This window comes from Teichococcus aestuarii (assembly GCF_003116135.1).
In the GTDB taxonomy this organism is placed as follows: domain Bacteria; phylum Pseudomonadota; class Alphaproteobacteria; order Acetobacterales; family Acetobacteraceae; genus Pseudoroseomonas; species Pseudoroseomonas aestuarii.
Window position 1 is genome coordinate 1 of record NZ_PDOA01000019.1, and the last position, 55496, is coordinate 55496.

51 protein-coding genes and 1 tRNA gene (1 of these 52 running past the window's edge) are annotated in these 55496 nt (G+C 73.4%); 34 read left to right on the forward strand and 18 right to left on the reverse strand.

Annotation, left to right across the window (positions count from 1 at the left end):
• Positions 1-261: 261 nt before the first annotated feature.
• Together CR165_RS19690 and rsmI are read right to left on the reverse strand one after the other, a co-directional pair.
• Complete coding sequence (locus CR165_RS19690; RefSeq protein WP_109518657.1) at positions 262-1380, reverse strand: glycosyltransferase family protein; 1119 nt, start codon at positions 1378-1380, stop codon at positions 262-264.
• Positions 1381-1472: 92 nt separating this feature from the next.
• A complete protein-coding gene (gene rsmI, locus CR165_RS19695) occupies positions 1473-2420 on the reverse strand; it encodes a 16S rRNA (cytidine(1402)-2'-O)-methyltransferase (protein ID WP_109518710.1) in 948 nt (315 codons plus the stop codon).
• A 62-nt stretch (positions 2421-2482) separates the two neighbouring features.
• On the opposite strand from rsmI, the gene CR165_RS19700 reads away from it, so the two are divergent.
• Both CR165_RS19700 and CR165_RS19705 read left to right on the forward strand, forming a co-directional pair.
• Entirely contained in the window at positions 2483-3625 is a 1143-nt protein-coding gene (locus CR165_RS19700; protein WP_245906601.1) for a penicillin-binding protein activator, read from the forward strand.
• A gap of 71 nt (positions 3626-3696) precedes the next feature.
• Entirely contained in the window at positions 3697-5085 is a 1389-nt protein-coding gene (locus CR165_RS19705; RefSeq protein ID WP_109518659.1) for an ATP-binding protein, read from the forward strand.
• A gap of 17 nt (positions 5086-5102) precedes the next feature.
• On the opposite strand, the gene CR165_RS19710 is transcribed toward CR165_RS19705, so the two are convergent.
• From CR165_RS19710 to CR165_RS19725, 4 genes are all read right to left on the reverse strand, one after another.
• Positions 5103-5960 (reverse strand): TIGR03915 family putative DNA repair protein, encoded by an 858-nt coding sequence (locus CR165_RS19710; RefSeq protein WP_109518660.1) that lies wholly within the window; start codon positions 5958-5960, stop codon positions 5103-5105.
• On the reverse strand, positions 5960-7219 hold the full coding sequence (locus tag CR165_RS19715; protein WP_109518661.1) for a putative DNA modification/repair radical SAM protein: 1260 nt from the start codon (positions 7217-7219) through the stop codon (positions 5960-5962). Before CR165_RS19715 ends, CR165_RS19710 begins: the two co-directional genes overlap by 1 nt.
• Positions 7220-7301: 82 nt before the next feature.
• Positions 7302-8471, reverse strand: a complete 1170-nt coding sequence (gene hemW, locus CR165_RS19720; RefSeq protein ID WP_109518662.1) for a radical SAM family heme chaperone HemW — start codon at positions 8469-8471, stop codon at positions 7302-7304.
• Between the two features lie 57 nt (positions 8472-8528).
• A complete protein-coding gene (locus CR165_RS19725; protein WP_219929791.1) occupies positions 8529-9260 on the reverse strand; it encodes a sulfite exporter TauE/SafE family protein in 732 nt (243 codons plus the stop codon).
• 163 nt (positions 9261-9423) lie between these two features.
• On the opposite strand from CR165_RS19725, the gene CR165_RS19730 reads away from it, so the two are divergent.
• The 7 genes from CR165_RS19730 (at position 9424) to CR165_RS19760 (ending at position 16914) form a co-directional block, all read left to right on the forward strand.
• Positions 9424-10305: a LysR family transcriptional regulator gene (locus CR165_RS19730; protein ID WP_109518663.1), complete on the forward strand. Its 882-nt coding sequence runs from the start codon at positions 9424-9426 to the stop codon at positions 10303-10305.
• A 345-nt stretch (positions 10306-10650) separates the two neighbouring features.
• A complete protein-coding gene (gene miaB / locus CR165_RS19735; protein WP_109518712.1) occupies positions 10651-12021 on the forward strand; it encodes a tRNA (N6-isopentenyl adenosine(37)-C2)-methylthiotransferase MiaB in 1371 nt (456 codons plus the stop codon).
• A 56-nt stretch (positions 12022-12077) separates the two neighbouring features.
• A complete protein-coding gene (locus tag CR165_RS19740) occupies positions 12078-13172 on the forward strand; it encodes a PhoH family protein (RefSeq protein WP_408887542.1) in 1095 nt (364 codons plus the stop codon).
• A 46-nt stretch (positions 13173-13218) separates the two neighbouring features.
• Complete coding sequence (gene ybeY / locus CR165_RS19745; RefSeq protein ID WP_109518714.1) at positions 13219-13695, forward strand: rRNA maturation RNase YbeY; 477 nt, start codon at positions 13219-13221, stop codon at positions 13693-13695.
• Entirely contained in the window at positions 13692-14600 is a 909-nt protein-coding gene (locus CR165_RS19750) for a hemolysin family protein (protein WP_109518664.1), read from the forward strand. Before ybeY ends, CR165_RS19750 begins: the two co-directional genes overlap by 4 nt.
• A 144-nt stretch (positions 14601-14744) precedes the next feature.
• The gene (lnt, locus tag CR165_RS19755) at positions 14745-16283 is read left to right on the forward strand and encodes an apolipoprotein N-acyltransferase (RefSeq protein ID WP_245906602.1); all 1539 of its coding nucleotides are present in this window, start codon (positions 14745-14747) and stop codon (positions 16281-16283) included.
• Between the two features lie 181 nt (positions 16284-16464).
• Positions 16465-16914: a helix-turn-helix domain-containing protein gene (locus CR165_RS19760; protein WP_109518665.1), complete on the forward strand. Its 450-nt coding sequence runs from the start codon at positions 16465-16467 to the stop codon at positions 16912-16914.
• A gap of 78 nt (positions 16915-16992) precedes the next feature.
• On the opposite strand, the gene CR165_RS19765 is transcribed toward CR165_RS19760, so the two are convergent.
• The 4 genes from CR165_RS19765 to CR165_RS19780 form a co-directional block, all read right to left on the reverse strand.
• Positions 16993-17901, reverse strand: a complete 909-nt coding sequence (locus tag CR165_RS19765) for a lysophospholipid acyltransferase family protein (protein WP_109518666.1) — start codon at positions 17899-17901, stop codon at positions 16993-16995.
• Between the two features lie 83 nt (positions 17902-17984).
• Positions 17985-18785: a GNAT family N-acetyltransferase gene (locus tag CR165_RS19770; RefSeq protein WP_109518667.1), complete on the reverse strand. Its 801-nt coding sequence runs from the start codon at positions 18783-18785 to the stop codon at positions 17985-17987.
• Between the two features lie 5 nt (positions 18786-18790).
• Entirely contained in the window at positions 18791-19303 is a 513-nt protein-coding gene (locus CR165_RS19775) for a Fur family transcriptional regulator (protein WP_109518668.1), read from the reverse strand.
• Positions 19304-19539: 236 nt separating this feature from the next.
• Positions 19540-19986, reverse strand: coding sequence for a MucR family transcriptional regulator (locus tag CR165_RS19780; RefSeq protein ID WP_109518669.1), 447 nt, complete (start codon positions 19984-19986; stop codon positions 19540-19542).
• A 200-nt stretch (positions 19987-20186) separates the two neighbouring features.
• Between CR165_RS19780 and CR165_RS25740 the strand changes: the two genes are divergently transcribed.
• Complete coding sequence (locus CR165_RS25740; RefSeq protein WP_245906610.1) at positions 20187-20378, forward strand: sulfurtransferase TusA family protein; 192 nt, start codon at positions 20187-20189, stop codon at positions 20376-20378.
• On the opposite strand, the gene CR165_RS19790 is transcribed toward CR165_RS25740, so the two are convergent.
• Together CR165_RS19790 and tsaB are read right to left on the reverse strand one after the other, a co-directional pair.
• On the reverse strand, positions 20353-20802 hold the full coding sequence (locus CR165_RS19790) for a GNAT family N-acetyltransferase (protein ID WP_245906603.1): 450 nt from the start codon (positions 20800-20802) through the stop codon (positions 20353-20355). The two genes, CR165_RS25740 and CR165_RS19790, sit on opposite strands and share 26 nt — an antisense overlap.
• Complete coding sequence (gene tsaB / locus CR165_RS19795) at positions 20795-21460, reverse strand: tRNA (adenosine(37)-N6)-threonylcarbamoyltransferase complex dimerization subunit type 1 TsaB (RefSeq protein WP_181378250.1); 666 nt, start codon at positions 21458-21460, stop codon at positions 20795-20797. Before tsaB ends, CR165_RS19790 begins: the two co-directional genes overlap by 8 nt.
• A 162-nt stretch (positions 21461-21622) precedes the next feature.
• Between tsaB and ddpX the strand changes: the two genes are divergently transcribed.
• The 12 genes from ddpX to CR165_RS19855 all read left to right on the forward strand — a co-directional run bounded on the left by ddpX (position 21623) and on the right by CR165_RS19855 (position 35427).
• The gene (gene ddpX, locus CR165_RS19800) at positions 21623-22171 is read left to right on the forward strand and encodes a D-alanyl-D-alanine dipeptidase (RefSeq protein WP_109518672.1); all 549 of its coding nucleotides are present in this window, start codon (positions 21623-21625) and stop codon (positions 22169-22171) included.
• Positions 22172-22215: 44 nt separating this feature from the next.
• Complete coding sequence (locus tag CR165_RS19805; protein WP_109518673.1) at positions 22216-22860, forward strand: LolA family protein; 645 nt, start codon at positions 22216-22218, stop codon at positions 22858-22860.
• A 72-nt stretch (positions 22861-22932) separates the two neighbouring features.
• Positions 22933-23739 carry a gamma-glutamyl-gamma-aminobutyrate hydrolase family protein gene (locus CR165_RS19810; RefSeq protein WP_109518674.1) on the forward strand — a complete coding sequence of 269 codons (807 nt, stop codon included), beginning with the start codon at positions 22933-22935 and terminating at the stop codon, positions 23737-23739.
• Between the two features lie 348 nt (positions 23740-24087).
• Positions 24088-24894 carry an exodeoxyribonuclease III gene (locus CR165_RS19815; protein ID WP_109518675.1) on the forward strand — a complete coding sequence of 269 codons (807 nt, stop codon included), beginning with the start codon at positions 24088-24090 and terminating at the stop codon, positions 24892-24894.
• Between the two features lie 68 nt (positions 24895-24962).
• Positions 24963-25973, forward strand: a complete 1011-nt coding sequence (galE, locus tag CR165_RS19820) for a UDP-glucose 4-epimerase GalE (RefSeq protein ID WP_109518676.1) — start codon at positions 24963-24965, stop codon at positions 25971-25973.
• Positions 25974-26104: 131 nt separating this feature from the next.
• Positions 26105-27694 carry a phytoene desaturase family protein gene (crtI, locus tag CR165_RS19825; protein ID WP_109518677.1) on the forward strand — a complete coding sequence of 530 codons (1590 nt, stop codon included), beginning with the start codon at positions 26105-26107 and terminating at the stop codon, positions 27692-27694.
• A complete protein-coding gene (locus CR165_RS19830) occupies positions 27691-29274 on the forward strand; it encodes a phytoene desaturase family protein (RefSeq protein WP_109518678.1) in 1584 nt (527 codons plus the stop codon). Before crtI ends, CR165_RS19830 begins: the two co-directional genes overlap by 4 nt.
• 74 nt (positions 29275-29348) lie before the next feature.
• Positions 29349-30095, forward strand: coding sequence for a lysophospholipid acyltransferase family protein (locus CR165_RS19835; RefSeq protein WP_109518679.1), 747 nt, complete (start codon positions 29349-29351; stop codon positions 30093-30095).
• Positions 30092-31210, forward strand: a complete 1119-nt coding sequence (locus CR165_RS19840; protein WP_109518680.1) for a glycosyltransferase — start codon at positions 30092-30094, stop codon at positions 31208-31210. The genes CR165_RS19835 and CR165_RS19840 overlap by 4 nt, the downstream gene beginning before the upstream one ends.
• A gap of 25 nt (positions 31211-31235) precedes the next feature.
• Entirely contained in the window at positions 31236-32900 is a 1665-nt protein-coding gene (locus CR165_RS25150; protein WP_181378251.1) for a squalene/phytoene synthase family protein, read from the forward strand.
• Complete coding sequence (locus CR165_RS19850) at positions 32897-34141, forward strand: hydroxysqualene dehydroxylase (RefSeq protein ID WP_109518681.1); 1245 nt, start codon at positions 32897-32899, stop codon at positions 34139-34141. Before CR165_RS25150 ends, CR165_RS19850 begins: the two co-directional genes overlap by 4 nt.
• A complete protein-coding gene (locus tag CR165_RS19855) occupies positions 34138-35427 on the forward strand; it encodes an aldehyde dehydrogenase family protein (RefSeq protein ID WP_109518682.1) in 1290 nt (429 codons plus the stop codon). Before CR165_RS19850 ends, CR165_RS19855 begins: the two co-directional genes overlap by 4 nt.
• Positions 35428-35903: 476 nt before the next feature.
• Here CR165_RS19855 and CR165_RS19860 read toward each other — a convergent pair.
• A tRNA-Leu gene (locus CR165_RS19860) sits at positions 35904-35986 on the reverse strand.
• Between the two features lie 51 nt (positions 35987-36037).
• Positions 36038-36952, reverse strand: coding sequence for an NAD(P)-dependent oxidoreductase (locus CR165_RS19865; protein WP_109518683.1), 915 nt, complete (start codon positions 36950-36952; stop codon positions 36038-36040).
• A gap of 185 nt (positions 36953-37137) precedes the next feature.
• On the opposite strand from CR165_RS19865, the gene CR165_RS19870 reads away from it, so the two are divergent.
• The 10 genes from CR165_RS19870 to CR165_RS19910 all read left to right on the forward strand — a co-directional run bounded on the left by CR165_RS19870 (position 37138) and on the right by CR165_RS19910 (position 47669).
• Positions 37138-37815, forward strand: a complete 678-nt coding sequence (locus CR165_RS19870; protein WP_219929794.1) for a GntR family transcriptional regulator — start codon at positions 37138-37140, stop codon at positions 37813-37815.
• Between the two features lie 230 nt (positions 37816-38045).
• Positions 38046-39401 carry an allophanate hydrolase gene (gene atzF / locus CR165_RS19875; protein WP_245906604.1) on the forward strand — a complete coding sequence of 452 codons (1356 nt, stop codon included), beginning with the start codon at positions 38046-38048 and terminating at the stop codon, positions 39399-39401.
• Positions 39398-39805: an allophanate hydrolase-related protein gene (locus CR165_RS25745; RefSeq protein WP_245906605.1), complete on the forward strand. Its 408-nt coding sequence runs from the start codon at positions 39398-39400 to the stop codon at positions 39803-39805. The genes atzF and CR165_RS25745 overlap by 4 nt, the downstream gene beginning before the upstream one ends.
• Before the next feature lie 35 nt (positions 39806-39840).
• On the forward strand, positions 39841-41439 hold the full coding sequence (locus tag CR165_RS19880) for an ABC transporter substrate-binding protein (protein ID WP_109518684.1): 1599 nt from the start codon (positions 39841-39843) through the stop codon (positions 41437-41439).
• Positions 41440-41454: 15 nt separating this feature from the next.
• Positions 41455-42468, forward strand: a complete 1014-nt coding sequence (locus CR165_RS19885; protein ID WP_109518685.1) for an ABC transporter permease — start codon at positions 41455-41457, stop codon at positions 42466-42468.
• Complete coding sequence (locus tag CR165_RS19890) at positions 42468-43358, forward strand: ABC transporter permease (protein ID WP_109518686.1); 891 nt, start codon at positions 42468-42470, stop codon at positions 43356-43358. The genes CR165_RS19885 and CR165_RS19890 overlap by 1 nt, the downstream gene beginning before the upstream one ends.
• A gap of 4 nt (positions 43359-43362) precedes the next feature.
• Complete coding sequence (locus CR165_RS19895; RefSeq protein WP_109518687.1) at positions 43363-45048, forward strand: dipeptide ABC transporter ATP-binding protein; 1686 nt, start codon at positions 43363-43365, stop codon at positions 45046-45048.
• A 137-nt stretch (positions 45049-45185) separates the two neighbouring features.
• Positions 45186-45368 carry a DUF4089 domain-containing protein gene (locus tag CR165_RS19900; RefSeq protein WP_109518688.1) on the forward strand — a complete coding sequence of 61 codons (183 nt, stop codon included), beginning with the start codon at positions 45186-45188 and terminating at the stop codon, positions 45366-45368.
• On the forward strand, positions 45365-46732 hold the full coding sequence (locus CR165_RS19905; protein WP_109518689.1) for an AtzE family amidohydrolase: 1368 nt from the start codon (positions 45365-45367) through the stop codon (positions 46730-46732). Before CR165_RS19900 ends, CR165_RS19905 begins: the two co-directional genes overlap by 4 nt.
• Before the next feature lie 73 nt (positions 46733-46805).
• A complete protein-coding gene (locus CR165_RS19910) occupies positions 46806-47669 on the forward strand; it encodes an alpha/beta fold hydrolase (protein ID WP_109518690.1) in 864 nt (287 codons plus the stop codon).
• Positions 47670-47704: 35 nt separating this feature from the next.
• Here CR165_RS19910 and kdpC read toward each other — a convergent pair whose 3' ends face one another.
• The 4 genes from kdpC to kdpF are packed head-to-tail and all read right to left on the reverse strand — an operon-like array spanning position 47705 to position 52145.
• Positions 47705-48250, reverse strand: coding sequence for a potassium-transporting ATPase subunit KdpC (gene kdpC, locus CR165_RS19915; RefSeq protein ID WP_109518691.1), 546 nt, complete (start codon positions 48248-48250; stop codon positions 47705-47707).
• Between the two features lie 3 nt (positions 48251-48253).
• Entirely contained in the window at positions 48254-50311 is a 2058-nt protein-coding gene (gene kdpB, locus CR165_RS19920; protein WP_109518718.1) for a potassium-transporting ATPase subunit KdpB, read from the reverse strand.
• 36 nt (positions 50312-50347) lie between these two features.
• Positions 50348-52045: a potassium-transporting ATPase subunit KdpA gene (kdpA, locus tag CR165_RS19925; RefSeq protein WP_109518692.1), complete on the reverse strand. Its 1698-nt coding sequence runs from the start codon at positions 52043-52045 to the stop codon at positions 50348-50350.
• Between the two features lie 4 nt (positions 52046-52049).
• On the reverse strand, positions 52050-52145 hold the full coding sequence (kdpF, locus tag CR165_RS25435) for a K(+)-transporting ATPase subunit F (protein WP_219929795.1): 96 nt from the start codon (positions 52143-52145) through the stop codon (positions 52050-52052).
• Positions 52146-52384: 239 nt separating this feature from the next.
• Here kdpF and CR165_RS19935 point away from each other — a divergent pair, with 239 nt between their 5' ends.
• Both CR165_RS19935 and CR165_RS19940 read left to right on the forward strand, forming a co-directional pair.
• Positions 52385-55093, forward strand: coding sequence for a sensor histidine kinase (locus CR165_RS19935; protein WP_245906606.1), 2709 nt, complete (start codon positions 52385-52387; stop codon positions 55091-55093).
• Positions 55090-55496, forward strand: the 5' portion of a protein-coding gene (locus CR165_RS19940; protein ID WP_109518695.1) for a response regulator. It continues 289 nt past the right edge of the window; 407 of the gene's 696 nt are visible here — the first part of the coding sequence; its start codon is at positions 55090-55092; the stop codon falls past the right edge of the window. Before CR165_RS19935 ends, CR165_RS19940 begins: the two co-directional genes overlap by 4 nt.

Here is a 55496-nt window from a genome sequence, read left to right on the forward strand (position 1 = left end):
ACCGTGAGGCCTGGCCGCCTCGATCAGCGGCTCCCACACCGCCCAGGTCGCATCCGTGAGAAGCTGCTCGTCCTTGCCCTTCGCCATACCCAAAACATGGGAGTAGCATTCAAGCTCTAACAGGCCTTAGAGGAAAGCTTCTTCTTTTTCTGAAGAAAAAGAAGCAAAAAGACTTTTCGAGTCTGGCGCTAGACTATCCAGGGCAGGACACCAACTCGAAAAAGTTTTTTGGTTCTTTTTTCCAAAAAAGAACGCTTCTCTTTACTTTCTCGTGTTCCTGCCCTGGAACTCCCGGCTGTTGAACATGATTCTCCGCAACCGGCGCACCGTGGTCTTGCCGACATACTGCTCGTAGATGTTTTCGCCTTCCGGCAGGCGGTCGAGCAGCAGGCGGTAGAGGTCGGCCACGTCCTCGCGCTCCAGCAGGCGGTCGGGGTCCCAGTGTCGGCCCGCGTAGCGTTCCAGGAAGCCTTCGAAGTCGCGCTCGCGGAAGGTGCGGAAATGCGCCTGCTGCTGCGCCAGGATGGCGGCGATGCTGTCGGCCGAGGCGGCGGCGATGGGCAGGTCGCCGCGCTCCACGGGCGTCATCCGGTCGTAGCCCATTTCGCGGAAGCGGCGCTCGTTGAAGGAAGCCCCCTTCTCGCCGATGTAGCGGCCGAAGCAGGTATCGGTCATCACCCGCACGAGGCCGAGCTGCGCGCAGGCCAGCGCCTTCATCGCGTCCTGCGAGGATTTGTCGATCGCCATCTCCTGGCCTTCGAGCCAGCGGTAGACGGCCAGGTGGTTTCGGTTGGGGTAGTCGGTGCGGCGGATGATCTCGAGATAGGGCTTCAGCCAGGCGTTGATCCTGCGCCAGGCACCGCGCCGCAGGCCGAAGCCCCAGTGGTGATCGAGCGGCACCACGCGCACCCGCTCCGGGTCCGGCGTGGCACGATGGTCGCCATAGGCGGCGAAGTAACCGACCTCCGGAAAGGGGGCGAGCGCCTGGCGCAGCCGCTCCATCATCAGCAGGTAGGCAGGGCCGAGCTCGAGGTCGTCCTCGAAGAAATAGGCGGTTTCCGCCTTCAGCGTCTCGAAGGCCAGCTTCTCGCCGCGCTGGATGTTGAAGGCGATGCCGAGGTTGTCGGGGCTCTGCAGCACATGGCCTTCGGGGAAGACGCCGCGGAACGCCGCGACGCTGTCGGCGATCGCCTTGTCCTCCGCATAGCGCACGCCGGAGGCGGCGGAGACGGCGCCGTCCTGCAGCAGGTAGATGCGGCTCTGGTCGAGCGTCACCCCCTCCTGCGCCTTCAGCGAGGCGCAGAAGCGCTCCAGGTAGGGCGCGCGGTCGAAGGCGAAGATGATGATCGGCGCGCTGATCCCGACCGCGGTTTCGACCATGCCCTCAAGGCTCCCATCGGCCTCGCGACCGACCCTGGTCGCGCTTCGGCACCGGCCTTCCTGCTAGAGCGCCGCGCCGGCGCGGGCAAGAGTCACCCCTCGTCACGCAGCGCCAGGGCCCGCGCATAGACCTGCTTGCGCGGCAGGCCGGTGGCCGCCGCCACCAGCGCGGCGGCGTCGCGCAGGCTCTCGCCGGCCGCCAGCGCGGCGCGCAGCCGCTCGTCCAGGCTGGCCTCCGCCTCGCCCGCCTCGGCTTCCGCCGCGGGCGGCCCCACCACCAGCACGATCTCGCCCCGCGCCGGGTGCTCGGCGTAGTGCGCCGCCAGCGCCTCCAGCGTGCCGCGCCGCACCTCCTCGAAGCGCTTGGTCAGCTCCCGCGCCACCGCCGCCGGGCGGGGGCCGAGCTGCTGCGCCATCGTCGCCAGCGTCTCGGCCAGGCGGTGCGGCGCCTCGTAGAAGATGAGGGTGGCGGAGAGGCCGGCGCGCTCGGCGGCGCGCAGCCGCCCCAGCTCCGCCGCCCGCGCCGCCTCCCGCGGCGGCAGGAAGCCGTGGAACAGGTAGGGGTGCGGCGGCAGGCCGGAGAGGGTCAGCGCCATCACCGCCGCATTCGCCCCCGGCACCGCCGAGACGGTGTGGCCGGCGGCGATGGCGGCGCGCACCAGCCGGTAGCCCGGGTCGCTCATCAGCGGCGTGCCGGCATCCGAAACCAGCGCCAGGTGTTCCCCTCCCGCCATCCGCGCCAGCAGGCGGGGCGTCGCGGCATCCTCGTTGTGCTCGTGCAGCGGGAGAAGGCTCACCGAAACGCCATGTCGCGCCAGCAGCGGAGCGGTTACCCTGGTGTCCTCGCACAGCACCGCGTCGGCCGCGCGCAGCACGGCCAGGGCGCGGGGGGCGAGGTCGCCGAGGTTGCCGATCGGCGTCGCCACCAGGGTCAGCCCGGGCCTGCCGCCCGGTCCCGGAGCGGGCCCACTTGCGGTTCCATTGGGGGAGGTTTCATTTGTCGTTTCCGCGCTCGTCGTCTCAGGCTCATCCGGCTGCACTGACTGGAACTCTCCCGAAAACCCGGCGATGGCTGGCCGGCGCTGCGCTGCTCACGGGCCTTGTGGCGCTCTCGGCCTGCGCCCCGCAAGCCTCCGGCCCTTCCTACGCCCCGGCGCCCACGGCCGGCCTGCCGACTCTGCCGCCGCCGCCCCCCCGCAGCAAGGTGGCGGTGCTGCTGCCGCTCACCGGGCAGAACGCGGCGCTCGGCCAGTCGCTGCTGAACGCGGCGCAGCTCGCGCTGTTCGAGCAGGGCGAGCCGGGCTTCGAGTTCCTGCCGCGCGACACGGGCGGCACGGCCGCCGGCGCGGCCGAGGCGGCGCGGGCGGCGATGGCCGAGGGCGCACGCGTCATCGTCGGGCCGCTGACGGCGCAGGAGACGGCGGCGGTGGCCAGCCCGGCGCGCGCCGCCGGCGTGCCGATGCTGCCCTTCACCAACGATGGCAGCCAGGCGGCGCAGCAGGTCTGGCCGCTCGGCATCACGCCGGCGCAGCAGGTGCGGCGCGTGGTGGCGGCCGCCAACGCCCAGGGCGTGCGCCGCTTCGCCCTGGCCGCGCCGAACGGCGCGCTGGGCCGGCAGATGGCCGAGGCGCTGCGCGGCGCCGCGAGCGATCTCGGCCTGCCCGCCCCCGTCATCGAGACGTATCCGGCCGCCGCCGCCCCCGGCGTGGTGGCGGTGGAGGTGGCGCGCCGGATCGGTGCCACGGACCCCGACGCCCCCGCCGAATCGCGCACCGAGATGCTGCTGCTGGGCGAGAGCGGCGCGCGCGCGCGGGACTTCGCCGCCGGCCTCGCCTCGGCCGGCGCTGCCATGCCGCCGCTGCGCCTGGCCGGCCATGCGCTGTGGGGGCATGACGAGAGCATGGGGCAGCAGCCGGCCCTGGCGGGCGCCTGGTTCCCCGGCCCCGACCCGGCGGCGCGCGGCCATTTCGACAGCCGCTACGAGGCCGCCTTCGGCGAGCGCCCGGCGCGGGTGGTGGGCGTGGCCTACGACGCCGCGGCGCTGGCCGCCCGCGCGCTGCGCAACCAGCCGCCCGGGGCGGCGGCGCAGATGCCGCTGGGCGAGGTGGTGCTGGGGGCCGATGGCGCGCTGCGGCTGAACCCGGGCGGGCAGGTGCAGCGGGCGCTGGCGGTCTATGCCATCGCGCCCGGCGCGCCGCCCGGCGTGGCGGCGCCGGCCGAGCTGCCGGGCACCGCCGGCTTCTGAGCCGGTCCTTGAGGGGAGACGCGGCGGGGCCGGGCCCCGCCGCCGCGCGCACGCAGCCACCGGAGCTTGGCATGGATGAGGAAAGGCCGGCGCTGCACCGCTGGCTGGGTTCGGCGGCGCTGATCGGCGGCGTGCCGCTGGCGCTGCTGGCGCTGCTGGCCGTCACCGGCCGGGCCGAGGCGGGGCCGGCGCTGTTCGCCATGGCGGGCACCGCCCTGGCGGCGCTGCTGCTGGCGCGGCGCTGGCTCGGCAACCTGTCGCGGCTGGCCGCCGTGCTGCGCCGCGCCGATGCGGGCGAGGGCGCCTGGCCGGAACCGCCCTCCGCCCCGCCGCTGCTGCCGGCGCTGGCCGAGGTGTCGGAAGGCGTGGCGCGGCTGGCGCGCAGCCTGGCCGAGCGCGGCGAGCTGCTGGGGCGGATGCGCCGGGCGGATGCCGCCATCCTGGAGAGCCTGCCGGACCCGCTGCTGGTGCTGGGGGCGGACCGCGCGGCGCTGCGCGCCAACGCCGCCGCCCGCGCGCTGTTCGGCGCCCGCGCCGCCGAGGCCGGGCCGCTGGCCGGCGACGCCGCCGCGCTGATGCGCCACCCGGCCCTGGCCGGGGCGGTGGACCGGGCGCTCGCCGAGGGCACGCGGCAGGCGGCGGACATCGTGCTGCCCGTGCCGGTGCCGCGCGAGCTGGCGGCGCAGGTGATCCCGCTCGACCCGCCCCTGTTCGACGGCGGGCGGCTGGTGGTGCTGCTCGCGGACCGCACGCGGGAGCGCGCGGTGGAGCGGATGCGCGCCGATTTCGTGGCCAATGCCAGCCACGAGCTGCGCACGCCGCTGGCCAGCCTGATGGGCTTCATCGAGACGCTGCGCGGCCCGGCGAAGGACGACCCGGAGGCGCAGGCACGCTTCCTCGGCATCATGGCCGAGCAGTCCGAGCGGATGCGGCGGCTGATCGAGGACCTGCTCGGCCTCTCCCGCATCGAGCTGGCCGAGCACCAGGCGCCGACCGAGCGCGTGCCGCTCGCCGCCCTGGCCCGCGCCGAGGCGGAGGCCATGGCGCCGATCCTGGCCAGCCGCCATGTCGAGCTGTCGCTGGACCTGGACGAGGCGGCCGTCGCCGCGCCCGCCGATGCCGAGCAGCTCGCCCAGGTGCTGCGCAACCTGCTGGAGAACGCGGTGCGGCACGGCCAGGAGGGCGGCGAGGTGAAGCTCTGCGTGGCGCGCACCGGCAGCCCCCGCCCCGGCGTGACGATGAGCGTGGCCGATGACGGCCCCGGCATCGCGCGCGAGCACATCCCCCGCCTGACGGAACGCTTCTACCGGGTGGACAAGGCGCGCTCGCGCAACGCGGGCGGCACCGGGCTGGGGCTGGCCATCGTCAAGCACATCGTCAACCGCCACCGTGGCCAGCTCCACATCGAGAGCCGCCCCGGCGAGGGCGCCACCTTCAAGGTGTGGCTGCCGGCGGAATGAGGCCGGAGGGGGGGGGGTCAGTCCCCCTCCGCCTTCTGGCGCCGGCGCGGCGCGCGGAATTCCTGCCCCAGCATGACGCGCACCCGCCCCTCGGCACCCTGCATCAACTCGGGGATGACCGCCGCCTCCGGCAGGTTCTTCCAGTATTTCTTCGGCATCTCGGCGCGCATGGCGTCCGGCTTCAGCCGGGCGGGGTTGAAGATGCTGGCGAAGTAGGTGCGCCACAGATCCTCCGCCGCGTCCTCGGCCGGGGCATCGGCGCGGCGGGCGCCGGGGGTGAAGGCCAGCGCCGCGCCATCCCAGTGGGCGCAGCGGCGCGGCGTCAGGATCGACCAGCGCAGGATGGCGAAGCGCCGCACGAAGAAGCCCGCCTCCGCCTCGACGATGTGGTGCTCCGGCTCGAACCAGGCGACGGAGCGCGGCCCCTCGGGGGTCCCGATCTCCCGGAAGCGCAGGAAGGCGTGCATCTTGTGCGCGTCGCGCCGCACGGCGCGGGCCATGCCGGCCAGGCGCGCCATGCGCGGCTCGGTGGGGGTGCGCAGCAGGCCGGGGCGGGTCTGGGAGTCCCACAGCAGGGCATAGAGCAGGGCGAAGCGCTCGCGGTCCGCATGGCGGATCGCCAGCTCGGCCATCTCCACGAAGTCGCGCGGCACCGGCAGGGGCGGGCCTTCCGCCTCGGGCGGGGGGCGGCCGCCGAACAGGCCGGGCGGGTCCTCGGGCGTGCGCCACTCGACCGACTCGGGCGGAATGCCGGCGGCCAGCAGGCGGCGGGCGGCCAGGCGCCAGGCGGCGAAGTCGGCGCAGCCCTCGAGCGCGACGGAGAACGCCTCCGCCGCGGCGGCGCCCGCCGGCTGCGGGGCTTCGGGGCGGCGCATCAGGAAAACAGCGAAAGCTGGCGGGGCCTGGCCTGCGCACCAAAACCCCCGGGCGTGGTCAGCATGGCGCGCAGGCGGGGGCTGTCCAGCAGGCCGGGGGCGGCGCGGTGGTCGGGGGCGAGCAGGAAGGGCGCCACCTTGCGCAGCGGCACACGCAGCCGGGCGAGGTCGGCCAGCCGCACCCGGCCCTCCTGGCGGGCGGCGACGATGCGCTCCACGTTGCGCGCGCCCAGGCCCGGCACGCGCAGCAGCAGCTCGCGCGGGGCGCTGTTGAGGTCCACGGGGAAGTCGGCGCGGTGCTTCAGCGCCCAGGCCAGCTTGGGGTCGATCTCCAGGTCCAGCATGCCGCCCTCCCCGCCCGCCAGGATCTCCTCCGTGCCGAAGCCGTAGAAGCGCAGCAGCCAGTCCGCCTGGTACAGCCGGTGCTCGCGCAGCAGCGGCGGCGGCGCCGGCGGCAGCAGGCTGGAGGCCTCCGGGATGGGCGAGTAGCCCGAGTAGTACACCCGGCGCAGCCCGTACTTCTCGTACAGCTCCGCCCCCTTGCCGAGGATGCGCCGGTCGTCGCTGTCATCGGCGCCGACGATCATCTGCGTCGATTGCCCGGCGGGGGCGAAGCGCGGTGGCGCGGCGCGGCGGGCGGTGCGGCGCGCCTCCTTCGCCTCGGCGATGCGGCCGGCAAGTTGCTGCATGGCGCCGCCGATGGCCGGCAGGTCCTTCTCCGGCGCCAGCCGCTTCAGGCTGGCCACCTGCGGCAGCTCCACATTGATCGACAGCCGGTCCGCCCAGCGCCCCGCCTCGGCCAGCAGCTCGGGCGCCGCCTCGGGGATGGTCTTGAGGTGGATGTAGCCGAGGAAGCCATGCTCCTCCCGCAGGGTACGGGCCACGCGGATGAGCTGCTCCATCGTGTAGTCCGGGCTGCGGATGATGCCGGAGGAGAGGAACAGCCCCTCGATGTAGTTGCGCCGGTAGAAGGCCAGCGTCAGCTTCACCAGCTCCGCCACGGTGAAGCGGGCGCGCGCCACGTTGGAGGTGGCGCGGTTGATGCAGTAGGCGCAGTCGAACACGCAGGCATTGGTCAGCAGCACCTTCAGCAGCGAGATGCAGCGGCCATCCGGCGCATAGGCGTGGCAGATGCCCATGCCCTCCGTGCTGCCGAGGCCGCCCTGGCGCGAATCGCGCTTCTCCGTGCCGGAGGAGGCGCAGGAGGCGTCGTACTTGGCGGCATCGGCCAGCAGGGCGAGCTTGGCGCGGAGATCCATGGCGGCGGTCCGGAGCGTTTCAGTTCTTAATATGTTCTGAATTGCCCGGACGCCAAGCCGCGCCGGCCCGGATTTCCGCCGCCTACCGCAGCAGCGCCGGCAGCAGCGCGTCCAGCCGCAGCCGCCCTTCCCAGGTGGCGGCGAGCCGGCCCTCGGGCGTCCAGGTGAGGTAGTCCTCGTCGAGGCAGGCGGCGAGCATGGCGGGGTCCACCGCCTCGGCCAGCGAGAGCCCGCTGCGGGCCTGGAGCCGCGCCGGGTCCACGCCTTCCGAGAGGCGCAGCCCCATCAGCAGCGCCTCCCGCGCCCGGTCGGTGGGCGAGAGGATCTCGGTGGCGGTGATGGCGTGGCCCGCGGCCTCGACGCGCGCCAGCCATTCCTCCGGCCCGCGGTGGCGGCGGGCGGCCACCAGCCCCTCGCGCAGCGTCAGCCGCTGGTGCGCGCCGGCGCCGATGCCGAGATAGTCGCCATAGCGCCAGTAGGCGAGGTTGTGCCGGCTCTCCGCCCCGGGCTTCGCATAGTTGGAGACCTCGTAGGGCAGCAGGCCGAAGCGCGCCGCCTCCTCGCCGGTGGCGAAGTAGAGGGCGGCGGCCTCCTCCCCCTCCGGCAGGGCGAAGGCGCCGCGCGCGTATTCGGTGGCGAAGCGCGTGCCCGGCTCGATGGTGAGCTGGTAGAGGGAGAGATGGTCGGCGGCCAGGGCCAGGGCGCGGCGCAGCTCGGCGCGCCATTCGGCCACGGCCTGGCCCGGGCGGGCGTAGATCAGGTCGAAGGAGAGGCGCGGGAACAGGCCGCGCGCCGCCTCCAGCGCGGCGATGGCCTGCCCGGCATCGTGCTTCCGCCCGAGGAAGCCCAGCGCCGTGTCGTCCAGCGCCTGCACGCCGAGGCTGGCGCGGTTCACCCCCGCCGCGCGGATCTCGGCCAGGCGCGAGACCTCGACGCTGGTCGGGTTGGCCTCCAGCGTGATCTCGATGTCCGGCAGGGGCGGGAAGAGGCGCGTGGCGTCGGCGATGATGTCGGCCACCACCTGCGGCGGCATCAGGCTCGGCGTGCCGCCGCCGAAGAAGATGGAGGCGAGCGGCCGCCCCCCCTGCCCTTCCGCCTCCAGCCGCGCCGCCTCGAAGGCCAGCTCCCGCCGCAGCGCGGCGCCGAAGCGGGCGGCGTCCACCCGCTCCCGCACATGGCTGTTGAAGTCGCAATAGGGGCACTTGGCCGCGCAGAAGGGCCAGTGGACATAGAGGGCGATCGGCTCGGGCATGGGGGCGGATATGGGCGCGGCGGGAGGCCGGTGTCGAGAGCGGGCGCCGGGACGCGGCTATGCCAGGGCGCGCCAGACCATCTCCGCCCCCAGCAGGCCGAGGCCCGCGAAGAAGCCGCGCCGGAAGGTCTCCGCCCGCACCCGGCCGCGCAGCCAGCCGCCCAGCGCCATGCCCAGCAGCGCCGGCCCGATCGCCAGCAGGGATTGCCCGAGCAGCAGCCCCGGCAGCGCCCCGTGCCAGGCCAGCCCCGCCGCCAGCGCCAGGGTGGAGACGGTGAAGGACAGGCCCAGCGCCTGCACCAGATCGTCCCGCCCCAGCCCGAGCGCGCCGAGGAAGGGCACGGCGGGGATGACGAACACCCCCGTGGCGCCGGTGACGGCGCCGGTGGCCAGCCCGACCAGCGGCGCGGCCCAGGGCTCGGCGCGCGGCGGCACGCGCAGCGCGGGGCGGGCCAGGCCGAGGACGGCATAGGCCAGCAGGGTGAGGCCCAGCGCCGCCACCGGCCAGGGCGATTCCTCCCGCGCGATCAGCCCGGCGCCCAGCAGCGTGCCGGCCAGGATGCCCAGCATCATGCCCCACAGCCGCCGCAGCAGCGCGCCGAAGCGCGGGCCGGCGAAGAGCTGCCAGAGATTCGTCACCAGCGAAGGCAGCACCAGCAGCGCGGCGGCCTGGGCGGGGGGCATGACGGCCCCCAGCAGGCCCATCGCCACCGTCGGCAGGCCGAGGCCGAGTACGCCCTTCACCATCCCGGCGAGGAGGAAGACCAGCAGCAGGAACAGGATGTCCATGATGTCTCCCGGAAGCGCCGGGGGAATGAATTCCCCCGGACCTCCTTCCTTTTTCTGTCCGTTCGCGGGTGCGCCTGCGGCGACACCCTCCGGCGAAGCCTGGGCCGGCACAATGCGGATGTGGCAGAGTGAGGCTTCGGCAGGGACGAAGGCTCGAACCTCCATGCATCTCGACCTGACCGACCTGCGGCTGTTCCGCCATGTGGCGGAGGCGGGCAGCATCACCGCCGGAGGCGCGCGGGCGGGGCTGGCCCTGGCTTCGGCCAGCGCCCGGCTGCGGGCGATGGAGGCGCAGGCCGGCGTGGCGCTGCTGCTGCGCGGGCGGCGCGGTGTCAGCCTGACCCCGGCGGGAGAGGCGCTGCTGCACCATGCCCGGCTGGTGGGGCAGCAGGTGGAGCGGATGCGCGGCGAGCTGGGCGAATATGCGCGCGGGCTGCAGGGGCATGTGCGGCTGCTGGCCAACACCGCCGCCACCGTCGAATTCCTGCCCGAGCCGCTGGCCCGCTTCCTGGCCGCACATCCGCAGGTGGAGATCGCGCTGGAGGAGCGCACCAGCACCGCCATCGCCGCCGCCGTGGCGGAAGGGCGGGCCGAGCTGGGCATCGCCGCCGATCATGCCGACCTCGCCGGGCTGGAGGCGCTTCCCTTCCGGACGGACCGGCTGGTGCTCGTGGCGGCGCCGGATCATCCCCTGGCCGGGCGCGGCGGCGTGCGGCTGGAGGAGGCGCTGGGCTGGCCCTTCATCGGCCTCGGTGCCGGGAGCGCCCTGCAGCGGCACCTGGCCGGCCATGCGGCGCGCGCGTCCGGGCGGCTGCGGCTGCGCCTCCAGGCGCCGGGGCCGGAGGCCGCCTGCCGCATGGCCGCCCTCGGCGCCGGGCTGGCGCTGGTGCCGGAGGCCGCCGCGCGCCGCGCCGGCGCCGCCGCGCCGCTGGCGCTAATTCCGTTGGCCGAAGCCTGGGCCGAGCGGCGCCTCCTCCTCCTGCACCGCCGGGGCGCGGCGCTGCCGGCCCATGCGGCGCGGCTGCTGGTGCATCTGGCGGGCTGAGGGCCGGGCCGGAGCATGGCGCCGATGCCACGCTCCGCGGGAATGTCATGCCGGCCCCGGGCGGTTTGCCTTGACCCGGCCCGCCCGCATCCCCAACCATGCAAGCCGAGATGAGCAGCCCAGGCGCGACCGCAGAATCGCGGAGCACGCAGGGCCCGGTCGCTTGACCCGAGGCCCCGCGCCCCGCACATCCGCCCGGAACGCCGCCCCGCACCGGGGTGGCCCCGGCGGATGCACATGGCCGGGTGTCGCTGCCCCAGGGTTCCTGCCGTCATGACCACCGCCCCCCGCCCCCAGACCTTGCCCACCGAGACTCTGTTGCCCGAGATTTCCGAGACCGAGGCGATGCCCTCTGCCGGCGTGCGGAAGAAGCTGTTCATCCGCACCTGGGGCTGCCAGATGAACGTCTATGACAGCACCCGCATGGCGGATGTGCTGGCGCCCCTCGGCTACGGCCCCGCCGAGACGCCGGAGGAGGCCGACATGGTCATCCTCAACACCTGCCACATCCGCGAGAAGGCCTCGGAGAAGGTGTTCTCCGATCTCGGCCGGCTGCGGCTGCTGAAGACCGAGAAGGAGCAGGCGGGGCAGAAGATGGTGCTGGCCGTCGCCGGCTGCGTCGCCCAGGCGGAGGGCGCCGAGATCACCGCCCGCGCCCCCTGGGTGGACATCGTGCTCGGCCCGCAGACCTATCACCGCCTGCCGGAGATGGTGGCCCGCGCCAGCCGCGCCGCCGGCGCCCAGATCGACACCGACTTCCCCGTGGAGCAGAAATTCGACCTGCTGCCGGAGGTCAACGCCAAGCAGGGGCCGGTCGCCTTCCTCACCATCCAGGAGGGCTGCGACAAGTTCTGCTCCTTCTGCGTGGTGCCCTACACGCGCGGCGCCGAGTTCTCCCGTCCCGTCGCCGCCATCCTGGCCGAGGCGAAGCGGCTGGTGGCCGGCGGCGCGCGGGAGATCGCGCTGCTCGGGCAGAACGTGAATGCCTGGCATGGCGAGGCGCCGGACGGCTCCACCTGGAGCCTCTCCCGCCTGCTCCACGCGCTCGCCGAGATCGATGGGCTGGCCCGGCTGCGCTACACCACCAGCCACCCGCGCGACATGGACGAGGCGCTGATCCGGGCGCACGGCACCATCCCGCAGCTCATGCCCTTCCTGCACCTGCCGGTGCAGAGCGGCTCGGACAAGGTGCTGGCCGCCATGAACCGCGGCCACACGGCCGATCTGTTCCACCGGATCGCCGACCAGTTGCGCGAGGCGCGGCCGGACATGGCGCTCTCCTCCGACTTCATTGTGGGCCACCCCGGCGAGACGGCGGCGGACCACGCGGCGACGATGGCGCTGGTGGAGAAGGTGGGCTTCGCCCTGGCCTATTCCTTCAAGTATTCGCCGCGCCCCGGCACGCCCGCCGCCGGCCAGCCCTTCCAGGTGCCGGAGGCGGAGAAGGATGCCCGGCTGCAGGAGCTGCAGGCGCTGCTGCGCCGGCAGCAGGACCAGTTCAACCGCGACTGCGTGGGCCGCGAATGCGACATCCTGCTCACCGGCCCGGGGCGCCACCCCGGCCAGGTGGCGGGCCGCACGCCGTGGCTGCAGCCGGTGCACATGATGGGCCCGGCCGGCCTGGCCGGGCGCATGGCGCGGGTGCGCATCGACGCCGCCCTGCCCAATTCCCTCTCCGCCACCCTGCTGGATGCGAAGGAGCTCGCCCCCGCTTGAGCAACACCACCCCCATCGCGCTGCGGGCCGACCCCCGCGCCATGAGCCGCCCCATGATGGCCGACACCGTCTCTGCCGCCCGCACCGTCACGCTGCAGTTCGACGACAACGCGCTGCTGCCGCTGCTCTATGGCGAGCATGACCGGCATCTGGCCCAGATCGAGCAGCGCCTGGGGGTCCGGCTGGCCAGCCGCGGCAACCGCCTCTCCATCACCGGCTCGGCCGAGGGAACCAGCGTGGCGGAAGCGGCGTTGCGCAGCCTGTGGCGACAGCTCGAACGCGGGGAGAAGTTGGCGATGCCGGAAGTGGAAGCAGCGATGCGGCTGGCGCAGCGCCGGGCCGATGCGCCGAAGGACCCGACCGAGGCGCCGGAGCCGCGCCTGCCGCTCTCCGACCTGCCGGCGATCCGCACCAAGAAGGGTGCGATCGCGCCCCGCAGCCACGCCCAGGCCGACTACATGGACCAGCTGGCGCGGGCCGACATGGTGTTCGGCATCGGCCCCGCCGGCACCGGCAAGACCTACCTCGCCGTGGCGCAGGGCGTGGCGATGCTGATGGCGGGCCGGGTGGACCGCATCGTGCTCTCCCGCCCGGCGGTGGAGGCGGGCGAGCGCCTCGGCTTCCTACCCGGCGACATGAAGGAGAAGGTCGACCCCTATCTCCGCCCGCTCTACGACGCGCTGCACGACATGATGCCGGCCGACCAGGTGCAGCGCCGCATCCTGTCGGGCGAGATCGAGATCGCCCCTCTCGCCTTCATGCGCGGCCGTACCCTGGCGCATTGCTACGCCATCCTCGACGAGGCGCAGAACACCACCCCCGCCCAGATCAAGATGTTCTTGACCCGGATGGGCGAAGGTACGCGCATGGTGATCACCGGCGACCCTTCCCAGGTGGACCTCCCCTCCGGCCAGAAATCCGGTCTGGTGGAGGCGCTCTCCGTGCTGGACGGGGTGCAGGGGATCGGCGTCTCGCGCTTCGGCGAGCAGGACGTGGTGCGGCATCCGCTGGTGGCGCGCATCGTCGCCGCGTATAACCGCGCCGATCAGTTGGCCCACGGCCACGCCAGGACAGGCGGGCCGGGCGCGGCCGGCGCCGCGGCGGAGACGGTCCGCCGTGGCAGGAAGGAGAATGATGGAACCGGGAAGTAGCTCGCCCGGCCGCAATGTCGCGGCCGGGCCTTCGCAGCCGGAGGTGATGGTTATCATCGAAGCCCCGGCATGGCGCGCGGCCGTGCCGCGGGTCGAGGATCTGGCGCGCCGCGCCGCCGCCGCCGCCTGGGCCGAGATGGTCCTCGACGGCGCCGTGCCGGAGGCCGCGCCGCCCGGGGCTCCCGCCGGGGCCATGACCGTGCTGCTGACGGATGACCGGGCGGTCAAGCGCCTGAACAGCCAGCATCGCGGCAAGGTCAAGCCCACCAACGTGCTGTCCTTCCCCGGGGAGGGCTTCGGCCATCTCGGCGACATCGCCCTCGCCCTCGGCGTGGTGCGGCGGGAGGCGCGCGCGGCGCGCCGCCGGGTGGGCGCGCATCTGGCGCATCTGGTGGCCCATGGCACGCTGCATCTCGGCGGGCACGACCACATCCAGGCCGGGGAGGCCCGCCGGATGGAACGGGCCGAGGCGCGCATCATGCGGCGCCTGAACATGCCCAATCCGTGGCGAGGGGTGACATGAGCGGCAGCGAATCGCGTGACGGCCTCCTCTGGCGCATCCAGGGGCTGCTGCGGCGGCGCTCCGCCGAAAGCGTGCGCGACCAGGTGGAGGCCCTGGTCGAGGGCCGCGAGCACCACGAGCACCACGAGCATGACGGCCCGCCGCGCCCCGAGCTGGACGCGCAGGAGCGCGCCCTGCTGGCCAACGTGCTGAAGCTGCGCGGCAAGACCGCCAGCGACGTGATGGTGCCGCGCGCCGACATCGTCGCCATGCCGGAGGACCTGACGCTGGAGCAGGCCATCCGCCTGATCCAGCGCGAGGGCCACAGCCGCTTCCCCGTCTACCGGGAGCAGCTCGACGAGATCGTCGGCATGGTCCACATCAAGGACGTGTTCGCCAGCGTCGGGCGCGAGGCGCCCTTCAGCATGGCGGCGGTGCTGCGCAAGCCGCTCTTCGTCGTCCCCTCCATGCCGGTGCTCGACCTGCTGCTGCAGATGCGCCAGGCCCGCATGCACCTGGCGCTGGTGGTGGACGAGTATGGCGGCATCGACGGCCTCGTCACCATCGAGGACCTGGTCGAGACCATCACCGGCGACATCTCCGACGAGCACGACGAGGACATGCCGGCGCAGATCGTCGAGCGGACGGACGGGCTGATCGACCTCGATGCCCGCACCCCCATCGAGCTGTTCGAGCAGCGCCTCGGCACCATCCTCACCGAGGATGAGCGGGAGCAGGACATCGACACGGTGGGCGGGCTGGTCTTCACCCTCGCAGGCCGCGTGCCGGCCAAGGGGGAGCTGATCTCGCACTCCTCCGGCCTGGAGTTCCGCGTGCTGGACGCCGACCCGCGCCGCATCCGCCGCCTGCGCGTGCGCCGGCCCGGCAGCGGGAACGGCAGCGGCACGACGCAGGCGGCCGCCTGACCGGAACCGGGGGCGGCGTCTCTGGACCGCCGCCCCCCCTCGCAGCCTGCCCCTTTGCGGCCGGTGCCTTGCCGTGGCGGCGCGCCGGGGTGAAACCCCGCGGGCCGCGGCCCCGCCGCCTCCTCTCCTGAGGTTCTCCCGCCCGTGCTGACACGCCTCTCCCGACTGAGCGGCCGGAAGGCCCTGTTCGCGGCCTTCGGCCTGGGCGCCCTGGGCGCCCTGGCCATGCCGCCGCTGCATCTGGTGCCGGTTCTGCTGCTGGCCGTGCCGGGGCTGCTCGCCCTGCTGGAGGGTGCCGGCTCGGCCCGGCGGGCGGCGCTGATAGGCTTCGCCTGGGGCTGGGGCCACCATGTCGTCGGCCTCTACTGGATCAGCCACGCCCTGCTGACCGACCCCTGGCGCTGGGGCTGGCTGGTGCCCATCGCCGTGCCGGGGCTGGCGCTGCCGCTGGCGCTCTACATCGCCCTGGCCGCGCTGGCCGCCTGGATGGCGCGGCCCGGCTGGCCCCGCTGGCTGGCCCTGGCCGGCGCCTGGACGCTGCTGGAGATGCTGCGCGGCGTGCTGTTCACCGGCTTCCCCTGGAACGCCATGGGCTCGGTCTGGGCCTTCCATCCCCTGCCGCTGCAGGCGGCCGCCTGGGTGGGGGTCTATGGCCTCTCGCTGCTGACGCTGCTGCTGGCCGGGCTGCCCTGGCCGGGCCGGCAGGCGCCCCGCCGGGCGCTGGCCGGGGGCGCGCTGGCGCTGCTGGCGCTGGGCGGACTCGGCGCCGCGCGCCTGGCCCGGCCCGCTCCGCCGGCGCAGGACGTGACCCTGATGCTGGTGCAGGGCAACATCCAGCAGGAGGCGAAGTGGCGCGAGGACCAGCGCTGGCCGATCTTCCGCCGCTACCTGGAGCTGACCCGCGAGGGCGCCGCCGCCCCGCCCCCGGCCGGGACGCCGGAAGGCCGCCCGCTGGCCGTCATCTGGCCGGAGACCGCCAGCCCCTTCCTGCTGCCGCAGGACGAGGCGGCGCGCGGATACGTGGCGCAGGTGCTGCCGCCGGGCGGCGTGCTGCTGGCCGGCTCGGTGCGCGCCGAATGGCAGGGGGACGGCGCGCTGGGGCGGGTGTTCAACAGCCTCTCGGCCATCGACGCCAGCGGCACGCTGCGCGGCGTCTACGACAAGGTGCATCTGGTGCCCTTCGGCGAGTACATGCCCCTGCGCGGCCTGATCCCGATCCGCGTGGTGCAGGGCGGGCTGGACTTCTCGGCCGGGCCCGGGCCGGTCGCCCTGGCGCCCGCCGGCCTGCCGGCCTTCAGCCCCCTCATCTGCTACGAGGTGATCTTCCCCGGCGCCGTCACCCCGGCCGAGCGGCCGGCCTGGCTGCTCAACATCACCAACGACGCCTGGTTCGGATTCTCGGCCGGACCCTACCAGCACCTCGCCGCCGCGCGGCTGCGCGCGGTGGAGGAGGGGCTGCCCCTGGCACGGGCGGCGCAGACCGGAATCTCGGCTGTCTTCGGTGCGCGCGGAGAGGTGATCGCCTGGATCGGGCTGGGCCGGATGGGAACGCAGCAGGTTGCGCTGCCCGGCGCGCTACCGCCGACAATCTATGCGCGGCTTGGCAATTCCGGCGCGATCCTGATGGCGATCCTGGTTCTGGCGGTTGCAGCCGTTAGAAGCTCGTCTACAATCAGGCGATAATGCGTAGGCAGATTGTTTATTTTTTGAGAATTCTCGAAAGAGTTGACAATTTCCTAACTCAGCCTTAGTTAAATTGCACACACACAAGCGGGGGGTCGCCCGAGTGGCACGCCACAGCGAGAGCATAGGCGGAACCGCGGCCAGCGAACGCGGTCCTGCAATTGGTGGCGGAGGGTCAAGCATGCCCGTGGATGATGTCGTGGAAAAAGGCGAGCGCGAGCACCGCCCCAGCCCCATCGACGTCCATGTCGGAACCCGTGTCCGGCTGCGCCGGACACTTCTGGGCATGAGTCAGGAAAAGCTGGGCGAGGCGCTCGGCCTGACCTTCCAGCAGGTTCAGAAATACGAGCGGGGCGTCAACCGCATCGGGGCCAGTCGCCTGTTCGACCTGGCCCGGGTGCTGGACGTGCCGATCGGCTTCTTCTTCGACGACATGCCGGATGCCATGGGTGGCAACGGCGCCCTGCGGGCACGGCTGGGCGGCTTCGCCGAGCACCAGGAAGGCTTCGAGGACGACACGCTGCACAAGCGGGAGACGCTGGAGCTGGTGCGCGCCTACTACCGCATCACCGAGCCTGCGGTCCGCAAGCGCGTCTTCGACCTGATCAAGAGCCTGGCGCCGACCGAGTAGCGGCGGCAGGCCCGAACAGAGAAAAGGCCGGGGAGCTCCGCTCCCCGGCCTTTTCTCTGTCAGGCGTCCTGGCGAGGATCAGCGCGGATGCAGCGGCACCGGCGTGCGGTTCTGGCGCAGGTCGGCGGCTCCCTCGGCCACCGCCCGCTCCACCGCCTGGGTCAGGGCCTTGCGGTCGCGGAAGGCGCGCGGGTCGGCCGGCTGGTGCAGCAGCACCGTCACCCGCCCGCCCGGCTGCCGTGCCAGCCGCCAGAAATGGCTGCCCAGGTCCATATCGCCATACCAGGCGAAATGCGGTCGGTCCCGCCGGCAGGCCGGCAGCCCGCCCAGGCGGTCATAGACCACCGAGATCGGCTGCACCGCCGCCGCCGCGTCGGCCACGCCGAGGAAGGCGGAGCGGAAGGGCAGCACCCGCGCGCCATCGTTGCTGGTGCCCTCGGGGAACAGGATCAGGCTGTCGCCCTGCTGCAGGCGGCCGCGCATGGCGGTGGCCTCCTCCCCCGTGCGGCCGCGGCTGCGGCTGACGAAGACGGTGCGGCCAAGCCGCGCCACCGTGCGCACCACCGGCCAGTCCCCCACCTCCGCCTTGGAGACGAAGGCGGCTTCCAGCACGCCGCCCAGCACCAGAATGTCCAGCCAGGAGGAATGGTTGGACAGGAACAGGGTGGGCCGCGCCGCCGAGATCTCGCCCACCACCTGCACCCGCAGCCCGATCAGCCGGCAGAGCACGGAATGGTAGAAACGCGGGAAGGCCGCCTTGCCGCGTCCCGGCAGCGCCAGCAGCAGCGCCTGCACGGGGATGCAGAGCAGGGTCCACAGCAGGGCGGAGACGAGGCGCCGCACCGCCCGCAGGCGGCCGGCGACGGGCCGGGGCTCCTGCCCCAGCACCTCGCCGAACTGCCCTGGCGCACGGCGCAGGGGCGGCGGCCGGTTCTTGCGCCGCCGGGTTTGCGGAAGGTCGTCGGGGATGCGGGCGATGGCCACCATGGCCAAGCCGGATAGCGGAGCAGCAGCGGCAGGACAATGACCGCTTCATTTCGCGGCCATGACATCTGGCGCCGCCGCGGCGCCTATTCCTGCGCGCCGCGGTGCCGCTCGTAGTGGCGGGAATACTTCTCGGTGACGAGCTCCGTCTTCACCACCACGCAGACATCGGTGGTGTTGAACTGGGTGTCGATCACCGCGCCGTCGCCGACGAAGCCGCCGAGGCGCAGATAGCCCTTCACCAGCGGCGGCAGGTCGGCCAGGGCGGCGCGGGCGTCGATCTGCGCGGGGTCGAGCCGGTCCATCGGCACGAAGCGCTCCGGCACGGCGCGCGGGCGGATCTCGGCCGGCGCGAGGTGCTGGGCGTGCAGGTAGGAGAGCGGCAGGGCCAGCGCGTCGAGATCGGTGCCGGGCAGGCTGGCGCAGCCGAACATCAGCGCGATCTGGTGGCGCGACACATAGGCGGCGATGCCGGACCACAGCAGCTGCATCGCCGCGCGGTTGCGGTAATGGGCATCGACGCAGGAGCGCCCCAGCTCCAGCACCTGGCCGGGCTGCGCCAGCAGCGGCCCGATGTCGTATTCCGAGGCGGAGTAGAAGCCCCCCACCTTCTCCGCCGCCGCGCGGCGGATCAGCCGGTAGGTGCCGACCACCGAGGCGGCGCCCTCGCCCAGATTGTGGTCGACCACCAGCAGGTGGTCGGCCACGGCGTCGAAGGCGTCGCGGTCGCGCGCCGTGGCGGCGGTCTCGGCGTCCGGATGGGCGCCCATCTCCTCGTAGAAGACGCGGTAGCGCAGCGCCTGCGCCGCGTCGACCTCCTCCTGCGCGGTGGCGACGCGGACACCGAGGTTGCCGCTGCGCAGCTCGCCGAAGCCGGCCCCGGACATCGCGGTCATGCCTCGTCCCCCCCGCGCCGGCGGGTGGAGCGGCGGGGCGGCAGGGGAGTGCCCTCGGGGGCGCGGCGGGCGAACAGCTCCAGCCGGAAATCGACCAGGCGGAAGCCGAGCCGGGCGGCGATCCCCTGCGCCAGGGCATCGCACTCCGCGTCGGAGAACTCGATCACCTTGCCGGAATCGACGTCGATCAGATGGTGGTGGTGGCCATGCTCGGTGGCCTCGTAGCGGGCGCGGCCGCCGCCGAAATCGTGCCGCTCCAGGATGCCCTTCTCCTCCAGCAGCCGGACGGTGCGGTAGACCGTGGCGATGGAGACGCGGGAATCGAGGGCGAGGGCGCGGCGGTAGAGCTCCTCCACATCCGGGTGGTCCACCGCCTCGGAAAGCACGCGCGCGATCAGCCGGCGCTGCCCGGTCATCTTCAGGCCACGCTCGATGCACAGGCGCTCGATCCGCAGGGGGTCGGGCTGGCTCTCGGCGGCGTGGCGGGGCGTGTCGGTGCGCGTGTCCATGGGAGTGGTCGGAAGCTCTCCTGTGCCGGCGGGACGCGGGACCTTCCCGCCGCCGGCCGGCACGCATTATGGCACGAGGGCCGGGTGCGCCATACGGGAATGGCGCCGCGCGCCCCGGCAGCCACGCCACTGGCTTGCCATTATCGGCCGCCCAAGGCAAGGCGGCCGCGTCGGTTCGTCGCCGGCGGCGCTCCGGCCACGGGGGCGGAGCGCGGCGCCGGGCCGCGACGAGGCCCTCAGGCGGAGGCCGCGACGCGCCGCTGCCGGGTGCCGCGCGGCTTGGTGCCGAGGCCGATCTTCTTCGCGAGCGACGAACGGTGGCGCGCATAGTTCGGGGCGACCATCGGATAGTCGGCCGGCAGCCCCCAGCGTTCACGATACTGTTCCGGGGTCATGTCATAGGCGGTCTTGAGATGCCGCTTCAGCATCTTCAACTTCTTGCCGTCTTCAAGGCACACCAGATAATCGTCGGTGACCGACTTCTTGACGGCGACGGCGGGCTGCGGGCGTTCCACAGGCGCGGCCGTGACAATCGGCGCCGTACCAAGACCAGACAAAGTCCGGTGAACCTGCTCGATCAGGTTCGGCACGTCCGACAATGGAACCGAGTTGTTTGAGACATGTGCGGCGACAATCTGCGCTGTCAGCCCCAGCAGTTCACGTCCGCCCTGTTCTTCCGACATTCCCACGCCTCGCGAAAAATTCCTGTTGCAGTCTGGACGCATCTTACGACCTTGACTTTGCCGAACATATAGCTGCGCATCAAGCTTCTGCAACAGCAATCGGAGTTAAAATCGTGATTGATCAATCCTCCCAAAAAATTACTGTGCCGCAAGAAGAACTTTTTGACCAATCTCTTGATATCACAACCGAGACTTGCCCGATGACATTCGTCCGCACGCGGCTGGCCCTGGATCGGCTGCCGGCGGGTGGAATTCTGCTGGTTCGGTTGCGGGGAGAAGAGCCGCTTCGCAATGTTCCGCGCACCGCCATCGAGCAGGGGCACGAGGTTCTCGACGAAAGCGCGGCAGAAGATGGCAGCGTGCTGCTCAGGATCCGCAAAGGCGGCGGCTGAGCACCAGCGCGTCGCTGCCATCCGCGTAGTAGCGCCGGCGCCGGCCGCTCCCGGTGAAGCCCGCCGCCGCGTAGAGCGCGCGCGCGGCCGTGTTGGCCTCCGAGACCTCCAGGAACATCGTGGCCGCGCCAGCGGCCAGGGCGCGGCCCAGCGCGGCCGCCAGCAGCGTGCCGCCCACACCCTGCCGCCGTGCCGGCGGCGCCACCGCCAGGGTGAGGATCTCCGCCTCGTCCGCCGCCACGCGGGCCATCACGAAGCCCTTCTCCGGCACCAGCAGGGCGTAGGCCCCCGGCATCTCCAGCAGCAGCCGCAGCGCGTCGTCGCCCCAGCGCTCCCCGGGCGGGAAGGCCTGGGCGTGCAGCGCCGCCAGCGCCGGCGAATCCGCCGCGCCCGCGGACCGCGGTCCGGCCTCCCGCTCAGGCACCGGGCAGGCGCACCGCGGGAGGCTCGACATAGAGCGGCAGCGCGGCGCGTGGCGGCAGCCGCCCGGCAAGCCGCAGCGCCGCCACCGCGGCCACGGCGCCGGCTTCCGGCAGCAGGCTCCCGGTCAGCCGGGCCGCGATGCCGCGCGCCGCCAGCGCCTCCGCCACGGCGCCGGCCATGTCGCCCACCAGCGCCACCGGGCCGGCGGGGTCGGGCAGCTCCTCCGGCGCCAGGGATTGCGGCGGGGCGGCGGCGGCATCCTCGCCGGGGGCGAAGCGCTCCAGCAGCACACGGCCTCGCCGGGTGTCGATCACCGACCAGACGGCCACCCCATCCCGCAGCGCCGGCGGCAGGGCCGCCCGCAGCGCCTCGCCGGTGGTGACGCCGATGGCCGGGCAGCCGGCCGCCAGCGCCACGCCCTGCGCCAGCGCCAGCGCGGCCCGCAGCCCGGTGAAGCCGCCTGGGCCGATTACCGCCGCCACCGCGTCCAGCTCGGTCGCGGCGAGGCCCGCCTCGGCCAGCACGCGCGCCACCATCGGCGGCAGCGCCACCGCCTGGCCACGCGCACCCTCCGCCAGGGCCGAGGCACGCACCGCGCCATCCACCCACACCGCCGCCGAGGCCCGCGCCAGCGCGCCATCCATCGCCAGAATCCGCATGGTGGGTTCCATAGGGCAGGCGAGGCCTGGAAGGAATGCGCGCGGTGCGGGGAAGGAAGTAAAGGCAGGGAGAATGAATTCCCCCTGGCCCCCTTCTTTTTTCGGTCTGCTTACGGGTGCGCCTGCGGCGACACCGGGCGGGCGGGGTGACAGAATACGGCCATGCTCCTGCCCGTAAACGAAGCCGACGGCTTCCTGCTCGATCTCCGCTACGCCACGCCGGACAACCTGACCGGGCGGCCGATCTACCGGCGGCCCGTGGCGCTGCTGCTGCCGCTGGCGCGGGAGCGGCTGTTCCGCGCGCGCGACCAGGCGGCGCGGCTGGGGCTGAAGCTCCGCGTGTTCGACGCCTTCCGGCCGCTGGAGGCGCAATGGGCGCTGTGGCACGCGGTGGAGGACAAGCGCTTCGTCTCCGACCCGCGCGCCGGCGGCGTGCATCCGCGGGGCGCCGCGGTGGACCTCACCCTGGCCGATGCCGCCAGCGGCGCCTCCCTGCCCATGGGCACCGGATTCGATGCCGTGGAGGCCGAATCGGCGCACGGCCATCCCGGCGTGCCGGTGGAGGACCAGCGCAACCGCGCCCTGCTGCTGGGGCTGATGACCGCCGCCGGGTGGGACCATTACGGGCTGGAATGGTGGCACTACCAGCTGCCGGAGGCGCGCGCCTTCCCGCCGCTCAGCGCCACCGCGGTGCCGGGCGGGCCGATGTGAGCGGGGGTCTTCTCCCGCGCGCGGCGGCGCGCCAAGTAGGGGGCATGGACCGCCGCACGCTGCTCGCCGCCACCCTCGCCCTGCCCCTCCTGCCGCGCCCCTTCCTGGCGGCGCCGGCCGCCGCCCAGGCGGTGCCGGCCAACCAGGCCGCCGCCGTCCTGGCGCGGGTCGAGGCCTACATGAACGGCCTCACCACGCTCCGCGCCCGCTTCCTGCAGATCGCGCACCAGGGCGGCTCGGCCGAGGGCACCGCCTACATCGCCCGCCCCGGCCGTATGCGCTTCGACTACGACCCGCCGGAGCCGCTGCTGCTCATCGCCTCCGACGGCCAGTTCCTCTACTACGACCGGGAACTGAAGCAGCCGAGCATCGTGCCGGTCTCCTCCACCCCGCTGGGCTTCCTGCTGAGGCCGCAGCTGCGCTTCGGCGGCGACATCGAGGTGCTGGGGGTGGAGCGCGGCAACGGCTTCGTCGGCGTCACGCTGCGGCGGCGGGACAACCCGGCCGAGGGGCGCCTGACCCTGGTTCTGGCCGAGGACCCGATGGAGCTGCGCCAGTGGCTGGTGGTCGATGGCCAGGGCCGCCAGACGCGGGTGACGCTGAGCCAGATCGAGACCGGCGTGAACCTGCCCCGCCGCCTCTTCACCTTCAACGATCCGACCTTCTTCGAGAGCGAGGGCCGACGCTGAGGCAGGGCTGACGCCACCGTTATGCACGATTAATGCCTTGATCGCGCCGCCTTGCGGCGCAACCTTTGCCTCATGCGCCCTTTGATCGGCATCCCCTGCTGCATGAAGGCCTTCGGCGCCTTCGCCATGCCCAACCACGCCGTGTCCGACCATTACATCAAGGTCGTAATGGGCCCGGTCGGCGGCACGCCGATCCTGGTGCCGGCCGCGGGCGACACGGTGGTGCAGGACATCCTGCCGCGCCTGGACGGGCTGCTGCTCACCGGCAGCCGCTCCAACGTGGCGCCCGGCCTCTACGCCGGCCCGCCGCACCTGGAAGGCACGCCGGAGGATCCGGCACGGGATTCCACCACCCTGCCGCTGATCCGCGCGGCGCTGGAGGCGGGGCTGCCCCTCTTCGCCATCTGCCGCGGCTTCCAGGAGCTGAACGTGGCGCTGGGCGGCACGCTGGACCAGCGGGTGCAGGACCTGCCGGGCCGGCTGGACCACTCCACCCCGGTCGACCAGGTGCTGCCAAGGGTGCGCACGGGCAAGGCGCACAATGTGCGCGTGCTGGAAGGCGGGATGCTGGCGCGGGTCTGGCAGGGGCTGGACTGGTCGCCGGAGGGCGTGCCGGTGAACTCGCTGCACAACCAGGCGGTGTCCCGGGCCGCCCCCCGGCTGTTGCCGGAGGCCTGGGCGCCGGATGGCACCATCGAGGGTGGCCGCGTGGAAGGCGCCCGGGGCTTCGCCCTCGGCGTGCAGTGGCACCCGGAATATGACTGGGCGGAGGATATCCTCTCCCGCCGCCTGTTCGAGGCCTTCGGGACAGCCGCGACGCGCTGGGCCCTGGAACGGGTTGGCAACGCCGCCTCCGCGGCGGCGCTTGCGGCGGAATAGCCACAGGCCGAATCGAAGTTTTCGCGTCAAACGTTTTTGAGTTGCGGCAAAAAACCCTTATCTTCCCGTCGGGAGGTGCCATTTTGGCACTGGTTGGCCGGCTCCCCTCCGGCTCACCCGACCATTCCCCCAAGGAATGATACCCCCCAAAGGCGCCCGGTCCCCCCCGACCGGGCGCCACCTTTTCCGTCATCCTGCCTTCGCGCCCGGGGCGCTGGCCCCGACAGCCTGCCGAAGCACGATATCGCCTGAAAACAGCGCGTTGGCGGCGTGGTGAAGACAGGGGTGGACGGCAGGAGAGACGGAAGCGCCCTAGCCCTGCCCCGCCATCCAGATTATCGAGCGCGCATGCCGACCCTCCGCATCGTCACCTGGAACATCAATTCCGTCCGCCTGCGTCTGCCCCTGCTGGCCGATCTGGTGCGCGACCTCGCGCCCGACGTGATCTGCCTGCAGGAAACGAAATGCCCCGACGATCTGTTTCCACACGCAGGCGTCGAGGCGCTGGGCTTCCCGCATCGGGCGGTGAGGGGCATGAAGGGCTATAACGGGACCGCCATCCTCTCGCGCATTCCCTTCGCGCTCCGGCCGGGCGACCCGGACTGGTGCGCCAAGGGCGATTGCCGGCATCTCGGCGTCGATCTGGCGGTGCCGGGCGGGCTGGAGGTGCACAACTTCTACGTTCCTGCCGGCGGCGACATTCCCGACCGCGGGGCCAACCCGAAATTCGCCCACAAGCTGGACTTCATTGCCGAGGCCACGGCCTGGGACGCGGCGCGCGGACCGGCGCGGCGCGCGGTGATGATGGGCGATCTCAACATCGCCCCCCTCGAGAGCGATGTCTGGAGCCACAGGCAGCTTCTCGACGTCGTCTCCCACACCCCTGTCGAGGTGGCGGCGCTGGAGGGGTGGCAGCGTGCCGGCGGCTGGCACGATGCCATCCGGCACTTCGTGCCGCCGCCGGAGAAGCTCTACACCTGGTGGTCCTACCGGGCGCGGGACTGGGAGGCTTCGGACCGGGGCCGGAGGCTGGATCACATCTGGGTCAGCCAGGATCTGGCCAGCCATCTGCGCGACTGGCGGATCCACCGCACAGCGCGGGGTTGGACCCAGGCCAGCGACCATGTGCCGGTGCTTGTTGAACTGGATGTTTAATGCACGGGCCCGCGTTGACGAGATAAGGTCCGGCGCATCATTTTTGCTCCAGAGTAAAGGATCTTGGGATGGCACGCTTCCTTGTTACGGGCGGGGCCGGCTATGTCGGCAGCCATGTGGTCCTCGCCCTTAAGGAGCGTGGTGATGACGTCGTCGTCATCGACGACCTGCGGCAGGGCCACCGCGCCGCCATTCCGGAAGGGGTGGAGCTGGTGGTGGCCGACCTCGCGGATCGCGCCCGGGTGGCCGATGTCCTCGCCGGCTGGAAGTTCGACGGTGTGCTGCACTTCGCGGCCCTCTCCCTGGTGGGAGAGAGCATGCGTGAGCCGCTGCGCTACATCACCGAGAACCTTTCCAACACGCTCGGCCTGGCCGATGCCGCCATCAAGGCGGGCTGCCAGCGCTTCGTGCTCTCCTCCACCGCCGCGCTGTTCGGCTTCCCCGAGCGGCTGCCGATCGACGAGGGCTGCCGCCTCGGCCCCGTCTCCGCCTATGGCGAGTCGAAGCTGATGGCGGAGCGCGGGCTGGAATGGGCGGAGCGGGTGCATGGCCTGCGCTCGGCCAGCCTGCGCTACTTCAATGCCGCCGGCGCCGACCCGCAGGGCCGGCTGGGCGAGGACCACAACCCCGAGACCCACCTCATCCCGCTGGCCATCAACGCCGCGCTGGGGCTCGGGCCGGAGCTGACCCTGTTCGGCACCGACTACGACACCCCGGATGGCACCTGCATCCGCGACTATGTGCACGTGACCGACCTGGCGGACGCGCATCTGCGCGTGCTGGGCGTGCTGGAGCAGGGCCGCAGCGTCCGCTACAATGTCGGCAACGGCAGCGGCTACTCGGTGCGCGAGGTGATCGACACCGTGCAGCGCGTCACCGGCCGGCCGGTGCCCTACCGCACCGGCCCGCGGCGCCTGGGCGACCCGGCGGTGCTGGTAGCCTCCAACACCCTGCTGCGCGAGGAAACCGGCTGGACCCCGCAATACGCCGCGCTGGAGGACATCGTCCGCACCGCCTATGCCTGGCGCGCCGCCCATCCGCACGGCTTCGACGACAGCGCCCGCCCGGTGGCGGCCTGACGCCGACCACCCGGCGCCGGAACCGCAGCGTTCGGCAGGATGAAGGACGGCTCTCATCGATGTAACCCTTGGCAAGGGACGAACACGCCGCAACTCTGCAGATGAACCAGACAGGTGATCGCAAAGTCGGCATGAACGCTTCCTTGCCCCTACCCACCTCGCCCGGTCCTGGACGCCCGGGCGGGCGCCCTCATGTCATCGTCATCGGCGCGGGGCCGGGCGGGCTGGCCGCGGCCATGCTGCTCGCGGCCCGCGGCGCCCGTGTCACATTGCTGGAGAAGGACGGGGTGGTGGGCGGCCGCAGCCGCACCCTGACGACGCCCGAGGGCTACCGATTCGACCTCGGCCCCACCTTCTTCCTCTACCCGCGCATCCTCGAGGAGATCTTCGCGAGCTGCGGCGCCGAGCTGCGGCGCGAGGTGGCGCTCACGCGGCTGGACCCGCAATACCGCCTGATCTTCGGCGGCGGCGCCGGCCCGGTGATCGACGCCACGCCCGACCTCGACCGCATGGCCGCCGAGATCGCCAAGATCGACCCGCTGGACGCCACCCGCCTGCGCGACTTCATGGTGCAGAACCGCAGCAAGCTGGAGGCCTTCCGCCCGGTGCTGGAGCGCGGCTTCTCCTCCGCCGCCGACCTGTTCGGCCTCGACATGCTGAAGGCGCTGCCGCACCTGCGGCCGCACCTCTCGGTGGACACGGAGCTGAAGCGCTACTTCCGCGACCCGCGCACCCGGCTGCTGTTCTCGTTCCAGAGCAAGTATCTGGGGATGAGCCCGTTCCGCTGCCCCAGCCTGTTCACCATCCTCTCCTTCCTGGAATACGAGCACGGCGTGTTCCACCCCGAGGGCGGCTGCGGCGCCGTGGCCACGGCCATGGCGCGGGTGGCCGAGCGGATGGGCGCCGAGATCCGCCTCGGCGCCCCGGTCGAGCGCGTGCTGTTCGAGGGCAGGCGCGCCACCGGCGTCGAGGTCGGCGGCGAGCGGCTGATGGCCGACGCGGTGGTGATGAACGCCGACTTCGCCCATGCCGCGCCGAAGCTGATCCCGGATGCCCTGCGCCCGCGCTGGTCGGACGCGCATCTGGCGCGCGCGCGCTATTCCTGCTCCACCTTCATGCTCTATCTCGGCGTGGAGGGGCGCTTCCCCGAGATCGCGCACCACACCGTGCTGCTGGCCGAGGATTACCGGCGCAACCTGCAGGAGATCGAGACCGGACTGCTGCCGGGCGAGCCCTCCCTCTATCTGCACAACCCGGTGGCCACCGACCCTTCCATGGCGCCGCCGGGGCACAGCAGCCTCTATGTCTTGGTGCCGGTGGCCAACCTGCGCGGCACCATCGACTGGGCGACGCGCGCGCCGGAATTCCGCCGCATGGCGCTGCGGCGGCTGGCCACGCTCGGCCTGCCGGACATCGAATCCCGCATCCGCTATGAACGGATGGTGACGCCGCTGGAATGGCGCGACGAGTTCGCGGTGGGCTATGGCGCCACCTTCAACCTGGCGCATGATCTGGGCCAGATGCTCTGTTTCCGCCCCGGCAACCGCTTCGGCAGCACGGAGCGGCTCTATCTGGTGGGTGGCGGCACGCATCCGGGCAGCGGCCTGCCGGTGATCTACGAGGGCGCGCGCATCAGCGCCGACCTGTTGTCGCGCGACCTGGGGCTCGGCGGCATCGAGACGCGCCTGCCCATGGCGCAGGGAGAGGAGACGGTCGCATGACGACGTCGCATGTTGTGGTGATCGGCTCCGGCCTGGGCGGGCTGTCGGCGGCGGCGGTGGCCGCGGCGCGTGGCCACCGGGTCACGCTGTTCGACAAGAACCCCTGGCTCGGCGGCAAGGCGGCGGTGCTGAACCTGCCCGGCGGCCCCGTGGGGTCCAACAGCGGCTTCCGCTTCGACATGGGCCCCACCATCCTGACCATGCCGCGCGTGCTGCGCCGCATCTTCGCCGAGGCCGGGCGGGACCAGGCGCAGGACCTGCCGCTGATCCGGCTCGACCCGCAATGGCGCTGCTTCTTCGAGGATGGCACGGCCATTGACCTGATGCAGGACGTGCCGGCCATGGCGGAGAGCATGAACCGCTTCGCCCCCGGCAATGGCGACGGCTACCGCCGCTTCCAGGACGTGGCCACCCACCTGCACGACGTCTCGGAGAAGTTCTTCTTCTGGAAATCGGTGGAAGGGATTGGCGACACGCTGGACTTCAAGGCCAACTTCCAGCCCGACACGCTGCGCGACGTGCTGGCGCTGCGCATGGGGCAGAGCGTGGCCAAGGTGATCCGCGGCCATGTGCCGGATGCGCGGCTGGCGCAGATGCTGGACCATTACTGCCAGTATGTCGGCTCCTCCCCCTACCTCGCCCCCGCCGTGCTCTGCGGCATCGGCGACATGCAGGCGAGCGAGGGGGTGTGGTACCCGAAGGGCGGCACCCGTGCCGTGGCCGAGGGGCTGGCGAAGCTCGCCGCCGATCTCGGCGCCGACCTCCGCCCCGGCGTCGAGGTGACGGGGATGGACACGGAGGGCGGCCGGGTGCGCGCCGTCTTCGCGGGCGGCGAGCGGATCGCCTGCGACGCCGTCATCTCCAACATGGATGCCATCCGCACCTATGGGGAGCTGGTGGGCGGGGCGCCGGCCGCGAAGTACAGCCGGAAGAAGTACGAGCCGGCCTGCTCCGGCGTGGTGCTCTATCTGGGCCTCAACAGGCGCTACGAGCACCTGGCGCATCACGACTTCATCTTCTCCCGCGACGCGGAGGAGGAGTTCGACGCCATCTACAAGAAGGGCATCCCCGCGCCGGACCCGACCGCCTACCTCGCCGCCCCCTCCGCCACCGACCCCTCCGTGGCGCCCGAGGGCGGCGAGGCGCTCTACGTGCTGGTGCACACCCCGCACCTGCGCCCGGGCCAGGACTGGAAGGCGATGCTGCCCGGCTACCGCCGCACCATCCTCGACAAGCTGAAGCGCACGGCGGGGATGGAGGATATCGAGGAGCGCATCGTGGTGGAGCAGGCGCTGACGCCGCAGGACATCCACGAGCGCTACAAGGTGCTGGACGGCGCCATCTACGGCCTGGCCAGCCACGGGGTGTGGACCGGCGCCTTCAAGCCGGGCAACCGCTCCCGCGCGGTGAAGGGGCTCTACCTCGCCGGCGGCGCCGCGCATCCGGGGCCGGGGATGCCCATGGTGATGATGTCCGGCTGGATCGCCGCCGACGCGCTGGACCAGGACCTCGGCGGGCGCGGCATGAGCGAGGCGGCACGCGCGGCGGGGCAGCGCGGGGTGCCGCTGGCGGCGGAATGAGCAGTTCCAGGCCGGGGCCGGAAGGGGCGCCGCCCCCTCCGGGCTCCCCCGCCGACCTGTATTCGGCGCCCCATATGCGGTTCTACCATTTCATGTTCGGCCGCTTCGCACGGCGCCACATGCGGGCGCTGCGGGTGGCGGAATGGGGGGTGCCGCAGCTTCCGCCGGGGCCGCTGGTGGTGTTCGCCAACCACCCCTCCTGGTGGGACGGGGTGGCCTTCATGCTGCTCTCCCGCAGTCTCTTCCCCGGCCGGCGCATGTTCATCCCGATGGAGGCGCAGGCCCTCGCCCGCTACGGCTTCATGCGCCGCCTCGGCGTGTTCGGGGTGGAGCAGGAGAGCGCGCGCGGCGCCGTGGCCTTCCTCCGCACCGCCACCCACGTGCTGGAACCAGGGCGGGACGACATGCTCTGGATGAACGCCCCCGGCCGCTTCGCCGATGCGCGGGAGCGGCCGGTGCCCATAGCACCCGGGCTGGTGCGGCTGCCGGAGCTGGCGCCGCACGCCACCTTCATCCCCCTGGCGCTGGAATACCCCTTCTGGAGCGAGCGCAAGGCGGAGATGCTGGCTGCCTTCGGCCCGCCCTTGTCAGGGGCGGAATTGCAGGCCATGCCTCGGGAGCAACGACAGGCGGCGCTGGCCGGGGCGCTGGCCGGCACGATGGACCGCCTCGCCGGGGATGCCATCGCCCGCCGGCCGGAGGCGTTCCGCGTGGTGGCGCAGGGAGGGGAAGGCATGGGCGGCATCTACGATCTCTGGCGGCGCGGCCGCGCCCTGTTGCGCGGCCAGCGCTTCGACGCGCGGCACGACCGCCGCGCATGAGCGCCGTGGCGAACGGGCTCGGCTGGGCCGCGCTGGGCCTGGCCGCCTTCCCTGCCCTGCTCGGCACGTTGAACCTGCGCCGGCTGCGCCGCCCGCGCGGCACCCCGCCCGGTCCCAGCCTCGTCTCCATCCTCATCCCGGCGCGGGACGAGGCGGCGCATATCGAGACCTGCGTCCGCGCCGCCCTGGCCAGCGAGGATGTGGCGGTCGAGGTGCTGGTGATGGACGATGGCAGCCAGGACGACACCGCCGCCATCGTCCGCGGCCTGATGAAGCGGGACCGCCGGCTGCGCCTGCTGCAGGCGCCGCCCCTGCCGCCGGGCTGGACCGGCAAGGTGCATGCCTGCGCCCGGCTCTCCGAGGCGGCGCGCGGCACCCACCTGCTGTTCATCGACGCCGATGTCCGCCTAGCCCCGCATGCCGCCGCCGCCCTGGCCGCCCATGCGGAGGATCACGAGATCGCCCTCGTCACCGGCGTGCCGCGGCAGGAGATCGGCTCCCTGGGCGAGGCGCTGACGGTGCCGGCCATCAACCTGATGATGCTGGGCTACCTGCCCGGCGGCGGCCGCGCCGGCAGCAGCCGCGCCTCGCTTGCCGCCGCCTGCGGCCAGCTCATCCTGGTGCAGGCGCCGGCCTATGCGGCGGTGGGCGGCCACGCCGCCGGCCCGAGCGTGCTGCATGACGGGCTGGCGCTGGCCCGCCGCCTGCGCGCGGGCGGCTTCCGCACCGAGGTGGTGGACGGCGCCCCGCTGGCGCGCTGCCGCATGTACCGGAGCTTCCGCGAGGGGTGGGAGGGCTTCCTGAAGAACGCGCGGGAGGGCATGGCCACGCCGCTCGGCCTGCCGGTCTGGACCGTGCTGCTGGGCGGCGCCCACCTGCTGCCCTGGCTGCTGCTGCCCTTCACCGCGCTGGCGCTGCCGGCGCTGCTGCTCTCGCTCGGCCTGCGCGCCGCCATCACCTGGCGGACGCGGGAGCCGTGGTGGACGGTGCCGCTGCATCCCGCCACCGTGGCCGTGGCGCTGGGCATCCAGTGGTCGGCGCTGCTGGGCGGCTGGCTCGGCCGCCGCCCCGCCTGGAAGGGCCGCGCCTATGGCCCCGCCGGCCCCGCCACGTGAAGCCTCATCGCGTGACGTGCCCGGCATGAGTGCCGCCCCCGCCGCCGAGGTGCTGGCCGGCCCGCCGACGCGCGGCCCGGGCTCGGAGAACTTTCCCGTCGCCTCCTGGCTGCTGGCGTCGGCGCTGCGCCGCCCGGTGCTGGCCTTCTACCATTTCGTCCGCGCCGCCGACGACATTGCCGACCACCCGGAGCTGCCGCCGGAGGAGAAGCTCGCCCGCCTCGCCCGGCTGGAGGCGGCGCTGGACGACCCGGCCGCGTCCCTGCCCCTGGCCCGCGCCCTGCACGAGAGCGGCGCCGGCACGGCCGAGGCGCGGCGGATGCTCTCCGCCTTCCGCCAGGACGCCACACAGCGCCGCTATGCCAGCTGGGCGGCGCTGGAGGATTACTGCGCCCGCTCCGCCGCCCCCGTGGGCCGGCTGCTGCTGCGGCTGCATGGCGAGACGGACCCGGAGGCGCTGGCCGGCGCCGAGTCGCTCGCCGCCGCATTGCAGATCCTGAACCACCTGCAGGATCTGGGCCCCGACCGCGCGGCGCTGGACCGCGTCTACCTGCCGCAGGACTGGATGGCCCTGGCCGGCGGCGAGGACGCCTTCTTCACCGACGCCGCCGCCCGTGCCCCCGTGCTGCTCACCGCGCTGGACCGGGTGGAGGCGATGCTGGACCGCGCCGCCCGCCTGCCGCGCCGCCTGGAAAGCCGCCGCCTGGCGCTGGAATCGGCGGTGACGCTGCACCTCGCCCGCCGCCTGCTGGCGCGGCTGCGCGCGGCGGACCCGCTGGCGGGGCGCGTGGCGCTCTCCCGCGCCGACATGGCCGCCGCCCTGCTCGCCGCCCTCCGCCTCGGCGCCCCCCGCCTTGGCGCCCCCCGGCTCGGCACCGACGACGCGGCGCTGGTGCGGGCGCGGGTGAAGCGCGCCCGCTCCTCCTTCGCGCGCGGCATGGCGGCCACGCACGGCCCGGCGCGGCGCGCGCTCTACGCCGTCTATGCCTTCTGCCGCGCGGTGGACGACATCGCCGACGGCACCATGCCCGAGGCCGACAAGCGCGCTGGCCTGGCCGAATGGCGCGGCAAGCTGGAGCGGCCGGACTGCCCGCTCTCGCGCGAGCTGGCCTGGGCACGGGACGCCTTCGCCCTGCCGCTGGCCGAGTGCCACGCCATGATCGACGGCATGGAGGCCGATGCCGGCCCCAGCCGCCGCATCGCCGACCGCGCGGCGCTCGACCTCTACTGCCGGCAGGTGGCGGGCAGCGTCGGCGCGCTCGCGGTGCGGATCTTCGGCGCGCCGGAGGCCGAGGCCTACGGGCTGGCGCTGGGCCATGCCTTCCAGCTCGTCAACGTGCTGCGGGACATCGACGAGGACGCGCTGCGCGAGCGTGTCTACCTGCCGCTCTCCGACCTCGCCGTCGCCGGCATCCCGCCCGATGCCACCGCCGCCGCGCTGGTGGCCGATCCGCGCCTGCCGGGGGTGGCGGCGGCGCTGGCCGAGCGCGCCGAGGCCGCCTTCGCCGAAGCCGATGCGCGGATGCCCCCCGGCCGGGCACGCGAACTGAAGCCGGCGCGGCTGATGCTGCTGGGCTATCACGCGTTGCTGCGGCGGATGCGCGCCCAGGGCTTCGCCCCGCCGCGCCGCCGCCCGCGCCTGGGCCGGGCGGAGAAGCTGGCGGTGGCGCTGCAGGCGCTGCGGCCGTGAGCGGTGCCCCCGCCACCCATGTGGTGGGCGCGGGCGTGGCGGGGCTGGCTGCGGCCTGGGCGCTTTCAAGCCAGGGCCGCCGCGTGGTGCTGCACGAGGCCACGCCCGCCGCCGGCGGCCGCGCCCGCGCCCTGCCGGACGGCACCGACAACGGCACCCACGCACTGCTCGGCGCCAACCCGGCGGCGCTGCGCTTCCTGGCGGAGATCGGCGCCCGCACCGGCTGGGTGGAGCCGGAGCCGGACCGGCTGCCGGTGCTGGACCTGGAGAGCGGCGCCCTGTGGCGCGTCTCGCTCTCGCCGCTCGGCTGGTGGCGGAAGGCGGCCCGTCCGCCGGGGCTGGACGCCGCCGGGCTGCTGGCGCTGCTGGGGGCCGCCCGGCCGGGCCGCCGCGTCACGGTGTCGGAGGCCTTCGCCCGCCATCCGGTGCTGCTGCGCGGCTTCGTCGAGCCGCTGACCCTGGCGGCGCTGAACACCGTGCCGGCGGAGGCCGGGCTGCGCCGCCTCGGCGCCGTGCTGCGCCGCATGGGCCGCCCAGGTGCCTGCCGGCTCTATGTGGCGCGCGAGGGGCTGGGGCCCGACCTCGTGCAGCCCGCGCTGGCGGCGCTGGCGGCGCGCGGCGTGGAGATCCGCCCGGGCGACCGCCTGCGCGCGCTGACGGTGGAGGGCGGCCGCGCCACGGCCCTGCACTTCTCTAGCGGCACGCGGCCGGTGGAGGCGGGGGTGGTGCTGGCCACCCCGCCCTGGGAGAGCGCCCGGCTGCTGCCCGGGCTGCGCGTGCCGGATCGCCACGCGCCGATCCTGAACCTGCACTACGCCCATGCCAGCGGGGCGGGGCCGCGCTTCCTCGGCCTGCTGGGCGGCGTCGGCCAATGGGTGCTGGTGCGCCCCGGCGCCGTGGCGGTGACGGTGAGCGCCGCCGCCGCCGTGCTGGAGACGCCGCTTGAGGTGCTGGCGGAACGCGTCTGGCGGGAGGTGCGCCGCGCCGCCCTGGCCGCCCGTTTGCCCGGCGCCTGGCCCGAGGCCCCCCCCGCTTGGCGCGCGGTGAAGGAGCAGCGCGCGACGCCCCTGCACACGCCGGACCAGCCCGCCCCGCCGCCCCTGCTGCCCCTGCCCAACCTGGCCCTGGCCGGGGACTGGATGGAGCCGCTCCTGCCCGCCACCATCGAGGCCGCCACCCGCTCCGGCCTGCGCGCCGCGGCCGCCCTGGCGCGCGCCCTCCCGAAAGCCGCCGCCCGATGACCGACACACCCGCCGCCGCCCTCGCCGCCCTGCGCGCCGAGACGCAGCGCCCCACCCTCCGCGAGCGCCGCGCCCTGCTGGCCGCGCTGGCGCGGGAGGTGCTGCGCCGCGCCGAGGATTTCGCCGCCGCCGCCGATGCCGATTATGGCGGCCGCTCCACGGTGGAGACGCTGGTGGCCGATGTGCTGCTGGTGGCGCAGGCGGCGCGGCGGGCGCGGCGCTGGCTGTGGTGGTGGGCGATGCCGCGCCCGGTGCTGGCGCCCTTCCCGTTCCAGCCGGCGCTGGCCTGGGTGGAGCCGGTGCCGAAGGGCGTGGTGGGGGTGATGGCGCCCTGGAACTACCCCATCCAGCTCGGGCTGTGGCCGCTGGCCGAGGCCATCGCCGCCGGCAACCGCGTGGTGCTGAAGCCGAGCGAGCACACCCCCCGCACCGCCGCACTGCTGGCCGAGGTGGTGGCGGCAGCCCTCGGCCCGCGCATGGCGCGCGTGGTGCAGGGCGATGCCGCGGTGGCCGCCGACTTCGCCGCGCAGCCCTGGGACCACCTGGTGTTCACCGGCGGCACCGGCATCGGCCGCGCGGTGATGCGCGCGGCGGCGGAGAACCTGACGCCGCTGACGCTGGAACTCGGCGGCAAGTGCCCCGTGCTGGTGCTGCCGGGCGCCGACCTGCCCCGCGCCGCCCGCGCCATCCTGGCCGGCAAGGCGGTGAATGCCGGGCAGACCTGCGTGGCGCCCGACACGGTGCTGCTGGTCGGCCACACGGCCGAGGCCTTCGCCGCCGCCTGCCGCGCCGCCGCCGTGCCGGTGGAGACCGCCGTGGCCCCCGCGCAGCGCATCCGGCAGGCGGCGCTGGCCAAGGAGGGCGAGGCATTGCCCGGCGGAATCGTGCTGGTGGCCGATGACAGCGCCGAGGAGCTGTTCGGCCCGGCGCTGGCGCTGCGCGCGGTGCCGGATCTCGCGGCGGCGATTGGCTGGGTCCGGGCGCGGCCGGCGCCGCTGGCGCTCTACCTGTTCGGCGCCAGCCGGGCGGAGGCCGCCGCCGTGGCCGCCGGCACCCGCGCCGGCGCGCTGGTGGAGGAGCGCTGCGTGGAGCACGCCGCCTTCACCGCCCTGCCCTTCGGCGGCGTCGGCGCCTCGGGCTTCGGGCGCTACCATGGCCGGGCGGGGTTCGAGAGCTTCAGCGACCTGCGCGGGCGGGTGCGGCACGGCCCCTTCGCGCTCGCACGGATGTTCGACCCGCCGCGCAGCGCGCGGGTGCGGAAGCTGGCGCGGCAGTTGCTCCGCTGAGGCGGCGGGGCGCTCCAGCCCGCCGCCCTCTTCCCTGCTTCCGCGCGGCCCGGTGCAAGGCAAGAGCCCCGCGTGTCTCACATGACAGAAAAGCCATGCATGGCCCGATGCTGCACCCGCGAAATACGCAGTGCTGAAGCCTGGGGGGTGTCCCTATATTCCTTTTCGCAGCCGCAGCATCGCGGCCGTTTCAAAGGAACAGGGGTCTACCCATGTCCGAATTCCTCTTTGTCACTGTCGTTGCCGCCCTGGTCGGGGGTGGACTGTATGCCCGGTCCCTGATGGACCTGAACTGGCCCGCGGGCCTGCCGCGCATCAGCTCGGCGGAGTAACCGGCCGACACACGCGGCGCCTGCCTTCTGCGGCGGGCGCTGGTCCGGACGGCGCGGCGACGAGCCGCGCCTCCCGCACTTTCCAGGGATCGCGGCCCGGAGATCGTGCCGAGATCGCGCCGCCCAGGCTGCGGAAGAGGCGGATGCGGGCGACGGGACTCGAACCCGTACATCCCTGAGGACGGGGGCTTTTAAGGCCCATGCGTCTACCATTCCGCCACGCCCGCACCGCCGGGGCTTCCTGCCACAGCGGCGCAGGCGGCGAAAGACCTCCCCCCTCAGCCCGCCGCGATGCGGCGGCAGTGGTTCAGCGAGGCCTCGATGAGGTTGTCGCTCGCTTCCGGCGTGCGGAAGGCCGAGTGGGCGGAAAGCGTCACGTTCGGCAGCGTCGTCAGCGGGTGGCCCGCCGGCAGCGGCTCGATGTTGAACACGTCCAGCGCCGCATGCGCCAGCCGCCCCTCGCGCAGCGCCGCGATCATGGCGTCCTCATCCACCACCGCGCCGCGCGCCGTGTTCACCAGCATGGCGGTGGGCTTCAGCTGCGCCAGCTTCTCGGCGGAGAGGAAGCCGCGCGTCTCGTCGTTCAGCAGCAGGTGCACCGAGAGCAGGTCGCTCTCCGCCAGCAGCCGGTCCAGGCTGACGAACTCGATGCCCTCGGCGGTCTTCGGGCTGCGGTTCCAGGCCAGCACCTTCATGCCGGCGCCGCGGCAGAGCCGCGCCATCTCGGCGGCGATGCCGCCATAGCCCAGCAGCCCCACCGTCTTGCCGGTCAGCTCCACGCCATCGGTGCGCACCCAGTTGCCGGCGCGCATCTCGCGGTCCATGCGGGCGATGCCCTTGGCGGCGATCCACATCAGGGTGAAGGCCATCTCGGCCACCGCCGTGTCGCCATAGCCCTTGATGATGTGGACCTCGATGCCGCACTCGGCCTGGAGCTCCTCCGGGTTCATGTAGCTGCGTGCGCCGGTGCCGAGGAACACCACATGCTTCAGCGAGGGGATCTGCTTGGCGATCGCCGTCGGCAGGGCGGTGTGGTCGATGATGACGATGTCATGCCCGGCCACCAGGGCGGGCAGCTCCTCCGGCGTCACGTCGGGCTGGACGTTGACCGTCACCGGCATGTCGCTGTCGCGGCGCAGGCGCCGCATCACCTGGCCCAGAGCCTCGCCGGCATCCACGAAAATGGCGCGCACAGACACTCTCCTTTGATTCCGCGCGCATGGTAGCGGCCTCCGGCAGCGCGTCCAGGGTGGCGGGCGGGCAGGGCTCCATGCCCTTCCAGGCGGCGTGCCGTATTCCGCCGGCCGGCCCGGGCCACTATGCCGGTGCGGCAAGGCCCGGAACCCAGGGCCTGCCATCCGCGAGGAATTTCACCGCCGTGCCGAGCCCTGCCGCCCCCGCCACCCGCGCCGAAGCCCTGGCCGAGACGCTGGCGGAGCGGATCGTCTCCGGTGCGCTGAAGCCGGGCCAGCGGCTGGACGAGCAGGCCCTGGCCGCCGAGGCCGGCATGTCCCGCACCCCGGTGCGGGAGGCCCTGCGGCGCCTGACCGCCACGGGGCTGGTGGAGTTGCGGCCGCACCGGGGCGCCGTGGTCGCCTCTCCGGCGCCGGACGGGCTGCGCGCCGCCTTCGAGCTGCTGGCCGAGATGGAGGCGCTCTGCGCCCGCTGGTCGGCGCTGCGCATGGCGCCGCAGGAGCGCGCGGCGCTGGAGGAGCTGCACCACGCCATGGCCGCCCTGGTCCGTGCCGGCGACCGCACGGGCTACCGCGCGGCCAACCGCCGGCTGCACGGGCTGATCTATGCCGGGGCGCACAACCCGCCCTTGGCCGAGGTGGCGCAATCCACCCATCAGCGCCTAGCGCCGTTCCGCGGCGCCCAGTTCGAGGCGCCGGAGCGGCTGGCACGCTCCCACGCCGAGCATGGCCAGGTGGTGGCCTGCCTGATGCGCGCGGACGCCGAAGGCGCGGCCGAAGCCATGCGGCGGCATATCTTCTCCAGCGGCGCCTCCTGGGAGAGCATTTCCGGACGGCCGGAGCGCAGCGAGCGCCGCATTTGATTAATAAAAAGGCTCCTAAGCCGGCATTGCATACAATTTCTGCGGCAGGAGGAATCTGGTCGTCTTTTTCCTCCGGCCGTCTCCTTCCGGCGGCGCGATCATGTCCGGGCAAGCCCGGCGCCTTCCACCTATCCGGTGCGCCCGCGCAGGACTGGCACGCCGTTTGCTGACCCTTCCCCGGTGAACCCACCCGCCACTTCCGGCGCGGCGGGGCCGAGCAGGGCAGGCGCATGGACCTCACCCTTTCCGCCGGCATGGCGGACATCGACGGCTTCCGCCGCCGCTATGCCGCGGGCGAAAGCCCGGCCGATCTGCTGCCCGCCCTGCGCGGCCGCATCGCCGCCTGCGACGACCCGGGCATCTTCCTCCATCTCGCCAGCGCCGGGGCCATCGAGGCCGCCGCCGCCGCGCTGGACCCGGCCGACCGGGAGCGCCTGCCGCTCTGGGGCATCCCCTTCGCGGTGAAGGACAATATCGACGTGGCAGGCATGCCCACCACCGCCGCCTGCCCGGCCTTCGCCTACACCCCGGCGCGCCATGCCGGCGTGGTGGAACGGCTGGTGGCGGCGGGCGCCATCCCCATCGGCAAGACCAATCTGGACCAGTTCGCCACCGGCCTCGTCGGCGTCCGCACGCCGCACCCGGTGCCCCGCAACCCGCGCGCGCCGGGGCGGGTGCCGGGCGGCTCCTCCTCCGGCTCGGCCGTCGCCGTGGCGCGAGGGCTGGTGCCCTTCGCGCTGGGGACGGATACGGCGGGCTCCGGCCGCATCCCCGCCGGGCTGTGTGGGCTGGTGGGGCTGAAGCCCACCCCCGGCGCCGCCTCCACGCGCGGCGTGGTGCCGGCCTGCCGCTCGCTCGACTGCGTTTCCATCTTTGCCCACAGCGTGGCGGAGGCCTGGACGGCCTATGCGGCGATGGCCGGCGCGGATGCGGAGGACCCTTTCTCGCGCGACATCCCCCTGGGCCTGCCCGCCGCCGCCCCGCCGGTGCGAGTGCTCGGCATCCCCGCCGAGGCGGACCGGCCGCGCTTCGAGCCGGAGGCCGAGGCCGCCTGGGACGCCGCGCTGGAGCGCCTGCGCGCCCTCGGCCTGGAGCTTCGCCCGGTGCCGATGGCCGCCTTCCGCGAGACCGCCGCGCTGCTCTACGAGGGCGCCTGGGTGGCCGAGCGGCTGGCCTCGCTGGAAAGCTTCTTTCACGCCGCCCCGCCCGGTGCGGTGCTGCCGGTGACGCGCGGCATCATCGAGGCGAATGGCCGCCGCCACAGCGCGGCAGACGCCTTCCGCGCCTTCCATCGCCTGGCCGAACTGCGCCACGCCACCGCCCCGCTCTGGGGCGAGATCGACGCGCTGGCCGTGCCGACCGCGCCCCTCTTCCCCACCCGGGAGGATCTGGCCGCCGATCCGGTCGGGCCGAATGCCCGCCTCGGCACCTTCACCAACTTCGTCAACCTGCTGGGCCTCGCGGCGCTGGCCGTGCCGGGGCCGGACCGGCCGGACGGGCTGCCGGCGGGCGCCACCTTCATCGGGCCGGGCGGCAGCGATGCGCGCCTCGCGGCGCTCGGCCTGCGCTTCGAGGCCGCGGCATGAGCGAGATGGAGATCGGCGTCGTCGGCGCGCACATGTCCGGCCTGCCGCTGAATGGCGAGCTGCTGGCGCTGGAGGGCCGCCTGCTGCGCGCCACCCGCACCCGCCCCTGCTACCGGCTGTTCCGCCTGCCCGGCGGCCCACCCTTCCGCCCCGGCCTGCTGCGCGTGGCGGAGGGCGAGGGCCATGCCATCGCGCTGGAGGTGTGGGCGCTGCCCCGCGCGAGCATCGGCGCGCTGCTCGCGGCCATCCCTTCCCCGCTCGGCCTCGGCACGCTGCGGCTGGAGGATGGCACCGCGCCCAAGGGCTTCCTGGTGGAGGCCGAAGGCGCGCGGCAGGCCGAGGATATCTCTGACAGTGGCGGCTGGCGGGCCTGGCTCGCCAGCCGCGCCACGGCGCCCGCCTGATGCGCCGCCCCACCCAACCCGAAGGAAGATTGCCCATGCAACGCCGCGCCTTCCTGGCCGCCACCGCCGGCGCCCTCGCCGCCCCCGCGCTGCGCCCCGCGCCCGCCGAGGCGCAATCGGCCAGCCGCGCCGAGACCCTGCTGCTGGTGCAGGAATACGGCCCCAACAGCATGGACATGCAGGGCATCGGCGCCTCGCAGCCGGTGAACGGCGTGGCGCTGAACTGCTACGACCGGCTGCTGAGCTACAAGAAGGTGCCGCTGCCCGATGGCGGCGGCCACAGCTTCACCCTGCACGCGCTGGAGCCGGAGCTGGCCGAGAGCTGGCAGGAGGCCAGCGACGGCATGAGCGTCACCTTCAAGCTGCGCGAGGCGAAGTTCCATTCCGGCCGCCCGGTGCGCGCGCAGGACGTGAAGTGGTCGCTCGACCGCGCCGTCTCCATCGGCGGCTTCGCCACCACGCAGATGGCGGCGGGCAGCATGGAGAAGCCCGAGCAGTTCGTGGCGCTCGACGACCGCACCTTCCGGATCGACTTCATCCGGAAGGACAAGCTGCTGATGCCCAATCTCGGCGTCACCATCCCCTATGTCATCGACAGCGAGACGGCCAAGGCGAATTCGGGCGGCGACCCCTGGGCGAAGGAGTGGCTGAAGAACAACGTCGCCGGCTCCGGCGCCTTCAAGGTCGAGAGCTGGAAGCCCGGCGTCGAGACCATCTATGCCCGCAACGACGACTGGTGGAATGCCAGCAAGCCGAAGCTGCGCCGCATCATCACCCGCGACATCCCCTCGCCCTCCACCCGCCGCGCGCTGCTGGAGCGGGGCGATGCCGATGTCTCGGCCCTGCTGCCGCCCAAGGACTTCGCCGACCTCGCCGCGGCGGGCAAGGTGAAGGTGGTGGGCGTGCCGGTGCCGAACGGCATCTGGTACTGCGCCATGAACAGCGCCACCGGCCCCTTCACCGATGTGCGGCTGCGCCAGGCCGTGGCCTGGGCGATGCCCTACGAGAAGATCATGCAGGCGGCGCTCTACGGGCGCGGCGTCATCATGTCCGGCGCCGAGGGGGGGCCGACCACCGCCTGGCCGCAGCCCTTCCCCTACAACACCAACATCGAGAAGGCGCGCGCCCTGGTGCAGCAGGCGGCACCGGGCGGCATCACCACCTCCGTGCTGTTCGACGCCGGCCAGGCCACGGTGGCCGAGCCGATCGCGCTGCTGGTGAAGGAGGCGCTGGCGCCGCTCGGCATCACCGTCGAGCTGAACAAGGTGCCTGGCAGCAACTTCCGCGGCGAGCTGGCGAAGAAAAACTCGCCCATGGTCATCAACCGCTTCGCCGGCTGGCTGGACTGGCCGGACTACTACTTCTTCTGGAACTTCCACGGCAGCAACTCGATCTTCAACGTCGCCTCCTACCAGAACCCGGAGATGGACAGGCTGATCGATACCGCCCGCTTCACCTCGGACGCGGCGGCCTATGAGGCGGCGGTGAAGGGCTTCATCGGCATGGCCCAGCGCGAGGCGCCGGTCGTGCCGCTGGCGCAGCCGCTGCACGACATGGCGATGCAGAAGAATATCGGCGGCTACCAGTTCTGGCCCTGCCGCGAGCCGGATTTCCGCGCCTTCACCAAGGGCTGAGGAGGAGCGGGGCCGATGTTGCGCACCGTGCTGTCGCGGCTGGGGACGGCGTTGCCCAGCCTGGCGGGGGTGGTGGTCATCACCTTCCTGCTCACCCGCGTGCTGCCCGGCGACCCGGCGCTTTACTTCGCCGGGCCGGTGGCCTCGCCAGAGGCGATCGCCGCCATCCGGGCGCAGCTCGGCCTCGACCAGCCGCTCTGGACCCAGTTCGCCGGCTATGTGGCGGCGCTGTTCCGGGGCGATCTCGGCACCTCCCTCACCACCGGCCGCCCGGTGGTGGAGGATATCGCGGCGCGGCTGCCGGCCTCGGCGGAGCTGACCCTGCTCGGCCTGTTCATCGCCGTGGGCATCGCCGTGCCGCTCGGCATCCTCGCCGCGCTGCGGCAGGGCTCGTGGATCGACCATCTCTGCCGGCTCGTCACCACGGCGGGCGTCTCGCTGCCGGTGTTCTTCACCGGGCTGCTGGCGGTCTATGTGTTCTACTACCTGCTCGGCTGGTCCCCCGCCCCGCTCGGAAGGCTGGACAGTTTCCTCAGCGAGCCGCCCGCGCGCACGGGCTTCCTGCTGATCGACAGCCTGCTGGCGGGCGATACGGAAGTCTTCCGCGCGGCACTCGGACAAATCCTGCTGCCGGCGCTGACGCTCGGAATCTTCGCCCTCGCCCCGCTGGCGCGCATGACGCGGGCCGCCATGCTCGCCGCCCTCTCCGCCGAGTTCATCCGCACCGCGCGGGCCAATGGCCTCGGCGGGCGCACCATCGTCTTCGCCTATGCCTTCCGCAACGCCATGCTGCCGGTGCTCACCACGCTGGGTATGGTGTTCTCCTTCCTGCTCGGCGCGAATGTGCTGGTGGAGAAGGTCTTCGCCTGGCCCGGCATCGGCTCCTACGCGGTGGAGGCGCTGATCGCCTCGGACTTCGCGCCCGTGCAGGGCTTCGTCCTCACCATGGCGATCCTCTACATCCTGCTCAACCTGGCGATCGACCTGCTCTACGGGCTGATCGACCCCCGCATGCGGAAGGTGGCGTGATGGCCGAGAACCCGGCTCTTCCGGCCGCCAGGGCGCCCTCCCCGCTCGCCGCCCTGCTGCGCCACGCGCGGCACGTGGTGGGGGAGAACCCGGTCACCGCCATGGCCTTCGGGCTGTTCTTCCTGCTGCTGCTCTGCGCCCTCCTTGGCCCCTGGATCGCACCGCACGACCCGCTGGCGAGCGACACGGCCCGCGCCCTGGCGCCGCCCTCCCTGAGCAATCCCTTCGGCACGGACCATCTGGGGCGGGACATCCTCTCCCGCGTCATCGTGGCGACCCGGCTCGACCTCGGCATCGCCATCTGCTCGGTGGCGCTGGTGTTTGTCCTCGGCGGCCTCGCGGGTGTCGCCGCCGGCTTCTTCGGCGGCTGGACGGACCGCATCGTCGGCCGCATCGCCGACACCATCATGGCCTTCCCGCTCTTCGTGCTGGCCATGGGCATCGTCGCCGCCCTCGGCAACACGGTGACGAACATCGTCATCGCCACCGCCATCGTGAACTTCCCGCTCTATGCGCGCATCGCCCGCGCCGAGGCGGCGGTGCGGCGGGAGGCCGGCTACGTGCAGGCCGCGCGCCTCACGGGAAACGGCGAGTGGCGCGTGCTGCTCGGCACCATCCTGCCCAACATCCTGCCGATCATGGCGGTGCAGATGTCGCTGACCATGGGCTACGCCATCCTCAACGCGGCGGGGCTCTCCTTCATCGGCCTCGGCATCCGGCCGCCCATGCCGGAATGGGGCATCATGGTGGCCGAGGGCGCCGCCTACATCGTCTCCGGCGAGTGGTGGGTGGCGCTGTTCCCGGGCCTCGCGCTGATGCTCGCCGTCTTCACCTTCAACCTGCTCGGCGACGGTCTGCGCGACATCGTCGACCCGCAGCGCCGGAGCTGAGCCGATGGACAGCAACACGGTCCCGCTGCTCGATGTCCGCGACCTGACGGTGGAGTTCGCCACGCGGCGCGGCACGGTGCGCGCGGTGAAGCGCGTCAACCTCTCCATCGCCCGCGGCGAGACGCTGGGCGTGGTGGGGGAGAGCGGCTCGGGCAAGTCCGTCACCTCCTACGCGGTGATGCGCATCCTGGAGCGCACCGGGCGCATCGCCGAGGGCAGCATCGCCTTCTCCGGCGTGCCGCTGCGCGAGCTGCCGGAGCGCGAGATGCGCGACCTGCGCGGGCGCGAGATCTCGATGATCTTCCAGAACCCGCGCGCCGCGCTGAACCCGATCCGCCCCGTGGGCCAGCAGATCGCCGATGTGCTGCGCCGCCACGGCCAGGCGACGCGCGCCAATGCGCGGGCGAAGGCCATCGCCGCGCTGGAGCAGGTGCGCATCGCCCGCGCCGCCGAGCGGCACGATGCCTATCCCTTCGAGCTGTCGGGCGGCATGTGCCAGCGCGTGGTCATCGCGCTCGCCCTCGCCTGCCGCCCGCGCCTGCTGATCGCCGACGAACCCACCACCGGCCTCGACGTCACCACCCAGAAGGCGGTGATGGACCTCGTCACCGAGCTGACGCGCGAGCGCGGCATGTCCACCCTGCTCATCACGCACGATCTCGGCCTCGCCAGCGCCTATTGCGACCGCGTGGCGGTGATGCAGCAGGGCGAGGTGGTGGAGAACGCGGATGCCATAGCCATCTTCCGCGCCCCCACCCACGCCTACACCCGCCGGCTGATGCGCGCCACGCCCCGCCCCGGTGCCGGATTGCGCGACCTGCTGCCCGAGGGCGCCGCCCCCGCCCCCCTCCCGGCGCCCGACCCGCGCGCCGGCGAGCCGCTGCTGGAGGTGGAGGGGCTGGTGAAGGAATATCCCCGCACCGGCCTCGGCGGCTGGCTGGCCAGGCTCGCCGGCCGCGCGCCGGAAGCGCCCTTCCGCGCGGTGGACGGCATCTCCTTCCGCGTGAACCGGGGCGAGAGCGTCGGGCTGGTGGGCGAATCCGGCTGCGGCAAGTCCACCACCTCGATGATGCTGATGCGCCTGCTCGACCCCACCGCCGGGCGCATCCGCTTCGCCGGGCAGGAGATCGGCGCCATGCCGACCCGGGGTTTCGCCGCCTCGCCGCTGCGGCCGCGCATCCAGATGGTGTTCCAGGACCCGACCGACAGCCTCAACCCCCGCCTCACCGCATCCCGTGCCATCGCCGACCCCATCCTGCGCATGGGGCGCGAGCGCGGCGCGGCACTCCAGGCGCGCGTCGAGGAACTGGCCGATCTCGTCGGCCTGCCGCGCATCCTGCTGCACCGCTTCCCGCACCAGCTCTCCGGCGGGCAGAAGGCGCGGATCGGCATCGCCCGCGCCATCGCGCTCAACCCCGACCTCGTCATCCTCGATGAACCCACCGCGGCGCTCGACGTCTCCGTCCAGGCGGTGGTGCTGAACCTGTTGCAGGACCTCAAGCTCAGGCTCGGCATGAGCTACCTCTTCGTCAGCCACGATTTGCACGTGGTCCGCCTGCTCTGCGACCGCGTCATCGTCATGCGGCAGGGCAAGGTGGTGGAGGAAGGCTCCTCCCAGCAGGTGCTGGAGAACCCGCGCGCCGACTACACGCGCGAACTCATCGCGGCGATCCCGCACCCGCCGGTTTAGCGCGCGATCGTCGGAGGCCGCAGGCCGGAGACGTGAATCGCACGCGCGAAGAAAGCGCTGGGGAAGCACAGCTTCCCCAGGCCCCTTCAGTTTCTGCAAGTTCTCGGGCGCCGCTGGCGCCCTCCGGGAGAGACACCATGGCCAAAGACCCGATCGAACAGGCGGTGGAGACAGCAGCGGAGCTGCACGGACTCACACTGCAAGCCGAATGGCTCGAAGCCGCCACCACCGCCCTGCGCACCGTGGCGGCGGCGGCGCGGCTGGTGGAGGAGTTTCCGCTGGAGGACGAAGCCGAATACGCACCGGTGTTCCACGCATGAGCAACACCGCCAGCGACATCGCCGCCGCCATCCGCAGCCGCCGCGCCACCGCCTGCGCTACCACGGAAGCCGCGCTCGCCCGCATCGCGGCGGAGAACCCCGCGGTCAATGCCTTCACCGATGTCACCGCCGCCCGCGCCCTCGCCCGCGCGGACGCCATCGACGCGCAACTGGCCGAAGGGCGCGACCCTGGCCCGCTCGCCGGCGTGCCCTTCGCGGTGAAGAACCTGTTCGATATCGCCGGGCTGCCCACCCGCGCCGGCTCCCGGATCAACCGCGAGCGCGCCCCCGCCCCGCGCGACGCCTTCCTCGCCCGCAAGATGGAAGAGGCCGGCGCCATCCTGCTCGGCGCGCTGAATATGGGCGAATACGCCTACGACTTCACCGGCGAGAACGCGCATGACGGCCCCTCCCGCAATCCGCGCGACCTCGCGCGCATGACGGGCGGCTCCTCCGGCGGCTCCGGCGCGGCGGTGGCCGCCGGCATGGTGCCGGTGGCGCTGGGGTCCGACACCAACGGCTCCATCCGCGTGCCCGCTTCGCTCTGCGGCGTGTTCGGCCTCAAGCCCACCTATGGGCGCCTCAGCCGCGCCGGCACCTTCCCCTTCGTCTCCTCCTTCGACCATCTCGGCCCTCTCGCCGCCGGTGTCACCGACCTCGCCCTCGCCCACGACGCCATGCAGGGCACAGACCCGGAGGACCCGATGCAGGCGCAGCGCCCCGTGGAGCCGGTACTGCCCTCGCTGGAGGATGGGATCGGTGGTCTCCGCATCGCCATCGCCGGCGGGCATTTCGCGCAGGGTGGCCACCGGGCGGCGCATGACGCCGTGGCGCTGGCGGCCAAGGCGCTCGGCGCCAGCCGCGTGGTGGAGTTCCCCGAGGCCACCCGCGCCCGCGCCGCCGCCTATGTCATCACCGCCGCCGAGGGCGCCGCCCTGCACGCGGAGCGCCTGTGCGCCCGCGCCGCCGATTTCGACCCCGAGGTGCGGGACCGGCTGATCGGCGGCCTCGCCATCCCCGCCGCCTGGGTGGCGCGGGCGCAGCGCTTCCGCCGCTGGTACCAGGCGCGGGTGCTGGAGCTGTTCGCCGAGGTGGACCTGATCCTCGCCCCCGCTACCCCCGTCCGCGCCCCGCGCCTCGGGCAGAAGACGCTGGAATGGGACGGGCAGAGCCTGCCGCTGCGACCCAATCTCGGCCTCTACACCCAGCCCGTCTCCTTCATCGGCCTGCCGGTGGCCGCGGTGCCACTCTGGCCCGATGACGGATTACCGATCGGCGTGCAGATCATCGCCGCGCCCTGGCGGGAGGATCTGGCGCTGCGCGCGGCGCGGGTGCTGGAGCGGCAGGGGGTGGCGCGGCTCTGAAGGACGGGGGGCGGGTTCACCCCGCCAGCCCCACGTGCCAGCATCCGCCCCCGGATCACCAGGGAGCAGAGCCATGCGCGCACGGATTCGGGGCACCGAGATCTATTTCGACGTGGAGGGGATGGGCCTGGTACCCGACGGCGCGGAGATGCGCGAGCGGCCGGCAGCCTTCATCCTGCACGGCGGCCCGGGCGGCGACCACAGCGGCTTCAAGCCCGGCTTCTCGCCCCTCGCCGAGCGGATGCAGCTTGTCTATGTCGACCATCGCGGCCAGGGCCGCTCCGCCAAGGGCGACCCCGAGACCTACACGCTGGACGAGAATGTGGAGGACCTGGAGGCGCTGCGGCAGCATCTCGGCCTGGGCCCCATCGTCTCCATCGGCACCTCCTATGGCGGCATGGTGTCCATGGCGCATGCGGCGAGATATCCGGAGGCGGTCTCGCACCTGGTGCTGGTCGTCACCGCCGCGCATTCGGGTTTCGTGCAGCGCGCGCAGGAGATCGTGGCCGAGCGCGGCACGCCGGAGCAGCAGGCCATGTGCCAGCGCCTGTGGGACGGCACGCTGACCACGGTGGAGGACCTGAAGCAGTACTACGCGGTGATGGGCCCGCTCTACGCCGTGCGCCACGACGAGGCCGCCGCCGCCCCCGGCCGCGCCCGCACCCGGCACGAGCCGGCGGCGCTGAACCGCGCCTTCCGCCCCGGCGGCTTCCTGCGCGAGGGCTTCGACCTGCGCCCCGAGCTTTCGCGCATCACCGCGAAGACGCTGATCCTGGCCGGGCGGCACGACTGGATCTGCGCCCCGGAATTCTCCGAGGAGATCCATGCCCTGATCCCCGGCTCGGACCTACGCGTCTTCGAGCGCAGCAGCCACTCCATCCGGGTGGACGAGCCGCAGGCGATGATGGACGCCATCAAGGGCTTCATCGTCTACTGACGGCGTTCCGGGAGGGGCGGCGCCCCTCCCGCCGCTCACTCCCCGGCATCCAGCGCCAGGTTGAGCGCCAGCACGTTGACGCGCGGCTCGCCCAGCAACCCGAGTTGCGGCCCCTCGACATGCCGCGCCAGGATCTCCCGCAGCCGCGCCTCCTCCATGCCGCGCGCCGCCGCCACGCGCGCCACCTGGCGCCGCGCATTCTCCGGCGAGATGTGCGGGTCGAGCCCCGAGCCGGAGGCGGTGGCGGCATCCGCCGGCACCGGCGCAGGCCCGGCCCCGGCCACGCGCGCCCGCACCGCCTCCAGCAGCCTGGCGCTGCTCGGCCCGAGCTGAGAGGCGGCGCCGGCGCTGGCGTCGTAGCCCGCGGCGGAGGGGCGCGGGTGGAAGTAGCGTGCTTCGGAAAAGCCCTGCCCGACCAGGGCGGAGCCGATGACCCGGCCTTCCCGCGCGATCAGGCTGCCGCCCGCCTGGGCGGGGAACAGGGCGTTGGCCAGGCCCGTCATCGCCAGCGGCGCGGCGAGGCCCAGCAGCAGGGTGAACAGCCCGACCGTGGTGACGGCGGGGCGGAGGATGCTTCGCATGGTTCAGGCAAGCCCCAGCAGCGAGAGGATCAGGTCGATGGCCTTGATGCCCAGGAAGGGCGCCACGAGGCCGCCCAGCCCGTAGACCAGCAGGTTGCGGCGCAGCAGCGCGGCGGCGCCGGCGGGGCGGTAGCGCACGCCGCGCAGCGCCAGCGGCACCAGCGCCACGATGATCAGCGCGTTGAAGATCACCGCCGAGAGGATGGCGCTCTCCGGGCTTTCCAGCCGCATCAGGTTCAGCGCCTGCAATTCCGGATACTGCGCCACGAAGATGGCCGGCAAGATGGCGAAGTACTTCGCCACGTCGTTGGCGATGGAGAAGGTGGTGAGCGCGCCGCGCGTGATGAGCAGCTGCTTGCCGATCTCCACCACCTCGATCAGCTTGGTCGGGTCGCTGTCGAGGTCGACCATGTTGCCGGCCTCGCGCGCCGCCTGGGTGCCGGTCTGCATCGCCATGCCGACATCGGCCTGGGCCAGCGCGGGCGCGTCGTTGGTGCCGTCGCCGGCCATGGCGACGAGCCGGCCCTCCCCCTGTGCCGCGCGGATGTAGCGCAGCTTGTCCTCGGGCGTGGCCTCGGCGATGAAATCGTCCACCCCCGCCTCGGTGGCGATGGCGGCGGCGGTGAGGCGGTTGTCGCCCGTCACCATCACGGTGCGGATGCCCATGCGGCGCAGCGCGGCGAAGCGGTCGCGCATGCCGGGCTTGACGATGTCCTGCAGCGCGACGAGGCCGAGCAGCCGGCCATCCCGCGCCACCGCCAGCGGCGTGCCGCCCTGGCGGCCGATGCGCTCCACCGCCTGCGCCACCTCCGGCGGCGCGGTGGTGCCGGTGGCCTTCAGCAGCGCCTCCACCGCGCCCTTGCGGTAGCGCCCCTCCGCCGTGTCCAGCCCTGAGAGGCGGGTCTGCGCGGTGAAGGGCACCGCCACGGCGCCCGGCGGCAGGGCCGGCACTTCGAGCCCGTGCCGTTCCCGCGCGAAGGCCAGGATGGAGCGGCCCTCCGGCGTCTCGTCGGCCAGCGAGGCGAGCAGGGCGGCGCGCGCCAGATCCTCCCCGGCCACGCCCGGCGCCGGGATGAAGGCCGCCGCCTGGCGGTTGCCGAGGGTGATGGTGCCGGTCTTGTCCAGCAGCAGCACGTCCACGTCGCCCGCCGCCTCCACCGCGCGGCCGGAGGTGGCCAGCACGTTGAAGCGCAGCAGCCGGTCCATGCCCGCGATGCCGATGGCCGAGAGCAGGCCGCCGATCGTCGTCGGGATCAGGGTGATGAGCAGCGCCGCCAGCACCGGCACGGCGGGCGGCGCGCCGTTCCACGAAGCCAGCCCGACCAGCGTGACGACGGCGATGAGGAAGACGATGGTCATCCCCGCCAGCAGGATGTCGAGCGCGACCTCGTTCGGCGTCTTCTGGCGGGAGGCGCCCTCCACCAGCCCGATCATGCGGTCGAGGAAGGTGCCGCCCTGCGCCGCGGTGATGCGCACCACCAGCCAGTCGGAGACGACGGTGGTGCCGCCCGTCACGGCGCTGCGGTCGCCGCCCGATTCCCGGATGACGGGGGCGCTCTCGCCGGTGATGGCCGCCTCGTTCACCGAGGCGATGCCCTCCACCACCTCGCCATCGGAGGGGATCAGCTCGCCGGCCTCGACCAGCACCAGGTCGCCCACGCGCAGCTCGGTGGCGGCGCGGGGCTGCCACAGGCTGCGGTCGCCGGCGCGCAGCAGCAGCCTGGCGCGCGTCTCGCCGCGGCCGCGGCGCAGGCTCTCGGCGCGCGCCCGGCCGCGCCCCTCCGCCACCGCCTCGGCGAAGGTGGCGAACAGCACCGTGGCCCAGAGCCACAGCGCGATGCCGGCGGAGAAGCCCCAGGCGCCGCCCGAGAGCGCCGCGCGCAGCGCCAGCAGCGTCACCAGGATGGAGACCACCTCGGTGGCGAAGATCACCGGGTTGCGCAGCAGCTGCGCCGGATTGAGCTTGCGGAGCGCGTCCAGCGCGGCGCGGCGCAGCAGGGGGCCGTCGAGCAGCGCGGGGGCGGATGGGTCCCGGCGCGCGGCGGTGGCCGACGCGGGCATCGGCGCGGGCATGTGCGTGTCCATGATGCGTGTGCCTCAGAAGGTCTTGCCGGCCAGCAGGGAGAAGTGCTCGGCGAGCGGGCCGAGGGCGAGGGAGGGCAGGAATTGCAGCCCGCCGAGGATCAGGATCACCCCCGCCAGCAGGCCGGCGAAAAGGGGCCCGTGCGTCGGCAGGGTGCCGGCGCCCTCGGGGGCGCGCGGCTTGGCCGCCAGGCTCCCGGCGATCGCCATCACCGGCACGAGGTAGGCGTAGCGGCCGAGCAGCATGGCCAGGCCCAGCGTGGTGTTGAACCAGGGCGTGTCCGCCGTCAGCCCGCCGAAGGCCGAGCCGTTGTTGCCAGCGGCCGAGCTGTAGGCATAGAGCATCTCCGAGAGGCCGTGCGGCCCGGCATTGGCGAGGGATGCGGTGGCCGAGGGCAGCACCAGCGAGACGGCGGTGAGGCCCAGGATGGCGGCCGGCAGCACCAGCACCGCCAGCATGGCCAGCTTGATCTCGCGCGCCTGCACCTTCTTGCCGAGATATTCCGGGGTGCGCCCGACCATCAGCCCGGCGATGAACACGGCGAGCAGCGCGAAGACCAGCATGCCGTAGAGGCCGGAGCCGACGCCGCCCGGCAGCACCTCGCCGAGCTGGATCAGGAACAGCGGCACCATGCCGCCGAGCGGCGTGAAGCTGTCATGCATGGCGTTGACGCTGCCGCTCGAGGCGCCGGTGGTGGCCGCCGCCCAGAGCGCGGAGAGCGCGGTGCCGAAGCGCACCTCCTTGCCCTCCATGTTGCCCGGCGCCGGGTCCAGCCCGGCGGCCAGGTGCAGCGGGTTGCCCGCGGCCTCGGCGGCGTAGATGGCGGCGGTGCCGGCCAGCACGAAGCCCAGCATCACCGCCAGCAGGGCGCGCCCCTGCCGCGCATCGCCCACCAGCCGGCCGAAGGTGACGCAGAGCGCGAAGGGGATGACCAGGATGGCCCAGCATTGCAGCAGGTTGGAGAGCGCGTTCGGGTTCTCCAGCGGGTGTGCCGAGTTGACGCCGAAGAAGCCGCCGCCATTGGTGCCGAGTTGCTTGATGGCCACCTGGAACGCCGCCGGCCCGAGCGCGATGAGCTGCGTGCCGCCCTCCAGCGTGCGCGCCTCGGCATAGTCGGCCAGGGTCTGCGGCACGCCGCAGGCCACCAGCGCCAGGCCGAGCAGCAGCGCGAGCGGCAGCAGCAGGTAGAGGGTGACGCGGGTGAGGTCGGCCCAGAAATTGCCGAGCCGCGCGACGCCGCCCGCCGCCAGCGCGCGGCAGAAGGCGAGGGCCAGCGCGATGCCGGTGGCGGCGGAGAGGAAGTTCTGCACCGTGAGCCCGGCCATCTGCGTGAGGTAGGACATCGCCGCCTCGCCGGAATAGGCCTGCCAGTTGGTGTTGGTGACGAAGCTGACGGCGGTGTTGAAGGCCAGCCAGGGCGAGAGGCCGGGCAAGCCGCGCGGGTTGAGCGGCAGCGCGCCCTGCAGCCGCAGGAGGGCGTAGAGCAGCAGGAAACCGGCGAGGTTCACCGCCAGCATGGCCAGCACATAGCCGCGCCAGCCCTGCCCGGCCGTGGGGTCGATGCCGCCGGCGCGGTAGAGCAGCGCCTCCAGCGGGCGCAGCCAGCGCACCCGCCCCTCGGCGATGGCGGCGGCGTAGTGGCCGAGCGGCACGGCGGCGAGCGCCGCCAGCGCCAGGGTCAGGGCGATCTGCGCCCATCCGAGGAGGGTCATGGCGTCACAGATCCTCGGGGCGCAGCAGCGCCCACAGCAGGTAGCCGAGCAGGCCGAGGCTGACGGCGCCGCCCAGCATCAGGTCCAGCAGGCCGGGCATGGCGGTCAGATCCGGTCGCAGGCGGCGGCGTAGGCCGCCATCAGGCCGAAGAAGCCGAGGCCCAGCGCCAGCAGCAGGAGGTCGGTCATGGGGGTGTTCCGCGAAAGGAAGGCGGCGGGCGAAGGCCGCCGCCGGCACCACCCCCGATAGGCCCGGCCGCCGCAAAGAGGCGATGTGGAATTCCCGGCCCGCGCATAAAAAATCCATAAAAATCAACATCTCCGCTCGCTGCGGGCAGGATGGGCGCGCTAGTCTCGGCCGGCATGGCCGAAGCCTCCTCCCGCCCCGACCCCGATGCGCTGCTGGCGCTCGCCGCGCGCGCGGAGCGCGGCCGGCTGAAGGTGTTCCTCGGCGCCGCCCCCGGCGTCGGCAAGACCTACGCGATGCTGGCCGCGGCGCGCCGGCTGCACGCGGCGGGCGGCGCGGTGCTGGTGGGGCTGGTCGAGACGCATGGCCGGGCCGAGACGGCGGCGCAGATCGGCCCGCTGGAACTGCTGCCGCGCCGGCGCATCGCCTACCGGGGCCAGGCGCTGGAGGAGTTCGACCTCGACGCCGCCCTCGCCCACCCCTCCGCCCGCCCGCCCGGCGTGCTGCTGCTGGACGAGCTGGCGCACGGCAACGCCCCCGGCAGCCGCCACCCCCGGCGCTGGCAGGATGTGGAGGAGCTGCGCGACGCCGGCATCGAGGTCTGGACGACGATGAACGTCCAGCACCTGGAGGGCCTCGCGGACGACGTGGCGCGCATCACCGGCATCCGCGTGCAGGAGACGGTGCCCGACCACGTGCTGGCCGGCGCCGACGCGGTGGAGCTGATCGACCTGCCCCCCGCCGAGCTGCTGGAGCGGCTGCGCCAGGGCAAGGTCTATGCCCCCGAGCAGGCGGCGCGGGCGCTGCGCGGCTTCTTCCGCGAAGGCAATCTGGCGGCGCTGCGGCAGATGGCGCTGCGCCGCACCGCCGAGCGCGTCGATGCCGATGTGACCGGCTACATGCGCGCCAACTCCATCGCCGGCCCCTGGCCGGCGGGCGAGCGGGTGCTGGCGCTGGTGGGGGGCGACGGCGCGGCGGAGGCGGTGGTGCGGCACGCCCGCCGCCTGGCCGACGCGCTGCGCGCGCCGCTGCTGGCGCTGCATGTGGAGGCGCCCTCCGGCGCCGGCCTCTCAGGCGCCGATCTGGACCCCGACCCGGCGCTGCGCCTCGCCGCACGCCTCGGCGCCGGGGTGGAGAGCACGGTGGCGCGTGACCTGCCCGCCGCCGTGCTGGCCCATGCCCGCGCCCGCAACGTGACGCATCTGGTGATGGGCCGCGGCCGCCCCGCCCTCTGGCGGCGGCTGACCGGCCGCAACCTGGCGGCGGCGCTGGCCCGCCGGGGCGGGGATTTCGCGCTGCACCTGGTGCCCGCCCCCGCCCTGGCCCTGGCCCCGGCCGCCGCCCCGCCGCCCCGCGCCCTGCCCGGCCTGCCGCGCGGCGCCGCCTGGGTGGCGGTGCCGGGGCTGGTGGGGCTCGCCACGCTGCTCGGCCTCTGGGCCGATGCCAGCGTGCCGGAGGGCGGCACCGGCATGATCTACCTCGCCGCCGTGGTGGCGCTGGCGGCGGGCTTCGGGCCGCTGCCGGCGGCGGCGGGCGCGCTGCTGGCCTTCCTGGCCTGGGATTTCCTGTTCCTGGAGCCGCGCCTCACCCTCTCCCTCTCCGGCGTGCAGGAGGTGACGGGGGCGGCGATCTTCGTCTGCGTGGCGCTGCTGCTGGCCGGCACCACGGGCGGGCTGGGCCGCTCGGCGGCGCGGGCGCGGGCGCGCCTGTTCGGCATGCGGCGGCTGGTGGAGCTCTCCCGCCGGCTGGCCGCCGCCGCCACCCCCGCCGATCTGCTGGCGGTGGTGGCGCAGGAGGCGGAGCGGCTGGCCGGCCGCCCCGCCTGCGTGCTGCTGGGGCTGGAGGGCGAGCCGGTGCCCCGCGCCGCCCGCCCGCTGGACGCCGAGCCGGACGCGGATTCGATGGCCGCCGCGCGCTGGGCGCTGGCGCATGACCGCCGCGCCGGCGCCGGCACCGACGCGCTGCCCGCCGCCGCCTGGCAGTTCCGCCCGCTGCGCACGCGGGAGGGCGCGCTCGGGCTGATCGGGCTGCGGATGGACCTGCCCGGCCTGCCGCCCCTCGAGGACGAGCGCGACCGCGCGCTGGACTCGCTGGCCGACCAGGCCGCCATCGCCCTGGAGCGCGACCGGCTGACACAGGACCAGGCGCGCCTCGCCGCGCAGGCCGAGACGGAGGCGCTGCGCTCCGCCCTGCTGGCCTCGATCGGGCACGACCTGCGCACGCCGCTCACCGCCATACGCGGCGCGCTGGAGACGCTGCGCCTCTCCGGCGCCGCCCTCTCCACCGCGGTGCGGGCGGACCTGCTGGAGACGGCGGAGGCGGAGACGGTGCGGCTCAACCGCTACCTCACCAACATCATCGACCTGGTGCGGCTGGAAAGCGGCCAGCTCCAGCCCCGGCGCGCGCCGGTGGACCTCGACGACGCGCTGCGCACCGCCACCGCCCGCGCCGCCCGCGCCAGCGGGCGGGAGATCGCGCTCAGCGTGCCGCCGGGCCTGCCCGAGCCGCGGCTGGATGCCGTGCTGCTCGACCAGGTGCTGGCCAACCTGCTGGACAACGCCCTGAAGTTCTCGCCCCCCGGCAGCCCGGTGCGGGTGGCGGCGCGGCGCGCGGGGCCCGAGCTGGTGCTCAGCGTGGAGGATGCGGGAAGCGGCATTCCGCCCGACCAGCTCGGGCAGGTCTTCGACCCCTTCTTCCGCATCCGCCGTGGCGATTCGGCGCCGGCCGGCACCGGGCTGGGCCTCGCCATCTGCCGCGGGCTGGTGCATGCCATGGGCGGGCGCATCACCGCGCAGAGCCCGGCGCGGGAGGCGCCAGGAGAGAACCCGGGAACCCGCATGTCGGTCCACCTGCCGCTATGAGCCAGCCGACGCGCATCCTGGTGGTGGATGACGAGCCGCAGATCCACCGCTTCCTCGGCCCCGCGCTGGGCGCCGCCGGCTATGCGCCGCTGCGGGCGGAGACGGCGCAGGAGGCGCTGCGCCTGGCCGCCACCGCCGCCCCCGCCCTGCTGCTGCTCGACCTCGGCCTGCCGGACATGGACGGGCAGGCGCTGATCCCGCGCCTGCGCGCCTTCTGCCCCGCCCCCATTCTGGTGGTCTCGGCGCGCGGGCAGGAGACGGAGAAGGTGGCGGCGCTCGACGCCGGCGCCGAGGACTATGTGGAGAAGCCCTTCTCCCTGGCCGAGCTGCTGGCGCGCATCCGCGTGGCGCTGCGGCGGGCCGAGGCGGCGGGCGCGGCGCAGGCCCCGGCGGCGGCGCGCAT

What these genes read in the sequence shown, in the direction of transcription:
- CR165_RS19935 (WP_245906606.1), top strand. Translation starts at nt 52,385, where the DNA reads ATGGGCGCGCTAGTCTCGGCCGGCATGGCCGAAGCCTCCTCCCGCCCC.
- CR165_RS19730 (WP_109518663.1), top strand. Translation starts at nt 9,424, where the DNA reads ATGCATCTCGACCTGACCGACCTGCGGCTGTTCCGCCATGTGGCGGAG.
- CR165_RS19835 (WP_109518679.1), top strand. Translation starts at nt 29,349, where the DNA reads ATGCGGTTCTACCATTTCATGTTCGGCCGCTTCGCACGGCGCCACATG.
- atzF (WP_245906604.1), top strand. Translation starts at nt 38,046, where the DNA reads ATGGACCTCACCCTTTCCGCCGGCATGGCGGACATCGACGGCTTCCGC.
- CR165_RS19855 (WP_109518682.1), top strand. Translation starts at nt 34,138, where the DNA reads ATGACCGACACACCCGCCGCCGCCCTCGCCGCCCTGCGCGCCGAGACG.
- CR165_RS19815 (WP_109518675.1), top strand. Translation starts at nt 24,088, where the DNA reads ATGCCGACCCTCCGCATCGTCACCTGGAACATCAATTCCGTCCGCCTG.
- CR165_RS19775 (WP_109518668.1), bottom strand. Translation starts at nt 19,303, where the DNA reads ATGGACACGCGCACCGACACGCCCCGCCACGCCGCCGAGAGCCAGCCC.
- CR165_RS19770 (WP_109518667.1), bottom strand. Translation starts at nt 18,785, where the DNA reads ATGTCCGGGGCCGGCTTCGGCGAGCTGCGCAGCGGCAACCTCGGTGTC.
- ddpX (WP_109518672.1), top strand. Translation starts at nt 21,623, where the DNA reads ATGCTCCTGCCCGTAAACGAAGCCGACGGCTTCCTGCTCGATCTCCGC.
- CR165_RS19830 (WP_109518678.1), top strand. Translation starts at nt 27,691, where the DNA reads ATGACGACGTCGCATGTTGTGGTGATCGGCTCCGGCCTGGGCGGGCTG.
- CR165_RS25150 (WP_181378251.1), top strand. Translation starts at nt 31,236, where the DNA reads ATGAGTGCCGCCCCCGCCGCCGAGGTGCTGGCCGGCCCGCCGACGCGC.
- kdpB (WP_109518718.1), bottom strand. Translation starts at nt 50,311, where the DNA reads ATGCCCGCGTCGGCCACCGCCGCGCGCCGGGACCCATCCGCCCCCGCG.
- CR165_RS19910 (WP_109518690.1), top strand. Translation starts at nt 46,806, where the DNA reads ATGCGCGCACGGATTCGGGGCACCGAGATCTATTTCGACGTGGAGGGG.
- CR165_RS19905 (WP_109518689.1), top strand. Translation starts at nt 45,365, where the DNA reads ATGAGCAACACCGCCAGCGACATCGCCGCCGCCATCCGCAGCCGCCGC.
- CR165_RS19885 (WP_109518685.1), top strand. Translation starts at nt 41,455, where the DNA reads ATGTTGCGCACCGTGCTGTCGCGGCTGGGGACGGCGTTGCCCAGCCTG.
- CR165_RS19710 (WP_109518660.1), bottom strand. Translation starts at nt 5,960, where the DNA reads ATGCGCCGCCCCGAAGCCCCGCAGCCGGCGGGCGCCGCCGCGGCGGAG.
- CR165_RS19880 (WP_109518684.1), top strand. Translation starts at nt 39,841, where the DNA reads ATGCAACGCCGCGCCTTCCTGGCCGCCACCGCCGGCGCCCTCGCCGCC.
- hemW (WP_109518662.1), bottom strand. Translation starts at nt 8,471, where the DNA reads ATGCCCGAGCCGATCGCCCTCTATGTCCACTGGCCCTTCTGCGCGGCC.
- CR165_RS19890 (WP_109518686.1), top strand. Translation starts at nt 42,468, where the DNA reads ATGGCCGAGAACCCGGCTCTTCCGGCCGCCAGGGCGCCCTCCCCGCTC.
- tsaB (WP_181378250.1), bottom strand. Translation starts at nt 21,460, where the DNA reads ATGCGGATTCTGGCGATGGATGGCGCGCTGGCGCGGGCCTCGGCGGCG.
- crtI (WP_109518677.1), top strand. Translation starts at nt 26,105, where the DNA reads ATGAACGCTTCCTTGCCCCTACCCACCTCGCCCGGTCCTGGACGCCCG.
- kdpC (WP_109518691.1), bottom strand. Translation starts at nt 48,250, where the DNA reads ATGCGAAGCATCCTCCGCCCCGCCGTCACCACGGTCGGGCTGTTCACC.
- CR165_RS19900 (WP_109518688.1), top strand. Translation starts at nt 45,186, where the DNA reads ATGGCCAAAGACCCGATCGAACAGGCGGTGGAGACAGCAGCGGAGCTG.
- CR165_RS19780 (WP_109518669.1), bottom strand. Translation starts at nt 19,986, where the DNA reads ATGTCGGAAGAACAGGGCGGACGTGAACTGCTGGGGCTGACAGCGCAG.
- miaB (WP_109518712.1), top strand. Translation starts at nt 10,651, where the DNA reads ATGCCCTCTGCCGGCGTGCGGAAGAAGCTGTTCATCCGCACCTGGGGC.
- CR165_RS19805 (WP_109518673.1), top strand. Translation starts at nt 22,216, where the DNA reads ATGGACCGCCGCACGCTGCTCGCCGCCACCCTCGCCCTGCCCCTCCTG.
- CR165_RS25745 (WP_245906605.1), top strand. Translation starts at nt 39,398, where the DNA reads ATGAGCGAGATGGAGATCGGCGTCGTCGGCGCGCACATGTCCGGCCTG.
- CR165_RS19750 (WP_109518664.1), top strand. Translation starts at nt 13,692, where the DNA reads ATGAGCGGCAGCGAATCGCGTGACGGCCTCCTCTGGCGCATCCAGGGG.
- CR165_RS19840 (WP_109518680.1), top strand. Translation starts at nt 30,092, where the DNA reads ATGAGCGCCGTGGCGAACGGGCTCGGCTGGGCCGCGCTGGGCCTGGCC.
- CR165_RS19725 (WP_219929791.1), bottom strand. Translation starts at nt 9,260, where the DNA reads ATGGACATCCTGTTCCTGCTGCTGGTCTTCCTCCTCGCCGGGATGGTG.
- kdpF (WP_219929795.1), bottom strand. Translation starts at nt 52,145, where the DNA reads ATGCCCGGCCTGCTGGACCTGATGCTGGGCGGCGCCGTCAGCCTCGGC.
- ybeY (WP_109518714.1), top strand. Translation starts at nt 13,219, where the DNA reads ATGGTTATCATCGAAGCCCCGGCATGGCGCGCGGCCGTGCCGCGGGTC.
- CR165_RS19690 (WP_109518657.1), bottom strand. Translation starts at nt 1,380, where the DNA reads ATGGTCGAAACCGCGGTCGGGATCAGCGCGCCGATCATCATCTTCGCC.
- CR165_RS19765 (WP_109518666.1), bottom strand. Translation starts at nt 17,901, where the DNA reads ATGGTGGCCATCGCCCGCATCCCCGACGACCTTCCGCAAACCCGGCGG.
- CR165_RS19810 (WP_109518674.1), top strand. Translation starts at nt 22,933, where the DNA reads ATGCGCCCTTTGATCGGCATCCCCTGCTGCATGAAGGCCTTCGGCGCC.
- CR165_RS19705 (WP_109518659.1), top strand. Translation starts at nt 3,697, where the DNA reads ATGGATGAGGAAAGGCCGGCGCTGCACCGCTGGCTGGGTTCGGCGGCG.
- CR165_RS19760 (WP_109518665.1), top strand. Translation starts at nt 16,465, where the DNA reads ATGCCCGTGGATGATGTCGTGGAAAAAGGCGAGCGCGAGCACCGCCCC.
- kdpA (WP_109518692.1), bottom strand. Translation starts at nt 52,045, where the DNA reads ATGACCCTCCTCGGATGGGCGCAGATCGCCCTGACCCTGGCGCTGGCG.
- CR165_RS19740 (WP_408887542.1), top strand. Translation starts at nt 12,078, where the DNA reads ATGGCCGACACCGTCTCTGCCGCCCGCACCGTCACGCTGCAGTTCGAC.
- CR165_RS19895 (WP_109518687.1), top strand. Translation starts at nt 43,363, where the DNA reads ATGGACAGCAACACGGTCCCGCTGCTCGATGTCCGCGACCTGACGGTG.
- CR165_RS19715 (WP_109518661.1), bottom strand. Translation starts at nt 7,219, where the DNA reads ATGGATCTCCGCGCCAAGCTCGCCCTGCTGGCCGATGCCGCCAAGTAC.
- CR165_RS25740 (WP_245906610.1), top strand. Translation starts at nt 20,187, where the DNA reads ATGACATTCGTCCGCACGCGGCTGGCCCTGGATCGGCTGCCGGCGGGT.
- galE (WP_109518676.1), top strand. Translation starts at nt 24,963, where the DNA reads ATGGCACGCTTCCTTGTTACGGGCGGGGCCGGCTATGTCGGCAGCCAT.